This window comes from Pseudomonas sp. LB3P93 (assembly GCF_054898025.1).
In genome coordinates, this window is the sequence record NZ_CM142713.1 from 6080687 (window position 1) to 6135456 (window position 54770).

A 54770-nucleotide genomic window follows, 5' to 3' on the forward strand; every position below is an offset into this window, starting at 1 on the left:
GCCGTCGTCGGCTTGCGGGACCACGCCCTGGCGCGACAACCATGGCGACATGACGCGCTGAAACGGGTCGAGCAATTCACGGAAGGTGCCAGCGTCGAGCAAGGCTTTCGCCCGTTGCCGGGCGCCGAGTTCGACGAAGCTGCGTCTTTGTAGGGATGGCTGGAGGAGATCAGTCATGGCCGATCTCCTCAAAACCCTGCTCCAAGCGCAAGCGCACCACGCCGGGGGTCGCGCCGAAATCGTGGATATCGATGGCCATCGCCGGCGGTGTCTGGCCGTCGAACATCCGTGCAAACAGATGCTGCCAGCGTTGTTCCGCGCCATTGACCGAGGTCTGCACCTTGATCGTCAATTTGCCGGCCTGACCCGGTTCGATCAGCACTTCCAGATCGCCCGAGCCGACACAGCCCACCAGCGTGCGGCCATGTGGCGGCTGCCCGGCTGGGAATTCAAAGGATAAGGTTTCCATCAGCAAGCTCCGGACTCGATGCGGTCGATGAACAGGCAGGCGGCGAGCAAATCCGCAGCACCACCGGGCGACGCATTCAATGCGATTAATTGTTCGTCCAACTCGTGCAAACGGCGGCGACCGGCGAGGCTGGCACTGCCGCCTGCATCGAGTACGGCCTGGGCACCGAGTTGCATGGTGTGCAGGCCGTGTTCGCCCGCTCGGTAAAGCACGCAGGTGTCGGCCAGATTGGTCATGATCGCCAGCAAGGCATCAAGCCGGGCGTTCTGCTCGCCATGGCCAAAGGCGCGGCTGCGTTTGAGTTGCGGCAGCGCACGTTGCAGCACCGAAGGAAAGCCAAGCTGGGCTTCTTCACGGGCACCGCGAGCGCCGTAACGTTGAGCGACCTGGGCGCCATGACTGAGTGGACGTGGCGCGAAACGGTCGTCGAGTAAAGCAAGGCGTGCGGCGCGCAAAGTGACCGAGCTTGCGGAGCTGGATTCAGGTTCCAGTGCGGCGGCAGTGACCAAAAGCCCCAAGGCCCAGATCGCCCCGCGATGAGTGTTCACGCCGCCGGTGGTGGCGAGCATCGCTTGCTCCCCTTCCCGACCAATACGCCCGACGGCTTCGCGCAGCGGCAAACCAACGTCGCCAAACTCAATGGCCGCTTCCGCCATTTCCTTGAATGCAGGCCACAGGGACAGCGCCGAGGCGTGCATCAGCCCAAGGTGCAGATCGGTGTGAGCGCCATTGCCACGACGGTCGACCAGCGCCGGTTTCGGCGACAGGTCCGCTTCGTCGATCAGCGCGTCCACGGCCATGTCCGCCAGCTGTTCAGCCAGGGACAGCGTTTTCGGTTGCAGGTTGAATGCGTGCATTACCAGCTCCTGAACTTGGCGGGCGGGTTGTAGAGGCCACCGGACCACTCGACCAGATCGGCCACGCTTTTAGCCGCGAGCAACTCGCGTGTGGCGTCGGTGCGGCGGATGCCGAGGTCTTCGGGCAAGGCGATCAGGCCTTCGCGGCGCATACGCGCGGTGTCTTTAGGGTTGTGGCGCAGGCCGATGGCGGTCACCCCGGCGACGGCGGCGATCATGGCCTGACGTTCTTCCAGCGAACGGGCCTTGTACAAATAGGCGATGCCCTCTTCGGTCAGCAGGTGGGTGACGTCGTCGCCGTAGACCATGATCGGCGCGAGTGGCATGCCGCTTTTTTTCGCCACTTCGATCGCATCGAGGGTTTCGACGAAGGTCGGTTTACCCCCTTCCTGGAAGGTCTCGACCATTTGCACCACGAGTTTTTTACCGCGTTCGAGCAAGGCTTCGGGCGCATCGTCGTGACGCATGTCGAGCCAGGCCGGGGTGCTATGGCGGCGACCGCGCGGGTCGTGACCCATGTTGGGCGCACCGCCGAAACCAGCCAAACGTCCCCGAGTGACGGTGGAGGAGTGGCCGTCACCATCGACTTGCAAAGTCGCGCCGATAAACAGGTCCACCGCGTATTGCCCGGCGAGCTGACAGAACATCCGGTTGGAACGTAGCGAGCCGTCGCGCCCGGTGAAGAACACATCCGGCCGCGCGGCGATGTAGTTTTCCATCCCCAGTTCGGTGCCGAAGCAATGCACGCTTTCGACCCAGCCGCTTTCAATCGCCGGGATCAAGGTCGGGTGCGGATTGAGCGTCCAGTTGCGACAGATCTTGCCTTTGAGGCCAAGGGATTCGCCGTAGGTCGGCAGGATCAATTCGATGGCGGCGGTGTTGAATCCGATGCCGTGGTTCAGGGACTGCACGTTGTGTTTTTCGTAGATCCCGCGGATCGCCATCATCGCCATCAACACGTGCACAGGCTTGATGTGCCGTGGGTCGCGGGTGAACAGCGGTTCGATGTAGAACGGCTTGTCGGCCACCACCACGAAATCGACCCAGGACGCTGGGATGTCGACACGCGGCAGGTCGCTGACATCGTCCACCAGTTGATTGACCTGGACGATGACGATGCCGTCGCTGAACGCGGCCGGTTCGATCAATGCGGGCGTGTCTTCGGTGCTCGGGCCGGTGTAGATGTTGCCGGCGCGGTCGGCCATGAAACCGGCCGAGAGCACAACGTTGGGAATCAGGTCGACCACCAGTCGCGCATAGAGCTCGATGTAGGTGTGGATCGCACCGATTTCCAGCAGGCCGTCTTCCAGCAACTGGCTGATGCGCAGGCTCTGGGTGCCGGCGAAGGAGAAGTCGAGCTTGCGGGCGATGCCGCGTTCAAACAGGTCCAGGTGCTCGGAACGGCCGACGCTGGGCATGATCATGTGCAGGTCATGCAGCTTGGCAGGATCGGCCTTGGCCAGGGAGCGGGACAGGAAATCCGCCTGCTTCTGGTTATTGCCCTCCAGCACCACGCGGTCGCCGGGCAGGATCAACGCCTCCAGCGCTGCGACGATGTTGTCGGTGGGAAGCACCACACCGTCGGCCAGGCGTCGCACCAGTTCGAGACGCCGCTGCTTCTCGCTGCGCCGCCGCGTCCATCGCGAGTCGGGGGATATTGTTGTTGTCATGACCACTCCACGGGTTCGCTGTCGTGGGAGTCACCTTAGGAGTGTTGGGTGGGCGGCATCAATCAAGCAGAGTGGTGGATTGTTACGGTCAGGGTAATGATCGACAGAAGTTCTCTGTTGCCAGTACTGGCCTCATCGCGGGCAAGCCCGCTCCCACAGTGTCCGTTCCGTGCTCACTTCCTGAGCTACTCACAAATACCTGTGGGAGCGGGCTTGCCCGCGAAGGGGCCAGCACAGTCCCCGCAGTTTCCAATGACGGAGCATTACAGCCCAACCATCTGCTGCTGCACACGAACCAGCAACTGCTCAGCGCTTTCCAACAACTGCGCCAACAACGCCGGATCTTCATCCATATAGCCTTCGTACTCCGCCAGGTTTCGTCGCTCATGGCACAGCGCGAATAACCGAACCTGCACTTTGCCAATATCAGCGGAATGAACCAGACACTGAAACACCAGGTATCTCTTGTCTGAACGATAACCACACAAGCGAAGAGCCGTCAGAGCCAAGGCATGGGCAGCGTTGTAAGCCAGGTCAAAACGGCTCGCGAAGGAAAGCGAAGACGTTTGCGCATCTTTCAATCGATCCACAGCGGAACGCATCAGCCCTTCGCATTCCTTGCGGTCCGGTGGCTCGGCTTTCAATCCACCGCTACGTAACAGGTTCTCCAGATTCTCGTTGCTGCCCATCCTTGGACTCCAAAGGGTTTCCCCCCATCAGGTTGATCTTGTCCTGCTGCGCCACCCGCACCACAAAGCTGTTTTCAGCCGCCAGTTTTGCGGCCCAGTCGTCGGGGGTGTAGAGCGTCGGGTTGAGGACGCGGCCCAGTTGTTCCTCCAGAGGCATGAGCCGCTCCATCACTTCACTGTAGTGGAGGCTTTCGCCGATCAGCATGAGATCAATGTCACTGGATGCGTTTGCCGAATCCTTGGCGATCGAGCCGTACACAAATGCCCAGGTGATCTGTCCGGCAAAGGGTTGCAGCGCTTGGCGCAAAGGCTCGGCAATACCAAAAGTCTTGCGGACGATGCCTGACAGTTCGGCATAGATCGGGCATTGCGGATTGGCTTGATAGTGGGTCTGGTTGCCCTGACGGCTCAGGGTCAGCACACCGGCCTGGTGCAATCTATCCAGCTCGCGCATGAGGCTGCCTTTACCCACTTGAGCCCAGCGGGCGATCTCGTTAGCGTAAAAACTGCGGTCGGGTTTGCCGAACAACAAGCCCAGCACTTTTTGCTGAGTGGTCGTGAACAGGGCTTCGCTGAGGGAAAGGTTTTTCACAGTGGCAACCGATGAGTCCCAAAAAGGGAACGATAGGTCCCTTTTTGGGAATCTTCAACCTGTCGCGAGCGGAATGGGGATTTGTGTTTAAACATTTATCCGCAGCAACGGTGAGAGGCTACGCGGTCTGGCGTCGCGGCCTACAGCAATGCCGGAAGCCGCTGACTGGTGGGTTTTTGCGCGGGCCTTTATCGTTTATGGGTCGCTGACAATTCAGCGAACGGGATTGGAACCCCGTGGTGTTAACGAGGCAAAAGCGCCTTTCATAACGTATGCTTGCGCACCTTTAATGGGTGCACTCCGTTATGGCGGCTGTGCGCGGGAGACCTTTGAGTCTGTCGGGTTTTGTCCGTTTGCCCGGGTTCCAACCCGCGTACAGCTGCCACCCCTTCGATTGGAACCCGATGGAGCAGCTGAAACTCATTAAATGGAGCTTCACTATGTTCAAAGCCACTCCCAATCCCCCAGAAACCGACACCGATCCCGAAGCAATCCTTGAAGCCGAGAAACTCAAGGAAGCCGCTGACCGCGTCTTCTCTTATTACTTCCCCCCTGCCCAGGAAAAACCGGGCAAGCGCCGCAAACACCCTCTCTTCACCGTCTCCCCCGATATCGACACCGAAGCCCTTTTGGCCAACGCCTCTGAAGACTTGCTGTCCATCAGCGCCATTGCGGCCGATCTGGCGGACGATGTTGAAGGATCACGCCGGTCGGTAGCCCTGGCGCTCAGTCGAATGGCCGATGGGGTGCAGTTGTTGGTGGAGCGGGCGCTGGATCATAACGAGGCGTTGCAGATGCAGATGCGCGCCAAGGTCTAGTGCATAACCCCTGTGGCGAGGGAGCTTGCTCCCGTTCGGCTGCGCAGCAGTCGCAAAATAATCGGTTCGCCGGAGATTTTGGGGCTGCTTCGCAACCCAGCGGGAGCAAGCTCCCTCGCCACAGGATACGGGTCAGACCAACCCGGCACTTACCAGTAACTCCTCCAGCGCCAACAAGTCAGGCACCTTGGCCACTTGCTCCCCCACCTGCACCGCCGCCTGTTCCAGCCGACACAACGGCACATCCACATAACTCAATTGACTATCCAGCTTGTACGACCGCGGAATCCCCTGCACCAGCAGCGCAATGAACTTCAGCTCAGGGCGCCCGCCCAAGGCATTCAGAATCACGATCCGCGCCCGCTCGCCGATGACGATTTTCTGGCCACACGCCGACTCAAAACTCAGCAACGGAATCTGCCGATCCCGCCACGTCACCAACCCCAGGTACCACGGCGGCGTATCCAGATCGAACGCCCCCGGTTGATAGTCGATCAACTCCGCCACCGCCACGTTGGGCAGAATCAGATTGCGGTCGGCCAAGGGCAACAGCAGCCCGGTGAGATTGCTGGTGCGATGCTCAAGCATGGGTTTTGCTCCACAGGGCGATGCTTTCGAGCAGCACCGATTCCTGGTACGGCTTGCCGAGGTAGTCGTTGACGCCGATGGCCATGGCGCGGTCGCGGTGTTTCTGGCCGGTGCGGGAGGTGATCATGATGATCGGCAAGTGCTGCAAACGTTCGTCGCTGCGCACTTGGGTCGCCACTTCGAAACCGTCCATGCGCGGCATTTCGATGTCCAGCAGCATCAGGTCGGGCATGTGTTCTTCGAGCAGCAGCATGGCGTCGACCCCGTCCTTGGCGGTCAGCACGTTCATGCCGTGGCGTTCCAGCAGACGGCTGGTGACCTTGCGCACGGTGACCGAATCGTCGACCACCAACACCAGCAGCGGTTTATGCGGCTCGACCTCGGCGTCCTGGGTCAGCGTGCGTTGTGGCACCTGCGCCTGCATGGCGCGGATCGGCGCCAGCAAGTCGAGAATCAGCACCACCCGGCCATCGCCCAGAATCGTCGCCCCGGACAACCCTTGCACCGCCGCAAACTGCGGACCGAGGCTTTTGACCACGATCTCCCGAGTGCCGGCCATGGAGTCCACTTGCACGGCGATGTGCCGCTCGTTGCATTGCACCAGCAATACCGGCAGCGGCAGGCTCTGGCCCAGCAGTTTCGGGCGGGTGCTGGTTTTCAGCAGCTCACCGAGGTAGCACAGTTCGTAACGCTGCCCGGCGTATTCGTAGGTCGGCGGATCAAGTCGGTAATGCCCTTCAAGTTCGTTGGGCAACACGCGAACGATGCCGTCGATGGTGTTCAGCGGGATCGCGTATTGATCCTCCAGGCATTGCACCATCAGCGCGCGGTTGACCGACACGGTGAACGGCAGGCGAATGCGGAAGTGCACGCCCTGCCCCGGTGTCGAGTCGATGACCATGGTGCCACCGAGCTGCCGGACTTCTTCGTGAACCACGTCCATGCCCACGCCACGCCCGGAGATCTGGGTGATTTTCTCGGCGGTGGAGAACCCCGGTTGCAGGATGAATTGCAGCACGTCACGGTCGCTGATCTCGGCATCCGGAGCCAGCAAGCCGCGCTTGATCGCCTTGCGCCGCACCGCATCCAGCGGCACACCCGCGCCGTCGTCGCGGATGTCGAAAATGATGTCGCCGCCCTCGCGGGACAGGTCGAGCGTAATCCGACCCTGAGCCGGTTTGCCGGCCGCGATACGCACCTCGGCCGATTCCAGACCGTGGTCCACGGCGTTACGCAGCATGTGCTCCAGCGGTGCCGCCATGCGCTCGAGGACGTTGCGGTCCATCTCGCCTTCGGCGTTACCGACCACAAACTCGACGTCTTTGCCCAGCTCACTGGAGACTTGGCGGACGATGCGTTTCAAGCGCGGCAGCATGCGCTCGAACGGCACCATGCGCGTGCGCATCAGGCCTTCCTGCAATTCGGTGTTGATGCGGCCCTGCTGCTGCAGCAGGTTTTCCGCGTCCTGATTGCGGCGGTCGAGGGTTTCCTTGAGGTCGAGCAGGTCGGAGGCGGATTCGAACAGCGCACGCGACAACTGCTGCAACTGCGAGTGACGGTCCATTTCCAGCGGATCAAATTCTTCGTAGCCCAGGCGTTCGGCTTCGACTTGCTGACGGCTGAGAATCCGTCCCTGGGTTTCGGTATCGAGCCGCCGCAACTGATCGCGCATCCGCTCGATGGTGGTTTCCATCTCGCTCAGGGCCACCCGCGCATCGTTGACTTGCTGCTCGATACGGCCACGGAAGATTGAGGTTTCACCGGCCAGGTTGACCAGATCGTCGAGCAGTTCTGCCGAGACCTTGACCATGTCGGCGCCCGCTTCGGCTTGCAGCACGGGCGTGTCGGGTTTCGGCGCGGCGGGCAGCACCACCGGCGTATCGAGAACGGCGGGATGACTGAAGTTCTTGATCGCATCGATCAACTGGTCGGCCGGCGGCAAGGGTTGACCGGCGCGGGTGGCATCGAGCATTTGCGCCAGTCGGTCGTGACTGCTTTGCAGCAGCGCGAACAGCGCCGGGGTCGGTTGCAGCACGCCAGCGGAGAGGCCTTCGTAGAGGAATTCCAGCTCATGGGCGAGGTCGCCGATGGGGGCAATTTCCACCATCCGCGCGCCGCCCTTGAGCGTGTGCAGGTCGCGCAACAGGGTTTCCACTTCCTGGCGGTTCGACGGCTCGGCTTGCCAGCGCACGAGGGCCGCGCCGGAGTTTTCGATGATGTCGAAACCTTCCTCAAGGAAGATCTCCAGCAGCTCGGGGTCATGCCCCGGCGAGTCATTGGCCGGCGCGGGTTCCGCCACTTCGGCGCTGTTGGCGTTGCCCTGACGGAACTCGCGAATCGCTTCGATCAGTTCGTTCGGGGCACCCAGCGCGTGCTGGTTCTGCAGCTGTTCAAGCAGCACCGCGAGGCGGTCATGGCTCTGTTGCAGCAGTTGCGCCAGGGTTTCACTGTGGCTGTAACGGCGGTCCACCAGACCTTCGTAAAGACTTTCCAGTTCATGGGCGAGGTCGCCGACCGGCTCGACCTCGGCCATCCGCGCACCACCCTTGAGGGTGTGCAAATCGCGCTGCAAGGACGACAGCGGCGCGGCGTTGTCCGGGTCGCTCAGCCAACGCTGCAAGGCCTGGCCGGCGCTCTCAAGAATATCCACCGCTTCTTCGAGGAAGATCGAAACGATCTCATCGTCCAGCTCGACCTGGGTTGCAGTCTGTTCCAGTTCCGCGGTGGCGCTGCCCAGTTCCCGGATGCTCAGGGTGCGGCTGCCATCGCTGCGGATCAGGCCCATGGAAGACGGATCAAGGCTTTCATCCAGCAAGCCGCGCAGAGCCCGGATGCGTTCCGGTTGCGGGCTGACTTCCTGGCCGGCGGCCAGTTCGTCAAGCATGTTGATCAGCGCTTCGTGGGCACTTTGCGCCTCGTGGAAAAACCGGTCGCTGACCGCCAGGCTGCTCTCTTCCACCGCGCCGTACAGGTCGAGCAACGCTTCGCAGAGCTCATCCACCGGGTGCAGATCGGCGAGGTGCGCGCCTTCGCCCAAGGTGGTCAATTCATCCAGCAACGCGGTGAGTTCCTGACGCTCGCCGGGGTGCTGCTGCCAACGCTGCAACAGGCTTTCGGCGTCCAGGAGGATGTCCATGCCCTGGGCCAGGAAGTTGTTGATCAGTTGCGGATCGCGCTTGGTCCGCAGCGCGGTGCTCGGCGCTTTCAACAGCGCGTCCAGACGCTCGGCGAGCAGCGCCTTGGTGCGCTCGATCAATGAATGAGCGCCCGGAATCTCGGCCAGCGGATCACCCTTGAGTTGCCGCAGCCCAAGGCGGAACAAGCCTTCGGCTTCCAGCAGCAGTTCGACTTCGTCGAGGTCGAGGGCGATCAGGTGTGCCTTGTACTCGCGGGCGAGTTGATCCAGCGGCGTCGCCAGCTCGGCAATCGGCAACACACCGGCCATCGAGGCGCTGCCCTTCAAGGTGTGCAACGCCCGCTGCAACTCGTCGCTGGCTTGCAGCGGCACATGCTCGGCGGCTTGATCGAGGAAGCGGTTGAGGCTGGTGAGATGGGTCTCGGCTTCCTTGCGGAAGATCTCCAGCAACAGCGGATCAAGGGCCGCGACGTCCTGGGTGTCTTCATCGCTGGCAGGCGTATCGCCCTTGGCGAGGGCATGGGCGCGAGCGGCCAACTGGTCGACGTCGTTGCGCTGGCGTTGGGCATTGGTGGCGTATTCGGCCACCAGCTCCGGCAGCAGGTTCAGTGCATCGTCGAGCAATTGTTGCACCGCCGCCCCCGGCGCAACGCTGCGCTCCAGCACGCGGTTGAGCAGGTTTTCCACCGCCCACGCCAGCTCGCCCAGCACCAGCGCACGGACCATCCGGCCACTGCCTTTCAAGGTGTGGAACGCCCGGCGCAATTCACTCAAGGCGGTTTCATCGCCGGGATTGGTTGCCCAGCGCGGCAAGTATTCCCGGAGGATATCCAGGACTTCATCGGTTTCTTCGAGGAAGACTTCCCGCAGCTCATCGTCCACCGGTTCTTCGCCGGCGGGCGGTGGCAGCAGGCTGCCCGGGGTGGTCAGGGCAGGTGGATTGACCGAAGACACCGGACTGGCCAAGACATCGGCCAGCGACTGGACGGTGTCCGGATCATCGAGTTCCTGCAGGTCCTGCATCACCTGGGCTTCACTCGGGCTGAGCACATCCTCAAGCATCGGCACATGCTGTTCGCTGGGGAAAAACCCGAGTGACGCCAGGCTTTTTTCCGCCACGTCGAGCAATTGTTCGCCCGGCGCCTCGGGGTCGTCGCTGAGACGCTCCAGGTAATATTCGATGCTGGTGATGACGTCGGCCAGGCTGTCCAGTTCCTGCCAGCCAGGCTGCTCCGGGTCCAGCAGCAGATGCTCGCGGATGAAGTGGTTGCAGGTTTCGATCAGGCTCGCCGCACGGCTCAACGGAATCATCGCCAGCGCGCCGCGCACCTGGGTCAGCAACGCCGGCAAGGCCTGCAAATGCTGGCGGTCCCAGTCGGCGTCGATGTAATCGACGATCATGTCCTTGGCCTGTTGCAGACAGATGCGCGCTTCCTTGATCACGATCTGGTGGATCTGCGTCAGGTCGGTGGTCGGCAGGTGACTTTCTTCCTGGCTCTCCGGCTCTACGGTGCCGACCATCCCGGCCAGCGTCGCTTCGACGTAGAGCAAGGCCCCGGCGACGTCCATGAGAATGGCGTCGTTGGGTTCGCGCTGACCCTGCGCAAGGCTCAGTACCACCGCCAGTTGATCGATGATGACTTTGCGCGGCTGGCCGAAACCCAGCACTGCCAGGGTGTCGGCGATTTGCCGCAGCGGCGCCAACAGGGTTTCGAGGTCCGAGGCGTGCTGGCGGTCGCTGCGTACAAACAGGTCGAGGCGTTCCTTGACCCGCACCAGCTCCTCACAGAGCGCGGCCAGCACTGAGCGCATGGCGTCACGGTCGGGACCGGCCAGGCGGGCGCGTTCTTCGTCGACCATTGCGCTGTCAGGCAGCGCGTCGTCCAGTGAGTAACGATCTTTCATGGTCAGCATCTGCCCGGTGGGATGTTCGGCCTTGGCAATGTAGAACAGCAAACTCTTGAGCAACTCCGGCGGTGCCGGCTGATTGATGCCGCGTATGCCCTGTTCGAGCAGGCGTTTGAGTTCTTTGTCGGCGTCCTTGAACAGGCTGCGCAGCGCCGGGCTATTGGCAATCGAGCCACCGCGCATGCCTTCGACCAGCGCCGAGGCAACTTGCCACAACGGGCTCAAGGGCGCGTTGCCGCACAGCCCTTCAAGGCGTGAAAAAACCCTGGCCAGGTAACCGAGGTGGGTTTCGTCGTCCTGCTCGCGCAGCAACCCGACCAGCGCCATTTGCAGCATCTGCCGCAACTTGCGCAACACATTGGGAAAATCTGCCGGCTCAAGCAGGGCCAGCGACTCTTCGTCCAGCGCCGGCAGGTCGAGCAATTGCGGGCTGAACAGACTGGTTTCCGACAACAGGCTTTCGCCCCGGGCACTGCGCAAGTCGTTGAGCAACGGCAGCACCACCAAAGGCAGATCACGGCGCGCGCCTTGCACCCGGTCGAGGTAGATCGGCAGTTGCCCGAGGGCTTGCAGCAACAGATGAAGCGCCTCGTCGCGATGGCTGACCCGGTTCTGTTGCAGGGCGGTGGCCAGTTGTTCCATTTCTTCGGCGAGCAGGGCCGCGCCGTAGAATTCGACCATCTGCAAACTGCCGTGAACCTGATGGATGCACGCCAGGCAATCGCTCAGGGCGTGCGTCGCCTGAGGGTCATCAAGCAGGGTTTCGATCGCTTGATGAGCCACTTTCAGCGTTTCGGCAATCTCGCCTTTGACCCACTCGAGGGCCACATAGTCGTGCCGATCACCCATAACCACTCCAAATCACTGCTCTACTCAAAAAAACGCAAACGCCTGCGGGCGATTCACACTTTATCCGCAGCTTGCGCCTTGGCCGCCGGCAAGGTGAAACCGGACACCGAACGCCGCAGCTGGCTGGCCATCTTCGCCAGGTTACCGATGCTTTCAGCGGTGGCGGTGGAGCCCGACGAAGTCTGCGTGGTGATCTGCTGAATCACGTTCATCGTCAGGGAAATCTGACCGGCCGAAGACGTCTGCTGCTGCGCTGCGTTGGAAATGCTCTGGATCAGCGCTGCAAGGGTCTTCGATACCCCTTCGATTTCTTCCAGGGCCACTCCGGCATCCTGCGCCAGACGCGCGCCGCGCACCACTTCGGTGGTGGTTTGCTCCATGGAAATCACGGCTTCGTTGGTGTCGGTCTGAATCGCCCGCACCAGGGTTTCGATCTGCCGGGTGGCGGCGGACGAACGCTCGGCCAGCCGCTGTACCTCGTCGGCCACCACCGCAAAACCGCGCCCGGCGTCGCCGGCCATCGAGGCCTGAATCGCCGCGTTGAGGGCGAGGATGTTGGTCTGGTCGGCAATATCGTCGATCAGGCTGACAATGTCGCCGATTTCCTGAGAAGACTCGCCCAGACGCTTGATGCGCTTGGCGGTGTCCTGAATCTGCTCGCGAATGTTGTCCATGCCGTGAATGGTGTTGTGCACCACCTCGTTGCCCTTGTTGGCGATTTCCACCGAACGTTCGGCCACCGCCGAGGACTCGGCAGCGTTGGCCGAGACCTGGTCGATGGACTGCGCCATGTCGTTGATCGCGGTCGAGGCTTCGCTGATCTGTTGCGCCTGATGTTCCGAAGCCTGGGCCAGGTGCATGGCGGTGGCCTGGGTTTCCTGCACGGCGGCGGCGACCTGGCCGGCGGTGAGGTTGATTGTTGCCACCAGGTCGCGCAGTTGATCGACGGAATAGTTGATCGAGTCGGCGATGGTCCCGGTGAAGTCTTCGGTCACCGAGGCGGTCACGGTGAGGTCGCCATCAGCGAGGTCTTCGATCTCGTCGAGCAGGCGCATGATCGCGTTCTGGTTGCGCTCGTTCTTCTCGGCGGTTTCACGCAGCTGGCGATTGGTTTCGCGCACCATCACCAGGCCGATGAGGATGATCGACATCAGGGCCAGCAGGCCCAATACATAGCCGCCGATGGTGTCGGTGTCGCGCCCGCCGGCCAGGTTTTCGAAACCGGTGGCCAAGTGCGAGGCTTCGTCGAGCAGGGTTTGCGACAAGGTGAAAATGTTGGTCGCCGATTCGCGAACCTTGAACAGCTCCGGCGAGGTTTCGAGGATTTCATCCACAGAGCCGGAGACGAATTCGAACAGTTCGGAAATCTCGGTCAACCGGATGCGAGCATCGCGGTCTTCGACCTGGCTGACCCGCAGCGACGCATTGCCCTGGAGCATGCCATTGAGCACCTGACCGAATCGCGCAGCGTCACGACCAAAAGCGTCGGCGGCTTGCTGCGAGTTTTCGTCACCGGACAGCACAGTATTCACCGCGCCCAGGATGCGTTCGGCCAACAGCGACTGACGCTGGGCCATGGCGACCTGACCGGCCGGAGCACCGCGTTGCAGGAGAATTTCGACGACTTTTTCGTATTCGACCTGCAACTGCGGCACGGTTTCGGCCAGCGTCGCGGCGACCTGATGCAGCGACAGTACGGTCTGCTCGCTGGAGAGGATTGCGTCGGTGTTTTTCAGCAGGCGCTCCCAGTCGAGCTGCACGGCGCGCATTTCCGGGCGCACGGTGGACGGCGCCGGTGGCAGGCCGGTGACCGGGTCGCCTTTCTTCAGGTAACCCCAGCGTTGGGCGAAGTCGTTGCGTGCATCGCTCAGCAGCTTGAACGCGGCAGCCTTGCCGGCAGCGGCTTCGGTGGCGTTTTTGGCGATGCGTTGGGACAGCACGCGCAACTCGCCGGCGTGGCCGATGTACTGTTTGTCGTACGTGGCTTGAGTGTTGAGGTAAGCGAAGTTGGCGAACAGCAGCATGATGAAGATGATCAGCGCGATGAACAGCACGATGATCTGCGAGCGGCTGCGCGATCCTTCTGGCTTGCCTGTCTTTGTTTTTATCATCGGTCCTCGCCTGTACTGCCCAATTCAACGACGCCCTTGTAGGAGCGAGGCTTGCCCGCGAAGCAGGCGCTGCGGTCTTACAGGAACACCGCGTTTTCGTTCTTCGCGGGCAAGCCTCGCTCCTACAGGATTGCGGCGTCGCCTTGATTACAACGCTACATGCATGAAGCTCTGCGACTGCGCCAGCGTAAACGGACTGAATATTTGCCAGGTCTGTTCACGCTGAAACCGGCCTTTGACGAACGCTGAAATCGGCCCGTGCAGATCAGCCATCACCACCGGCTCCAGAGTGTCCTGGGCAAAGTGCTGCAAGCCGAAGACTTCGTCGACCATCAACCCGGCAAACACTTCGCCGTGTTCCACCACCAACACCCGCCGCTGTTTGCGCAGGGTCGACTGTTCATGACCGAAGAAGCCGCACAAATCCATGATCGGCAGCAATCGCCCGCGCAGGTTGGCCACACCCTTGACCCAGGGTTTGACGCCCGGCAATTGGGTGAAACGCGGTTCGTGCAAGACCTCGCTGACTTCGCCCATGGGCGCGACGTACCAGTGTTCACCCAGGCGAAAACCGATGCCGCTCCAGCGGTCCTGCCGGGTCGGCTGGGACGGCAAATCCGCCGCCAGCAGACGACAGCGCTGGTCGATCTGCAGCAGCAGTTCGAAAGCCGTCAGCGACTCGGTCATGGCCGGACGATCAACCGGCCAGCACGTTGTTCAGGGTTCTGATCAGGGTCTCTTCGTCGACCGGTTTGGTCAGGTAATCCTTGGCGCCCTGGCGCGTGCCCCAGACCTTGTCGGTTTCCTGATCCTTGGTGGTGATGATGATCACCGGAATGTGCCCGGTGTCCGGGTCTTTGGTCAGCTGGCGGGTCGCCTGGAAACCGTTGAGGCCGGGCATGACGATGTCCATCAGCACGGCGTCTGGTTTTTCCTGGCGGGCCAGGGCCACGCCGTCGGCGCCGTTTTCGGCTTTCAACACTTCATGACCGTGCTTTTCCAGCATGCCGGTCAGTTTGTACATTTCGGTCGGCGAATCATCGACGATCAGAATACGTGCCATGGTCTTCCCCATTCTTGTCGACGCCGGGCCCGCTGGCCGAGCGTCACTGTGCGTGTCCTACTGCGGCAAAACGGCGGCGAAGCCCGGTACATGGGCCTGGATCGCGTTCAGCAGTTCTTCCTTGCTGAAAGGCTTGGTCAAAAACTGGTCGGAGCCGACGATGCGCCCCTTGGCCTTGTCGAACAGCCCGTCCTTGGACGACAGCATAATCACTGGCGTGGACTTGAACGCACTGTTGTTCTTGATCAGCGCGCAGGTCTGATAGCCATCCAGGCGCGGCATCATGATGTCGACAAAGATGATGCCGGGGTGATTGTCGGCAATCTTGGCCAGGGCATCGAAACCATCGATGGCCGTGATGACTTCACAACCCACGTTCTTCAACAGCGTTTCGGCGGTGCGACGAATCGTCTTCGAATCGTCGATCACCATGACCTTCAAGGCGCTGGAATGCTGGTCCATAAATGCTCTGCCGTCGCCTTTGCGAATCAAATTGTCCATTTCCGATAACCGGAGGCTCGAAACCCTTGATGTTTAAGGGCCAGAACGATATGGCAGCCTTTTTAGCACAGTCTCTAAAACCAATCTATCGGGCGACGGGTGCGGTGGTTTTTCCTTGACCGGGAACACACTGAGCGCCACTCTGACGCCACTTTTTGATAGCTGTTAAGCCACCCCAAATTCGAGGAAAAACCCATGAGCGTTCGCGTCGGGATTGTCATGGATCCTATTGCCAGCATTTCCTATAAAAAGGATAGCTCGCTGGCCATGCTGCTGGCCGCACAGAAGCGCGGCTGGGAACTGTTCTATATGGAACAGCGCGATTTGTATCAGGGCGAAGGCGAGGCCCGGGCGCGGATGCGTCCGTTGAAAGTCTTCGCCAACCCGGAAAAATGGTTTGAACTGGAAGCCGAGACCGACGCGCTGCTGAGCGATCTGGACGTTATCCTGATGCGCAAGGATCCGCCGTTCGACATGGAGTTCGTCTACTCCACTTACCTGCTGGAACAAGCCGAGCGCGCTGGCGTGCTGGTGGTCAACAAGCCGCAAAGCCTGCGTGACTGCAACGAAAAGTTGTTCGCCACGCTGTTCCCGCAGTGCACGCCGCCGACCGTGGTCAGCCGCCGCGCCGACGTGTTGCGCGAATTCGCCGCCAAGCATGGCGACGTGATCCTCAAACCACTGGACGGTATGGGCGGCACCTCGATCTTCCGTCATCGCGCCGGCGATCCGAACCTGTCGGTGATTCTGGAAACCCTGACCGCGCTGGGCACCCAGCAGATCATGGGCCAGGCTTACCTGCCGGCGATCAAGGACGGCGACAAACGCATCCTGATGATCGATGGCGAACCGGTGGATTATTGCCTGGCGCGGATTCCTGCCGCTGGCGAAACCCGTGGCAACCTCGCCGCCGGTGGCCGTGGCGAAGCCCGTCCGCTGAGCGACAAGGATCGCTGGATCGCCGCCCAGGTCGGCCCGACCCTGCGTGAGAAAGGCCTGTTGTTCGTTGGCCTGGACGTGATTGGCGAGCACCTGACCGAAATCAACGTCACCAGCCCGACCTGCATTCGCGAGATTGATAACGCATTTGGCACCGACATTGGTGGCCTGCTGATGGATGCCATCGATCAGAAGCTCAAGGCTCGTTGATATAGAACAGCCAAGGTGCGACCAACATTGCGTTATCATGCGCGGCCTGTGAAAAACGCGATGTTGGTTTCCTTGTCATGACACTTCCGTCCGATCTGCCCGCTGAACTCGCCCACCGTGGCGTGCGCCCGGCCGATCGCCTCGGATTTACCCTGTTTCTCGCGGCGTTGATTCACCTGGCCTTGCTGCTGGGCGTCGGTTTTACGATGGTCGAGCCCCAGCAGATCAGCAAAACCCTGGAAATCACCCTCGCCACCTTCAAAAGCGAAAAGAAGCCTGCGAAAGCTGATTTCCTCGCCCAGGAAAATCAGGAAGGCAGCGGCACCCTGGATAAAAAGGCAATTCCCAAGACCACCGAGGTCGCGCCCTTCCAGGACAACATGGTACAAAAAGTCACGCCACCGCCGGCTGCCAAGCCGCAAGTGCCTGAAGCAGCACCCAAGGCTGCCGTGACCACCGTTGCGCCGAAGCCGAAAAAGGCCCCGGCCAAGAACGAAGAGGTCAAGCCACTCACCAAACCTGCCGTGGCGGCGCCGACGTTCGACACTGAACAGCTGTCCAGCGACATCGCCAGCCTGGAAGCGGAACTGGCCAACGAACAACAGCTGTACGCCAAGCGCCCGCGCATCCACCGCCTGAGCGCTGCTTCGACCATGAAAGACAAGGGCGCCTGGTATAAGGACGAGTGGCGCAAGAAGGTCGAGCGCATCGGTAACCTGAATTACCCCGACGAAGCGCGGCGCAAGCAGATCTACGGCAATTTGCGCCTGATGGTCTCGATCAACCGCGACGGCTCGCTTTATGAAGTGCTGGTGCTGGAGTCCTCCGGGCAACCGCTGCTGGACCAAGCGGCGCAGCGGATTGTGCGGCTGGCGGCACCGTTTTCGCCGTTTACCGGGGATTTGTCGGACATTGACCGGCTGGAAATCATCCGCACTTGGAAATTCGCTCGTGGGGATCGTCTCTCCAGCAACTGACCACCTCCAATTCCCCTGTGGGAGCGAGCCTGCTCGCGATAGCGGCATCACATTCAACATCAAAGCGCCTGAAAGACCGCAATCGCTAGCAGGCTAGCTCCCACAGTTAATCTGTGTTGTTGCTGGGATTTGGGGCATTTCCTGCTCATCCCCAGCTTGTCAGTTCGCCCCTCCAACGCCACACTAGCGCTCATGAAGAACGTCAGCCCCAGCTACCTCAAGCATCACTTCCTGATCGCCATGCCTCACATGGCCGACCCGAACTTTGCGCACACCTTGACCTACATCGTCGAGCACACGGCCAATGGTGCCATGGGGCTGGTGGTCAACCGGCCGCAGGACCTGAATCTGGCCGACATCCTCGAGCAATTGCGCCCCGACATCGAACCGCCCGTGCTCTGCCAGCATGTGCCGATCTTTATCGGCGGCCCGGTCCAGACTGATCGCGGATTTGTCCTGCACCCCTCGGGCAAGACGTTTCAGGCGACCGTTGATCTGGAAGGCAACCTTTCCTTGTCCACCTCCCAGGATGTGCTGTTCGCCATCGCTGACGGCGTTGGCCCGGCGAAAAGCGTGATTGCCCTCGGTTATGCCGGGTGGGAAGCCGGGCAGCTTGAAGCCGAACTGGCGCAGAACGCCTGGCTGACCTGCCCGTTCGAAGCCGACATCCTGTTCAACACCAGCAGCGAGCTGCGCCTGGACGCGGCAGCCAAGCACCTCGGGGTCAATCTCAGCCTGCTCACCAGCCAGGCGGGCCACGCCTGATGGCCCTGCGACTGATTCTGGGTTTCGACTACGGCACCAAACAGATCGGCGTTGCGGTCGGCCAGGTGATTACCGGCCAGGCCCGCGAGCTGTGTACCTTGAAAGCGCAAAACGGTGTTCCCGACTGGAACCAGGTCGAAGCCCTCATTAAAGAGTGGAAGCCTGACGCTGTGGTCGTCGGCCTGCCACTCAACATGGACGGCACACCGAGCGACATGTGCCTGCGCGCGGAGAAATTCGCCCGCCGCCTCAATGGCCGCTACAACCTGCCCTTCTATACCCACGATGAACGCCTGACCACCTTCGAAGCCAAGGGTGAACGGCGTGATCGTGGCGGACAAAAGGGCAGCTACCGCGACAACCCGGTCGATGCCATCGCCGCCGCCCTGTTGCTGCAAGGCTGGCTCGACGAAAACACCGCACTGTTCGAATCCTGAAGAGCCGTCACGGCGTCTCTCTTAGCTACAACCCGAGCCAAACCCGCACACACCGGCTCGGGCCCAAGAAGGAGCAACCATGAGCCTGCCCAATCCCGCCGAACTGATCAGCCAGATGGCGATCCGTCTCAAGGCACATCTGGAACACCGTGGCATCAGCGAACCGCGCTACATCGGCATTCGTACCGGCGGTGTCTGGGTCGCCCAGGCGTTGCTCGAAGAACTGGGCAGCGATTCGCCGCTTGGCACCCTGGACGTGTCCTTCTACCGCGACGACTTCAGCCAGAACGGCCTGCACCCGCAAGTGCGCCCGTCCGCCCTGCCGTTCGAAATCGAAGGCCAACACCTGGTGCTGATCGACGACGTGCTGATGAGCGGTCGGACCATCCGCGCCGCGATGAATGAACTGTTCGACTACGGCCGCCCGGCCAGCGTAACGCTGGTGTGCCTGCTGGACCTGGACGCTGGCGAGCTGCCGATCCGCCCGAACGTGGTCGGCGCGACGCTGGCGCTGGCGGCCCACGAGCGGGTGAAGCTGTCCGGCCCGGAACTCAAGCTCGAACTGCAAGACCTCGCCCTTTAATTCGCCCTATTGAGAGTCCCCCTCGCGATGACGCCTCTAGAAACCAAGCGCCCGCTGCAGCTCAATGATCAGGGCCAGCTGCGACACTTCCTCTCGCTCGACGGTTTGCGCCGCGAGTTGTTGACGGAAATCCTCGACACCGCCGACTCGTTCCTCGAAGTCGGCGCCCGGGCGGTGAAGAAAGTCCCGCTGCTGCGCGGCAAGACCGTGTGCAACGTGTTCTTCGAGAACTCCACCCGCACCCGCACCACTTTCGAACTGGCGGCCCAGCGTCTGTCGGCGGACGTGATCACACTTAACGTGTCCACGTCGTCGGCGAGCAAAGGCGAAACCCTGCTCGACACCCTGCGCAACCTGGAAGCCATGGCTGCCGACATGTTCGTCGTGCGCCACGGTGATTCCGGCGCGGCGCACTTCATTGCCGAGCATGTCTGCCCGCAAGTGGCGATCATCAACGGCGGCGACGGCCGTCACGCGCACCCGACCCAGGGCATGCTCGACATGCTGACGATTCGTCGGCACAAGGGCGGCTTCGAAAATCTCTCGGTGGCCATCGTCGGTGACATTCTGCATTCGCGGGTGGCGCGCTCGAACATGCTGGCGCTGAAAACCCTCGGTTGCCCGGACATCCGCGTGATCGCACCGAAAACCCTGCTGCCAATCGGCATCGAGCAGTACGGCGTGAAGGTTTACACCGACATGACCGAAGGCCTGAAAGACGTCGACGTGGTGATCATGCTGCGCCTGCAACGCGAGCGCATGACCGGTGGCCTGCTGCCGAGCGAAGGCGAGTTCTACCGCCTGTTCGGCCTGACCACCGCGCGCCTGGCCGGGGCCAAACCGGATTGCATCGTCATGCACCCGGGGCCGATCAACCGTGGGGTGGAGATTGAGTCGGCGGTGGCCGACGGTCCGCACTCGGTGATCCTCAATCAGGTCACCTACGGCATCGCGATTCGTATGGCCGTGTTGTCCATGGCCATGAGCGGGCAGACAGCCCAGCGCCAATTCGAGCAGGAGAACGCCCAGTGAAGCTCAGCATTCTCGGCGCCCGTGTCATCGATCCAGCCACTGGCCTGGATAAAGTCACCGACATTCATATTGAAGCCTGCAAGGTCGTCGCCCTTGGCGTCGCGCCCGCCGGTTTTGTACCCGTCGACACCCTAGACGCCAAAGGCCTGGTGGCCGCCCCTGGCCTGGTTGACCTGAACGTCGCCCTGCGTGAGCCGGGTTACAGCCGCAAAGGCTCGATCGTCAGTGAAACCCGCGCCGCCGCGGCCGGTGGCGTGACCAGCCTGTGCTGCCCGCCGAAAACCAAACCGGTGCTGGACACTTCGGCCGTGGCCGAACTGATCCTCGACCGTGCCCGCGAAGCCGGCAACACCAAAGTCTTCCCGATCGGCGCCCTGAGCAAAGGTCTGGAAGGCGAACAACTCGCCGAACTGGTCGCCTTGCGCGATGCCGGTTGCGTGGCCTTCGGCAACGGCCTGGACAGTTTCCGCAACACCCGCACGCTGTGCCGGGCGCTGGAATACGCAGCGACCTTCGACCTGACGGTGATTTTCAACTCTCAGGACCACGACCTCGCCGAAGGTGGCTTGGCCCACGAAGGTCCGACCGCGAGCTTCCTCGGCTTGCCGGGCATTCCGGAAACCGCTGAAACCGTGGCCCTGGCCCGGGACCTGCTGCTGGTCGAGCAAAGCGGCGTGCGTGCGCACTTCAGCCAGCTCACCAGCGCTCGTGGCGTGGCCCTGATCGCTCAGGCCCAGGCCCGTGGCTTGCGGGTGACCGCCGATGTGGCGCTGTATCAACTGATCCTGACTGACGAAGCGCTGATCGACTTCAGCAGCCTCTATCACGTCCAGCCGCCGCTGCGCACCCGCGCCGACCGCGATGGCCTGCGTGCAGCGGTGAAGTCAGGCGTGGTTTCGGCGATTTCCAGCCATCACCAGCCCCACGAACGGGACGCCAAACTGGCGCCGTTTGGCGCGACCGAGCCGGGTATCAGCAGTGTTGAACTGTTGCTGCCATTGGCGATGACGCTGGTGGAGGATGGGTTGCTGGATCTGCCGACGTTGTTGGCACGACTCAGCACCGGACCTGCCGAGGCGTTGCGTTTGCCAGCGGGTAAGTTGGCAGTCGGTGGGCCGGCGGACATCGTGCTGTTTGATCCGGCGGCTTCGACCGTGGCCGGTGAAACCTGGTTGTCCAAGGGTGAGAACTGCCCGTTTATTGGGCATAGTTTGCCAAGCGTGGTGCGCTACACCCTGGTGGATGGGCGCATCACCCACCAGGCATAACACTGTGGCGAGGGAGCTTGCTCCCTCGCCACAACTTACTGGAAGGTGCCTCTGTTCTGCGCGTTACGCACTGACACTTGGTCATTCAGCGTCCAGAAGTCATACAAAACCCCCAGAAAGAACAACCCGCCCGTCACCAGGTACAGCAATCCGCTGATCCACTTCCCCTGATACATCCGGTGTACACCGAATACCCCGAGAAACGTCAGCAGAATCCACGCAACGTTGTACTCAATGGGCCCGGCGGTGAAACGCAGGTCCGCTTCACGGTCCATGGCCGGGATCAGAAACACGTCAATCAGCCAGCCGATACCCAACAATCCGAGCGTGAAAAACCAGATCGTCCCGGTCACCGGCTTGCCGTAATAGAAGCGGTGAGCCCCGGTAAAACCAAAAATCCACAGCAGATAGCCGATCATTTTGCTGTGCGTGTCTTGCTGCGGGCCGGCCTGATGATAGGTGTTCATGAAGGACCTCGATTCACACGATAGATAAATATTCTTGAATTCTTTGTGACTTTTTTACAGGTTGCCGACGTATGGCACATGTTAACGTCGGTTCCGTCAAAGCCTTATACCACCTGACTTCTGTCAGACAATTGCGTCCATTTGCCGCTTATTTGGTTCCGTTGCCTCCAAGTTGAATCGACCAACGGCCTCGGAACGTCAAAAAAAGCTGTTATAAAGTTGCGCGCTAACCCATATGAGCCTTGCCTAATGCGTCCATTTTTCAAGACATGGCTAACCATTTGCCTTTTGATGCCACTGGCCGCCCACGCCACCAATCGTGAGCAACGTCTTCCAAACGTTAATGGTTACACCCAAAAATCCCATGTTTCTGCTCCTTCGAGCAAAAACAAGAAATCCGAAAAACGTGCTCCACAGCTGGTCAGCAAAAGCAGCCTTGTTCCGCCAATGGCGACCAAGGAAAGCAGCAACGTGCTGAGTCGCGCGGTCAATGTCCTCGGTACACCTTACCGTTGGGGCGGCAGCAGCCCAAGTAAAGGGTTCGATTGCAGCGGCCTGGTGAAATATGCGTTCAACGACGCCACGTTTGACCTGCCACGCACGTCCAATGCCATGGCCAGCGGTCATGGCGAGAAAGTCGATCGCAACGATTTGAAGCCGGGCGACCTGATTTTCTTCAACATCAAGAGCCGTCGGGTCAATCACGTTGCCATCTACCTGGGCAACGACCGCTTCATCCACGCACCGCGTCGTGGCAAGTCGGTGACCATCGACACCTTGAAGAAACCGTACTGGGAAAGCCACTACGTGGTTGCCAAGCGGGTTCTGCCTAAAGAGAAGAACACCCTCCAGGTTGTTCAGCGCTGATCTGCTGACGCCCTCCTGAAGGCGCGCTTTTGTGGCGAGGGAGCTTGCTCCCGCTGGAGCGCGTAGCGCTCCCCGTTTTTCAGGTCTGCTTCGCAGCCCAGCGGGAGCAAGCTCCCTCGCCACAGGTCCGCATTCCAACTCAGAAGTTATCCGGTGACCGCGCCTTCTCCCGCGCATGCTCCCGGCTGATCAAGCCCTTGGTCACCAATTCCTTCAAGCACATATCCAGCGTCTGCATCCCCAGGTTGCCCCCGGTCTGAATCGACGAGTACATCTGCGCCACCTTGTCTTCGCGGATCAGGTTTCGGATCGCCGAGGTGCCGAGCATGATTTCGTGTGCCGCAATGCGCCCGCCACCGATCTTCTTGATCAGGGTCTGCGACACCACTGCCAGCAACGACTCGGACAGCATCGAACGCACCATCGACTTCTCGTCCCCCGGAAACACGTCCACTACCCGGTCGATGGTCTTCGCCGCTGACGTGGTGTGCAGCGTGCCGAACACCAGGTGGCCGGTTTCGGCGGCGGTCAGCGCCAGGCGAATGGTCTCCAGATCACGCATCTCCCCTACCAGAATCACGTCCGGGTCTTCCCGCAGGGCCGAGCGCAGGGCCGTGGCGAAACTGCGGGTATCGCGATGGACTTCACGTTGATTGATCAGGCATTTGCGCGATTCGTGGACGAACTCGATCGGGTCTTCGATGGTGAGGATGTGATGATGGCGATGGTTATTGAGGTAATCGATCATCGCCGCCAGGGTGGTGGACTTGCCGGAACCGGTCGGGCCCGTCACCAGCACCAGCCCTCGCGGGGCCTCGGTAATCTTGCGAAACACCTCGCCCATGCCGAGGTCGTCCATGCTCAGGACCTTCGACGGAATGGTCCGGAACACTGCGCCCGCACCGCGATTCTGGTTGAAGGCGTTGACCCGGAAACGTGCCACACCGGGTACTTCGAAGGAAAAATCAGTTTCCAGGTGTTTCTCGAAGTCCACCCGCTGGGTGTCGTTCATGATGTCGTAGATCAGTTCATGCACCTGTTTGTGGTCCAGGGCCGGCAGGTTGATGCGCCGCACATCGCCATCAACGCGAATCATCGGTGGCAGGCCGGCAGACAGGTGCAGGTCGGACGCGCCCTGTTTAGCGCTGAAGGCCAGCAGCTCAGTGATATCCATAGCGCTCCTCAATTCCAGTAGAATGCCGCCAACCTTCAAACCGCCGGCGCCTCTTGATGTCCACGATAGCAGACAACATTCTCCAGGTTAGTTCGCGTATCCAGGCAGCGACCCAGGCTGCTCACCGCGACGAGCACAGTGTTCAACTGCTCGCCGTGAGCAAGACCAAGCCCGCCGAGGCCCTGCGCGAAGCCTATGCCGCCGGCCTGCGTGACTTTGGCGAGAATTACCTGCAGGAGGCCCTGAGCAAACAGCTCGAATTGGCCGACCTGCCCTTGATCTGGCACTTCATCGGCCCCATTCAATCGAACAAGACTCGCGCTATCGCCGAGCACTTCGACTGGGTGCATTCCGTGGACCGCTTGAAAATCGCACAACGCCTGTCCGAACAACGTCCTGCCGATCTGCCTCCCCTGAACATCTGCATCCAGGTCAACGTCAGCGGTGAAGCCAGCAAATCCGGCTGCACCCCGGCCGACTTGCCAGCCCTGGCGAAAGCCATCGGCGAACTGCCGCGCATCAAGCTGCGCGGGCTGATGGCGATCCCTGAGCCGACTGAAGATCGCGCCGCCCAGGACGCTGCTTTCGCTGCCGTGCAAAGCCTGCAAGCCAGCCTGAACCTGCCGCTCGACACACTTTCCATGGGCATGAGCCACGACCTCGAGTCGGCCATCGCCATGGGCGCCACCTGGGTCCGCATCGGTACGGCCCTGTTTGGCGCCCGCGACTACAGTCAGCCCTGAACCATGGCTGACGCACCTCTCTATAAGGACCTGACATGAGCAAGACTCGTATTGCCTTTATCGGTGCCGGAAACATGGCCGCCAGCCTGATCGGCGGCCTGCGCGCCAAAGGTCTGGACGCCGCGCAAATCCGCGCCAGCGACCCGGGCGCCGAAACCCGCGCCAAAGTGCAGGCCGAACACGGCATTGAAGTTTTCGCCGACAACGCCGATGCCATTCAAGACGCAGACGTGGTCGTGCTGGCGGTCAAACCCCAGGCGATGAAAGCCGTGTGCGAAGCGATTCGCCCAAGCCTGAAGCCGAATCAACTGGTGGTCTCGATTGCGGCCGGCATCACCTGCGCCAGCATGAACAACTGGCTCGGCGCCCAGCCGATCGTGCGCTGCATGCCCAACACCCCGGCGCTGCTGCGCCAGGGCGTCAGCGGCTTGTTCGCAACGACCGAAGTCAACGCTGAACAACGCCAGCAAGCAGAAGAACTGTTGTCGGCCGTCGGCATTGCCCTGTGGCTGAACGAAGAGCAGCAACTGGACGCGGTCACCGCCGTTTCCGGTTCGGGCCCTGCGTACTTCTTCCTGCTGATCGAAGCCATGACCGCCGCTGGCGTGAAGCTCGGTCTGCCAGCGGACATCGCCGCACAATTGACGGTGCAAACCGCGTTGGGCGCCGCACACATGGCGGCTGCCAGCGATGTCGACGCCGCAGAATTGCGTCGTCGCGTGACTTCGCCTGCGGGCACCACGGAAGCTGCAATCAAATCGTTCCAGGCCGGCGGCTTCGAAGCGCTGGTCGAAAAAGCACTCGGCGCCGCTGCGCACCGCTCGGCCGAGATGGCTGAGCAACTTGGCCGCTAATCAGCTCTTACAAAGGAATCAATGATGCTTGGACTCAATGACGCTGCCATTTTCATAATCAAAACCCTGGGCAGCCTGTACCTGCTGATCGTGCTCATGCGCTTTATCCTGCAACTGGTTCGGGCGAACTTCTACAACCCGCTCTGCCAGTTCATCGTTAAAGCCACTCAACCGCTGCTCAAACCGCTGCGCCGGGTGATCCCGAGCATGTTCGGGCTGGACATGTCGTCACTGGTATTGGCGCTGATCATTCAGATGCTGCTGATTGCGGTGATCCTGCTGCTCAAAGGCTTCATGGTTGACTGGCTGTTCCTGGTGCCGTGGGCGCTGATCGCGCTCTTCTCGCTGTTTTTGAATATTATTTTCTGGGCGATGATCATCAGCGTGATTCTGTCCTGGGTCGCCCCGGGCAGCCACAATCCGGGTGCAGAGCTGGTCGCGCAGATTACTGAACCGGTACTCGCCCCGTTCCGTCGGATCATTCCGAACCTGGGCGGCCTCGACATCTCGCCGATCTTCGCGTTTATCGTGATCCAGTTGCTGCAAAGCTGGCTGATCCCGCGCCTCGCGCACTTTGCCCTCATGCCGCAGGGGCTGCTCGGCCTGATCTGATGAGCTATTTTCGCTGGGACGGTGATGACCTGATTCTGGAGTGTCACCTGCAACCGGCGGCCCGCAGCGATGATTTCTGCGGGCTGCACGGTGATCGACTGAAGATCCGCCTGACGGCGCCGCCGGTTGAAGGCAAGGCCAATGCGTATCTGATGGCGTTCCTGGCGAAGGCGTTTGGGGTTTCCAAGAGTCAGGTGAGTTTGATCAGTGGCGAGCTGAATCGGCAGAAACGGGTGCGGATATGTTCGCCGAAGAAGTTGCCGGAGTTGCCTGGGTTGACCCTTCCTTGATCGTTCCCACGCTCTACGTGGGAATGCAGCCCGGGACGCTCCGCGTCCCTGCTGAAGCGGACGCGGAGCGTCCATTGAGGCATTCCCACGCAGACGGTTCGACGCCTCGACGTGGGAACGATCATGGGTAGTCGCTTGCTGCTAGGGGCAGCGGTCTTTAGACTTACGCCTCATTTCAACGAGAGCAGGGTCGATGCCAACTGCCTTTCCCGCCGATTCTGTTGGTCTGGTGACGCCGCAAGTGGCGCACTTCAGTGAACCCCTGGCCCTGGCCTGCGGCCGTTCGCTCCCAGCTTATGACCTGATTTACGAAACCTACGGCACGCTGAACGCCACGGCGAGCAACGCCGTGCTGATCTGCCACGCCCTGTCGGGTCACCATCACGCTGCCGGCTTTCACAGCCCCGACGACCGCAAACCCGGCTGGTGGGACAGCTGCATCGGCCCCGGCAAGCCGATCGACACCAACAAATTCTTCGTGGTCAGCCTGAACAACCTCGGCGGCTGCAACGGATCCACCGGCCCAAGCAGCGTCAACCCGGAGACCGGCAAGCCCTTCGGCGCCGACTTCCCGGTATTGACCGTGGAAGACTGGGTGCACAGCCAGGCGCGCCTGGCAGACCTGCTCGGCATCAGCCAATGGGCCGCCGTGATCGGTGGCAGTCTCGGCGGCATGCAGGCGATGCAATGGAGCATCACCTACCCCGAGCGCATTCGTCACTGCCTGGCCATCGCCTCGGCCCCCAAGCTGTCGGCGCAGAACATCGCCTTCAACGAAGTGGCGCGCCAGGCGATCCTCACCGACCCCGAGTTCCACGGCGGTTCGTTCCAGGAGGCGGGCGTGATCCCCAAGCGCGGCTTGATGCTGGCGCGGATGGTCGGGCACATCACTTACCTGTCCGATGACTCGATGGGCGAAAAATTCGGCCGTGGCCTCAAGAGCGAAAAGCTCAACTACGACTTCCACAGCGTTGAGTTCCAGGTCGAAAGCTACCTGCGTTATCAGGGCGAAGAGTTCTCCGGGCGTTTCGACGCCAACACGTACCTGCTGATGACCAAGGCCCTGGACTACTTCGACCCGGCGGCCAACTTCGACGATGACCTGGCGAAAACCTTTGCCAATGCCCAGGCCAAGTTCTGCGTGATGTCTTTCACCACCGACTGGCGCTTCTCCCCTGCCCGTTCGCGGGAACTGGTGGACGCACTGATGGCGGCCAGGAAGGACGTCTGCTACCTGGAGATCGATGCTCCGCAAGGCCACGACGCCTTCCTGATTCCGATCCCGCGCTACTTGCAGGCGTTCAGCAATTACATGAACCGAATTACGTTGTGAGAAAGCCATGAGAGCTGATCTGGAAATCATCCAGGAATGGATCCCCGCCGGCAGCCGCGTGCTCGACCTCGGGTGCGGCGACGGTGAGTTGCTGACCTGGCTGCGCGATCACAAGCAAGTGACCGGCTACGGCCTGGAAAACGACCCGGACAACATCGCCGAATGCGTGGCCAAAGGCATCAACGTCATCGAGCAGGACCTGGACAAGGGCCTGGGCAACTTTGCCAGCAACAGCTTCGACGTCGTGGTCATGACCCAGGCGCTGCAAGCCGTGCATTACCCGGACAAGATCCTCGACGAAATGCTGCGGGTAGGCCGCCAGTGCATCATCACCTTCCCAAACTTCGGTCATTGGCGCTGCCGCTGGTACCTGGCGAGCAAGGGCCGGATGCCGGTGTCCGACTTTCTCCCGTACACCTGGTACAACACACCGAACATCCACTTCTGCACCTTCGAAGACTTCGAAGCGTTGTGCCGCGAACGCGAAGCGAAGGTCATTGATCGCCTTGCCGTGGATCAACAGCATCGGCACGGGTGGGCCAGTAAGCTATGGCCTAATCTATTAGGTGAAATCGGTATTTACCGCGTCAGCAGCCCAGGGTTGCAGGATCACAAAATCGCGGTCTGAACCACGACATTCCAAGGAGAACGATCATGGGTCGTCTAGCGCTGTTTGTACTCACTGCCTGCCTGAGCGTCACTGCGATGGCCGCCGACGTCATCAAAGGTGATCGTCAGGAAAAGTTTGGCGATGTGACGGTGCACTACAACACCTTCAACTCCACGTTCCTGACACCCGACATCGCCAAAGCCGCGGAGCTCACCCGTAGCAAGAACCAAGGCGTGATCAACGTTTCGGTGATCAAGGAAGGCAAACCGCTGATGGCTCAAGTCAGTGGTACGGTCAAAGACCTGACCAGCCAAAGCGTGCCGCTGAAGTTCAAACAGATCACCGAACAAGGCGCGATCTACTACATCGCCCAGTTCCCGGTCGATCAGCAGGAAATCCGCACCTTCGAGATCAAGGTGCAGAACGGCGATAAAACCAACACCATCAATTTCAACCAAGAGCTTTTCCCCGGCGAATGATGAACTTCACGCAACTCGTACTGGCCAGCCACAACGCCGGCAAACTCAAGGAACTCCAGGCCATGCTCGGCGAATCGGTGCAATTGCGCTCGATCGGCGAGTTCAGCAGCGTCGAGCCTGAAGAAACCGGCCTGTCGTTCGTCGAGAACGCCATCCTCAAGGCCCGCAACGCCGCGCGCATCTCCGGTCTGCCGGCGCTGGCCGACGATTCCGGGCTGGCGGTGGATTTCCTTGGTGGTGCACCGGGGATCTACTCGGCCCGTTACGCGGATGGCAAGGGTGATGCGGCGAACAACGCCAAGCTGCTCGACGCGTTGAAAGACGTGCCGGAAGCCGAGCGCGGCGCGCAGTTCGTTTGTGTGCTGGCGTTGGTGCGTCATGCCGACGATCCATTGCCGATCCTCTGCGAAGGCCTGTGGCACGGACGAATCCTGCACGCCGCCAGCGGTGAACACGGGTTTGGCTACGACCCGCTGTTCTGGGTGCCGTCGCGCGATTGCTCCAGCGCCGAGCTGAGCCCGAGCGAGAAGAACCTCATCAGTCATCGCGCCCGTGCAATGGATCTGCTGCGCCAGCGTCTAGGCTTGATATGACCCTTGAATCATCCGCGTCACCGCTGATCTTCGGCGGTGCCGCACCAGCGCCCCGGGCCGCGCTCCCCGTGCTACCGCCCCTGGCGTTGTACATCCACATCCCGTGGTGTGTGCGCAAATGCCCTTATTGCGACTTCAACTCACACACCGCCAGCCCGGTGCTGCCGGAAGAAGAGTATGTCGACGCGTTGCTGGCTGATCTCGATCAGGACCTGCACGCGGTCTACGGTCGCGAACTGAGTTCGATCTTCTTCGGAGGCGGCACGCCGAGCCTGTTCAGCGCCGAGGCCTTGGGCCGTTTGCTTAAAGGCGTCGAGCAGCGCATTCCATTTGCCAGCGACATCGAAATCACCCTGGAAGCCAATCCCGGGACGTTCGAGCAGGAGAAATTCCTCGCCTATCGTGCTCTGGGCATCAATCGCCTGTCGATCGGCATTCAGAGTTTTCAGGAAGAGAAACTCAAGGCGCTGGGACGAATTCACAACGGTGACGAAGCCGTACGTGCCGCGGGCATGGCCCGTCAGGCCGGGTTCGATAACTTCAACCTGGACTTGATGCACGGTTTGCCGGATCAGTCGCTGGACGATGCGTTGAGCGACCTGCGCCAGGCCATCGCCCTGAAGCCGACGCATCTGTCCTGGTATCAGCTGACGCTGGAGCCGAACACGGTGTTCTGGAACCAGCCGCCTGTGCTTCCGGAAGACGACACGCTGTGGGACATTCAGGAAGCCGGGCAGGCGCTGCTCGCCGAACACGGTTACGCGCAATACGAAGTCTCGGCCTATGCACAACCTGGTCGTCCAGCTCGGCACAACCTCAACTACTGGAGTTTCGGCGACTTCATCGGCATCGGTGCCGGCGCCCACGGCAAGCTCAGCCATCCGGACGGGCGCATCGTGCGCACCTGGAAGACTCGTTTGCCGAAGGATTACCTGAACCCGGCGAAAAGCTTCAAGGCGGGCGAGAAAGCGCTGACCAACGAAGAGCTGCCGTTCGATTTCCTGATGAATGCCTTGCGCCTGACCGAGGGCGTTGAATCGCGGCTGTATCCTGAACGCACCGGACTGAGCCTGGAAAGCCTCGCCGAAGGCCGCCGGGAAGCCGAACAAAGCGGCCTGTTGCAGGTCGAACCGTCACGTCTGGCGGCGACCGATCGCGGACAGCTGTTTCTCAATGACTTGCTGCAAACATTTCTGAGCTGATTTCAGCCTTAGGGGAAAACGAATGGATTTGATACTCGACCTGCTCGCCACCGTCTCCCGCTGGAGCCGCAGCAACCTGTCGGAAATCTCTCTGGCGCTGGTGGGCTGTCTGCTGGTGCTGTTCGGCGCCGACATCAAAGGCTGGGTCGACCAACGCCTGGGCAGCATCGCCGGCGCCTTGCGCGTGCCATTGCTCGCTCTGGTGTGCATGATCGGCAGCGGTGTGGCACTGATCTACGCCACACCGTGGATCATCAAAGGCCTGAGCCAGTTCAACAACTACAGCCTGGCGCCGGTGTTGTTGGTGGTGCTGGTATTGATTGGCGTTGTAGCAGACCGCCGCTAAATCTCGAAAACACCCCAAAACAAATGTGGGAGTGAGACCGGCTTGCCGGCGATAGCGGTGTGACAGTCAACAAAGATGTTGAATGTAATGACGGTATCGCCGGCAAGCCGGTCTCACTCCCACATTGGGTATTGCGGATGCCTTTAATGCTTGTCGGCGACCTTGACTGCATTGCGCATCATGGCGCTTAGCCCGTGAAAATCATTGCAGCCCAGCGCTTCAGCCTCATCCAGGTAGGCAATATTCTGACCGTCAGGCCGGTCATTCTTGTCTACACGCGTCAGCGCCAGAATGTAGTTGGCCTCGGCCCGATATTGATCTTCGGTCAGGACCAGCGCGACAGCGCGAGCCTGCATGGCCGCCAGCACACCCTGCTGCGGTGAGGGTGCCGCTTCGTCCACGAAACACAGGGAATGCTTGGCCGGTAACGGATAGGCGTCACCATGGGCGTCGGGCTTTTGCAGCAACTGCTCCAGCGACTGCAAGTACTTCAGGTGATCCGCGTTGTGCAGATCAAACCTTTCGTATGCCTTGTCGCACAAGTGGTAATAGCCAACCGCAGCTGCCAGCAAGCCTTGGCCCATGGCTTTTTGGTAAAGGCCACACGTCGCTATGCGCGTGCGCTCAGAGAACATCGGATTGTCCTGCAGGTTAGCCAGAAAGTACGTTGCGAGCGTGTGTCCGCCATCCGACGCTCGCTTCAGATTGTCTGCGAGCGCTCCAAAATCACCTTCTGCATTGCGCAGCTGCTCTGGACTGTACTTGAAATCAGGCTCTCCGGCGGCCTCCTGCCTTAACCGCTCACCGGCGTCACGCTTGATTTTGTCGGCCACTCGCTGGGCGCGTGCAAAGTATTCATCGGGCGTTACAACGCGTTCGCAAGCTGCAGAAAACAGCAGACTAAAAAATAGCGTGCAGACGAAAATGACTTTCAAAACCTGTCTTCCTTTACAAGTGGGGACGTAGAGCTTTCGGCGGCCATGCCCCGTTCTTGACCCCGACACAAAACAAATGTGGGAGCGAGCTTGCTCGCGATGAGGGCCTGACATTCAACATCTTCGTTGACGGTCAGACCGCTATCGCGAGCAGGCTCACTCCCACATTGGGTATTGCGTAGGGCTCAGGACTGCTTTTCGAACTTCAGGTCCCACACGCCATGCCCAAGACGTTCGCCGCGGCGTTCGAACTTGGTGATCGGGCGCTCGGTCGGGCGCGGGACGCATTTGCCGTCTTCGGCGAGGTTGCGGTAGCCCGGCGCGACGTTCATCACTTCCAGCATGTACTCGGCGTACGGTTCCCAGTCGGTGGCCATGTGCAGAATGCCGCCGACTTTCAACTTGCTGCGCACCAGTTCAGCGAAGGACGCCTGAACGATACGGCGTTTGTGGTGACGGCTCTTGTGCCACGGGTCCGGGAAAAACAGCATCAGGCGATCGAGGCTGTTGTCGGCCACGCAACGGTTGAGCACTTCGATCGCGTCGCAATCGTAGACCCGCAGGTTGGTCAGGCCCTGAGTCAGCACGCCGTTGAGCAGCGCGCCGACACCCGGACGGTGAACTTCCACGCCAATGAAATCCTGTTCCGGCGAGGCTGCGGCCATTTCCAGCAGCGAATGGCCCATGCCGAAACCGATTTCCAGCGAGCGCGGTGCGGAGCGACCGAACACTTGGTCGAAGTCGACCGGCGCGTCGGCCAGCGGCAGGACGAACAGCGGCGTGCCCTGCTCCAGGCCTTTTTGCTGGCCTTCAGTCATGCGCCCGGCGCGCATCACGAAGCTCTTGATGCGGCGGTGTTGGCGCTCTTCGCCTTCTTCCGGCTGGATTGGCGTGTCGTTTGATTCAGTCATCAATGGCTCTTACTTGATCAGACCATCCAGCGGCGAGGAGGCGCTGGCATAGAGTTTTTTCGGCATGCGGCCGGCGAGGTAGGCCAGGCGGCCCGCGACGATGGCGTGTTTCATGGCTTCAGCCATCATGATCGGCTGCTGGGCATGGGCGATGGCCGAGTTCATCAGCACCGCTTCGCAACCCAGTTCCATGGCGATGGTGGCGTCGGAAGCGGTACCGACACCGGCATCCACCAGCACAGGAATCTTGGCTTCTTCGAGGATGATCTGCAGGTTGTACGGGTTGCAGATCCCCAGGCCCGTGCCGATCAGACCGGCCAGCGGCATGACCGCGATAACACCGATTTCCGCCAGTTGACGGGCGATGATCGGGTCATCGCTGGTGTAGACCATCACGTCGAAACCTTCCTTGACCAGCACTTCGGCGGCCTTGAGGGTTTCGATCACGTTGGGGAACAGGGTTTTCTGGTCCGCCAGCACTTCCAGCTTCACCAGGTTGTGGCCGCCGAGCAGCTCACGGGCCAGACGACAGGTGCGCACAGCCTCGGTAGCGTCGAAGCAACCGGCAGTGTTCGGCAGGAAGGTGTAGCGATCCGGCGACAGGACTTCGAGCAGGTTCGGTTCGCCCGGGTTCTGGCCGAGGTTGGTGCGGCGCACGGCAAAGGTGACGATCTCGGCACCCGAAGCTCCGATGGCCAGGCGGGTTTCTTCCATGTCGCGGTACTTGCCGGTGCCTACCAGCAAACGCGACTGGTAAGTACGACCGGCCAGGACGAAGGGCTTGTCGCTACGAACGATGCTCATGGGAAATCCTCTGTAGGGGTGAGGTTCTTGCAGAATTCTGGGCCCTTGCGGGCCGGGCGACTAGCCGCCGCCGATGGCGTGTACCACTTCGACGGAATCGCCGTCGTTCAGCGTGGTATCTGCGTGCTGGCTGCGCGGGACGATATCCAGATTGAGTTCGACCGCCACCCGGCGTCCGGTCAGTTCCAGACGGGTCAGCAGGGCCGCAACGGTTTCACCGTCGGGCAGTTCAAGGGATTCGCCGTTCAACTGAATGCGCATACCGAATGCCGCCATCATTTTTAGGGGCTGGCATTCTAGCCCGATCAGTCTTGGCGACCCAAGCCATTCGTCATGAAATGGACCGTCCGGTCAGCTCAACCGCCAGGCGGCGAGCCCCAGGCAGAACCAGCCAACCAGGAATGCCAGGCCGCCGAAGGGTGTGACGATCCCGAGCTTGCTGACGCCGGTCAGGGTCAGCAGGTACAGACTGCCGGAAAACAGCAGGATGCCAATGGCAAACGAGGCACCCGCCCACGTAATCAAACGTCCTGGAATCTGCGTGGCCAGCAGAGCAATACCCAACAGGGCCAGGGTATGCACCAGTTGGTAAGTGACGCCGGTGTGGAAAATCGCCAGATATTCAGGCGTCAGACGGTTTTTCAGGCCGTGGGCGGCAAACGCGCCAAGGGTAACGCCAGTGAAGCCGAAGAAAGCGGCCAGCATCAGAAAGCCACGCAGCATGAAGAACTCCAGTCAGACTCGATCAACAGGGTCTGTATAATGGCCCGCTCAACGGGTTCGGCCAAGCCATCTCTATGCTGCGTATATTTTTGCGACGATTCACAAAGGCCCTGCTCTGGTTCGCGGGCGGCAGCGTATTGCTGGTACTGATTTTTCGCGTGGTACCGCCACCGGGAACGGCCTTGATGGTCGAGCGCAAGGTCGAATCATGGTTCGACGGCGAGCCGATTGACCTGCAACGCACCTGGAAACCCTGGGATGAAATCTCCGATGACCTGAAAGTCGCCGTAATAGCGGGCGAAGATCAGAAATTCCCGGAGCATTGGGGATTTGACTTTGGCGCGATCCAGAAAGCATTGGCCCATAACGAACTCGGCGGTTCGATTCGCGGTGCCAGCACCCTGAGCCAGCAAGTCTCAAAGAATCTGTTTTTGTGGTCTGGGCGCAGCTGGCTGCGTAAAGGCCTGGAAGCGTGGTTTACCGGGCTGATTGAGGTGCTTTGGCCCAAGCAGCGGATTCTTGAGGTGTACCTGAACAGTGTCGAGTGGGATGACGGGGTGTTCGGCGCTGAAGCGGCGGCCCGGCATCACTTTGGTGTTGGCGCCAAGTCTCTTTCTCGGCAGCAGTCGAGTTTGCTGGCGGCGGTGCTGCCTAATCCACGGGTGTGGAGTGCGAGTCATCCGACCAACTATGTTGCGCGTCGGGCTGGCTGGATTCGGCAGCAGATGAGTCAGTTGGGCGGTGATAGCTATCTGGTTGGCATCAACGACTCACGCCGGGCGCCTTGGGCGCAGTAGCCCAACGCCAATCTACCAATCACCGAATATCCCTGTGGGAGCGAGCTTGCTCGCGATAGCGGTTGATCATTCAACATGAATAGTGACTGACCCGACGCTATCGCGAGCAAGCTCGCTCCCACAGGGGATCTGGGTGAAGCTGGCGAAATGAGCACAAACAAAAACGCCCCGATCAATGATCGGGGCGTTTTTTATTGCCGGGCGCGCAGGTTAAGCGGCGATCGACAACTTGAGCTTGTTCATCGCGCTCTTCTCGAGCTGACGAATACGCTCGGCCGACACGTTGTACTTCTGCGCCAGGTCGTGCAGCGTGGCTTTTTCTTCTGCCAGCCAGCGCTGGTAGAGGATGTCACGGCTGCGGTCGTCCAGCACTTCCAGCGCTTCGTGCAGGTTGTGGTTGGAGTTGTCGCTCCAGTCAGCATCTTCCAGTTGACGGGCCGGGTCGTACCGGTGGTCTTCCAGATAGTTGGCCGGCGACTGGAAAGCGCTGTCGTCGTCCGCTTCCGCAGCCGGGTCGAAGGCCATGTCATGGCCGGTCAGGCGACTTTCCATCTCGCGCACTTCCCGCGGCTCTACGCCGAGGCTTTCCGCCACACGGTGGACTTCCTCGTTGTTCAGCCACGCCAGGCGTTTTTTCTGGCTGCGCAGGTTGAAGAACAGCTTGCGCTGGGCCTTGGTGGTCGCGACTTTCACAATGCGCCAGTTGCGCAGGATGAATTCGTGAATTTCCGCCTTGATCCAGTGCACCGCGAACGAAACCAGACGCACACCCATTTCCGGGTTGAAGCGCTTCACCGCCTTCATCAGGCCGACGTTGCCCTCCTGGATCAGGTCAGCCTGAGCCAGGCCGTAGCCGGAATAGCTACGGGCGATATGTACAACAAAACGCAGGTGGGCGAGCACCATCTGCCGAGCCGCCCCCAAATCCTGCTCATAATAGAGACTCTCGGCCAGTTCACGCTCCTGCTCCGGAGTCAGCAATGGAATGCTGTTCACGGTGTGCACATAGGCCTCCAGGTTCGCACCCGGGACCAGAGCATATGCAGGTTGCAAAGAATTGGTCATACGAAAAAACCTCCCACTTACAAACTCGTGCAGTTCAGCACTGCGAAAATTGACCGGAAACCGAAAGACAAGTTCCCAAAAACGCTGAAAGGTCAATACGAGCAAAATGATACTACTTAGGCGCAAGCTCCCTCAGGTGGCGTGCGACTGCAATCCATGCACCGATATACCCCAACAGCACCGCGCCAAGCAAGAGAGACAGACCGTCGGCAACTGGCACTCCGGCCAGCGCGAAATCACTGCCGTACAAACCGGCCAGCCCTACCACCGCGTCGTTCAGCCAGTTCAGGCCGAACGCCAATACACCCCAGGAAAGCATCCCCGCACCGAAGCCATACAACGCGCCCATATACAGAAAGGGCCTGCGCACATAGCTGTCAGTGCCGCCGACGAGTTTAATCACTTCTATCTCTGTGCGGCGGTTTTCAATATGAAGACGAATGGTATTGCCTATCACCAAAAGTAATGCAGAAACCAGAAGCACGGTCAGACCGAAGACAAAACGGTCACCCAGCTTGAGGATCGCTGCCAGACGCTCGACCCAGACTAGATCAAGTTGCGCTTGTTGTACCTTCGGCAGCTCGGAAAGTTTTTGTCGTAATGCTTCAAGCGCGGGCTTGTCGACTTCGTTCGGGGTCACCAGAACCACGCCCGGCAGCGGGTTTTCCGGCAGCTCCTTGAGTGCCTCGCCCAGACCGGACTGCTGCTGGAACTCTTCCAGCGCCTGATCACGGCCGACATACTCAGCATCAGCTACGCCGGGCATGCCTTTGATCTGTTCGCGCAACGACTCGCCTTCAGCAGGGCTGGCCTCGAGTTGCAGATACAAGGAAATCTGCGCCGCTCGCTGCCAGGAACCGCCCAGACGCTCGACGTTACTTAGCAAAAGTGACAGGCCCATCGGCAAACTCAGGGCAACCGCCATCACCATGCAGGTGAAAAAGCTGCCGATCGGCTGTTTGCCCAACCGGCGCAAGCTGTCCAGCAGGCTGGCGCGGTGGCTTTCTACCCAGGCGCGAAACAGCGTGGCGAAATCCGGGCCGTCGTCATCGTCGCGTTTTTTCTTCTGCGGTTGCGGATCGGCGGCTTTCGGCGCCACACGCTCGGAAACCTTGGGGCTGCGTGTCGCACTCATTCGCCCGCCTCCCCGTCGCCGATCAGTCGGCCGCGTTGCAGGGTCAGCATGCGATGACGCATACGGGCGATCAACGCCAGGTCGTGACTGGCAATCAGCACGCTGGTGCCCAGACGGTTGATGTCTTCGAACACGCCCATGATCTCGGCCGCCAGGCGCGGATCGAGGTTACCGGTCGGTTCGTCCGCCAGCAGCAAGGCCGGACGGTGGACGATGGCGCGGGCGATGCCGACGCGCTGTTGCTGGCCGGTGGACAGGTCGCCGGGGTACAGATCGGTTTTATCCGACAGCGCCACGCGCTCAAGCGCCGAATCCACCCGTTTGACGATCTCGGCCTTCGACAGGCCAAGGATCTGCAACGGCAGCGCGATGTTGTTGAACACCGTGCGATCGAACAGCAACTGGTGATTCTGGAACACCACACCGATCTGTCGGCGCAGATACGGAATCTGTGCGTTGCTGATGGTGGCGAGGTCCTGGCCCGCCAGCAGCAATTTGCCAGTGGTTGGACGCTCCATCGCCAGCAGCAGCCGCAGCAAGGTGCTTTTGCCGGCGCCGGAATGCCCGGTCACAAACAAAAACTCGCCCCGACGGACTCGAAAGCTCAGCTCATGCAAGCCGACGTGACCGTTCGGGTAGCGCTTACCGACCTGTTCGAAACGAATCATGAACGCTCCCGCTCGGCAAACAATGCCTGGACAAAGGGTTCTGCTTCAAAAGTACGCAAATCATCGATGCCTTCACCGACGCCGATGTAGCGAATCGGCAAACCAAATTGCTTGGCCAGGGCGAAAATCACCCCACCCTTGGCGGTGCCGTCGAGCTTGGTCAGCGCCAGGCCGGTCAGTTCGACGGTCTGGTTGAATTGCTTGGCCTGGTTGATCGCGTTCTGGCCGGTGCCGGCATCGAGCACTAGCAGCACTTCGTGCGGCGCATCGGCGTCGAGCTTGCTGATGACCCGGCGAACCTTTTTCAACTCTTCCATCAAATTGTCTTTGGTGTGCAGGCGACCGGCAGTGTCGGCAATCAACACATCAATGCCACGGGCCTTGGCGGCTTGCACGGCATCGAAGATAACCGAAGCCGAGTCAGCGCCGGTGTGCTGGGCGATGACCGGGATCTTGTTGCGCTCGCCCCACACCTGCAACTGCTCGACGGCGGCGGCACGGAAGGTATCGCCGGCCGCGAGCATGACTTTCTTGCCTTCGAGTTGCAGCTTCTTCGCCAGTTTGCCGATGGTGGTGGTCTTGCCGGCGCCGTTGACGCCGACCACCAGAATCACGAAGGGCTTGTTCTGCGAGGTGATTTTCAGCGGCTGCTCGACAGGCTTGAGCATCGCCGCGAGTTCAGCTTGTAGGGATTTGTACAGCGCGTCGGCATCGGCCAGCTCTTTGCGCGCGACCTTCTGGGTCAGGCGCTGAATGATCACCGAGGTCGCTTCAACGCCAACGTCGGCGGTCAGCAGACGGGTTTCAATGTCTTCGAGCAGCTCGTCATCGATGATTTTCTTGCCCAGAAACAGGCTGGCCATGCCTTCGCCGATGCTGGCGCTGGTCTTGGACAGGCCTTGCTTGAGGCGGGCGAAGAAACCGGCTTTGGTTTCTTCGGTACGCGGCGGCTCGGCCGGGACTTCGACGGGAACGTCGGGTGCAGCGGCTACCGGGGCAACTACGGGAGCAGGCGCAGGCGCTTCAACCACAGGCGCGATGAACGCAGGAATCACCGGCTCCGGAGCAACCGGCTCAGGCTCAGGCTCGGCCACGACGACCGGCGCGACAACCGGCTCAACCACTGGCGCGTGAACAGGCTCGGGAGCAAGGGCAGTCGGGGCAGGAATCGGCGGCGTCACATGCGGCGCCATCTCGTTTTCAACCAAGGCCACCGGTTCTTCCGCCACCGGCAACGTCAGCCACGGCTCTGGAGCGGGTGTCAGTGGCTGCTCGGCAACCACTTCGGGCTCAGCCTCAGCCACCGGTTGCAGCACCGGCTCGGCAATCGGCAAGACAACTGGCGCCAGCTGTTCTTCTATTACCGGCGCAGGGGTTGGCTCAGGAAGTGGTTGTGGCTGTTCGACGACGGTTTCCTGCGGCTTTTTGCGCAGCCATCCGAACAGGCTTTTCTTCTCGCCAGCCGCAGCTGGGGTCTTCTTGTCGTCGTTGGAACCAAACATGGAGGACGGCTATCTCACGGTAGCGACGCGCCAAAGGGCGCCCCGGCAAATAAATATTCGATGCAGAACAGACTGCGATTGACCCAGCTTGTTCACGCGCAACATTTTGTCGAGGTGCAAACAGCACCTCAAAGGTTGACTAATACGAAGGACTGGAACGGCATCGTCGGCGAAAACGCAGAGTTTAGCTGACAAACTCAAAGCTTCCGCAGGTAACCCATGCAACCTTCCGGCCGATCAAAGGCCTGATAGGCGTGGCCGCCAGTAAAACGGATCAGTATCCTAGCACCCTCTCGCCCGCTGACGCTAAGAACAAGCGGGCAGCCCCAAAGGTTTAAAAACGAATGAATGCTTTAGCCCGCCGCGCTGCAGGCCTGCTGCTCAGCACAGTTTGTCTGCCCCTCTCGGCCCTGGCTGCCGATCCACAACCCACCCACGAATTCACTCTGGATAACGGCCTGAAGGTCGTTGTGCGCGAAGACCATCGTGCGCCAGTGGTGGTTTCCCAGGTCTGGTACAAGGTCGGCTCCAGCTATGAGACGCCAGGTCAGACCGGTTTGTCCCACGCGCTGGAACACATGATGTTCAAGGGCAGCGAGAAAGTCGGCCCCGGCGAAGCGTCGCTGATCCTGCGCGACCTCGGTGCCGAAGAGAACGCGTTCACCAGCGATGACTTCACGGCCTATTACCAGGTGCTGGCCCGCGACCGCCTCGGCGTGGCCTTCGAGCTGGAAGCCGACCGCATGGCCAGCCTGCGCCTGCCGGCCGACGAGTTCGCCCGGGAAATCGAAGTCATTAAAGAAGAACGTCGCCTGCGCACCGACGACAAGCCGATGTCCAAGGCCTACGAACGCTTCAAGGCCATGGCCTTCCCCGCCAGCGGTTACCACACGCCGACCATCGGCTGGATGGCGGACCTGGACCGCATGAAAGTCGAAGAGCTGCGCCACTGGTACCAATCCTGGTACGTGCCGAACAACGCCACGCTGGTGGTGGTCGGCGACGTGACCCCGGACGAGGTCAAAACCCTGGCCCAGCGCTACTTCGGCCCGATCGCCAAACGTGACGTGCCACCGGCGAAAATCCCGCTGGAACTGGCCGAACCCGGCGAGCGGCAGATCACCCTGCACGTGCAGACCCAATTGCCGAGCCTGATGCTGGGCTTCAACGTGCCGAGCATCGCCACCGCCGAAGACAAACGCTCGGTGAACGCCTTGCGCCTGATCTCGGCCCTGCTCGACGGCGGCTACAGCGGACGTATCCCGACGCAACTGGAACGCGGCGAAGAGCTGGTGTCCGGAGGTTCGTCGAGTTACGACGCCTACACCCGCGGCGACAGCCTGTTCACCTTGTCGGCGACGCCGAACACCCAGAAAAAGAAAACCATGGCCCAGGCCGAAGCTGGTTTGTGGAAGCTGCTTGAACAGCTGAAAACCACCGCTCCGTCCGCTGAAGAGCTGGAACGCGTCCGCGCCCAGGTCATCGCCGGTCTGGTCTACGAGCGTGATTCGATCACCAGCCAGGCCACCTCCATCGGCCAGCTGGAAACCGTCGGCCTGTCCTGGAAACTCATGGACACCGAACTCGCTGACCTGGAAAGCGTGACCCCGGAAGATATCCAGAAAGCCGCCAAGCTGTATTTCACCCGCGAACGTCTCAGCGTCGCCCATGTACTGCCACTGGAGACGACTCATGAGTGAGCGTAAGAAACCCCGTCTGGCCCTGATCGGCCTGATCGCAGCCGTGCTGATCGGCTCCGCTGCGTTTTATTTGTCGAAAAGCGAAGACTCCAAGGCCAGCGAAGCCCTCGACAAGGCCAAGGCCAGCCAGAAGCTGCAATCGCTGACCGAACTCGACGGCAAGGCGCCGAGCCACCGTTCGCTCGACGTACAGACCTGGAACACCGCCGAAGGCGCCAAGGTGATGTTCGTCGAAGCCCGCGAGCTGCCGATGTTCGACCTGCGCCTGATCTTCGCCGCCGGCAGCAGCCAGGACGGCAACGCGCCCGGTCTCGCACTGCTGACCAACGCGATGCTCAACGAAGGTGTGGCCGGTAAAGATGTCGGCGCTATTGCTCAGGGCTTCGAAGGCCTGGGCGCAGACTTTGGCAACGGCGCCTTCAAGGATATGGCACTGGCTTCCCTGCGCAGCCTCAGCGCCGCAGACAAGCGCGAGCCTGCGCTGAAGCTGTTCTCTGAAGTCGTCGGCAAGCCGACCTTCCCTGCCGACTCCTTTGCGCGCATCAAGAACCAGATGCTCGCCGGGTTCGAATACCAGAAGCAGAACCCGGGCAAATTGGCGAGCCTGGAGCTGATGAACCGCTTGTACGGCGATCACCCTTACGCCCATTCCAGTGACGGCACGGCAAAAACCGTCCCGGAGATTACCGTAGCGCAACTCAAGGCGTTCCACGAGAAGGCCTATGCGGCCGGCAACGTGGTGATTGCGCTGGTGGGCGATTTGTCCCGCGCCGAAGCCGAGGCGATTGCCGCGCAAGTCTCCAGCGCGCTGCCGAAAGGCCCGGCGCTGGCGAAAATCCCGCAGCCTGAAGAACCAAAGGCCAGCATCGGCCACATCGAGTTCCCGTCCAAGCAAACCAACCTGATGCTTGCGCAACTGGGCATCGACCGTGACGATCCGGACTACGCCGCATTGTCCATGGGCAACCAGATCCTCGGCGGCGGTGGTTTCGGCACCCGCTTGATGAGCGAAGTGCGCGAGAAGCGCGGCCTGGCGTACGGCGTCTATTCGGGCTTCACCCCGATGCAGGCGCGCGGTCCGTTCATGATCAACCTGCAAACCCGCGCCGAGATGAGCGAAGGCACGCTGAAACTGGTGCAGGACGTCCTCGCCGACTACCTTAAAACCGGCCCGACCCAGAAAGAACTCGACGACGCCAAGCGTGAACTGGCCGGCAGCTTCCCGCTGTCCACCGCCAGCAACGCCGATATCGTCGGCCAGCTCGGCGCCATGGGTTTCTACAACCTGCCGCTGAGTTATCTGAATGACTTCATGCGTGAGTCGCAGAGCCTGACCGTCGAGCAGGTCAAAGCCGCACTGAACAAACACCTGAGCACGGACAAAATGGTCATCGTCAGCGCTGGCCCGACCGTGCCGCAAAAGCCGTTACCGGCCCCAACTGATAAACCTGCCGAGCAGCCGCTCGGGGTTCCGGAGCATTAATGGCCACTCGTCCTAAGAAACCCGTTCACAACGTACACAACGGCGTGAACCAACTGCGCATCATCGGCGGCGAATGGGGCAGCCGGAAGCTGAGCTTCCCGGACGCACCGGGCCTACGCCCGACCCCGGACCGGGTGCGTGAGACCCTGTTCAACTGGCTCGCGCCGTACGTTGCGGGGGCCAAAGTGTTTGATCCGTTCGCCGGCAGCGGCGCGTTGTTCCTCGAGGCCTTGTCCCGTGGCGCGGCGATGGGTCAGGCGCTGGACGCCAGTAACATCGCGGTCGCCAGCATCAAGGAGCATCTGGGTACACTGCGCTGCACCACCGGCCAGATTCAGACCGCCGATGCCCTGCGCTATCTGGAAACCCAGACCGCGACCGCCTACGACTTGGTGTTCCTCGATCCGCCGTTCAATCAGGACCTGTTGCCGACCGTCTGCACCCTCCTTGAAGAGCGTCAGTGGCTGGCCAATGAGGCGTGGATCTACACTGAAAGCGAAAACGCGCCGTCGAGCCTTGGCTTGCCAGGCAACTGGCGCCTGCACCGGGAGCAGAAATCCGGGCGGGTGTATTACGCGTTGTGGCAACGTATGGCAGAGATCGCCGGTTAATCGACCGGCCTGAAAAGGTGCGCACCGGTTGCGCACCGCTGCATCGAGAGTAATCGTGTCCTTTCCGTCAGAACGCTTCACCCCCGCCTTCGGCATCGGCAACCCGCACCTGCAAACCTTGTGGGGACCGCTGTGGCGCAAAACCACGCACATCGAACGCGAGCGCGAACGCTTGTGGCTTGAGGATGGCGACTTTCTCGATATGGACTGGCACGGCCCGCACGCCGCCGATGCGCCTCTGGTGCTGGTGTTGCACGGCCTGACCGGTTCTTCGAATTCGCCTTACGTGGCCGGGGTGCAGAAAGCGCTCGGTGCACAAGGGTGGGCCAGCGTCGCGCTGAACTGGCGCGGCTGTTCGGGCGAGCCGAATCTGTTGGCGCGCAGCTACCATTCTGGCGCCAGCGAAGACCTCGCAGAAGCCATCAAACACCTGCGGGCCAAGCGCCCTCTCGCACCGTTGTATGCGGTCGGCTATTCCCTGGGCGGCAACGTCTTGCTCAAGCATCTGGGCGAAACTGGCAGTGACAGCGGCGTGTCAGGCGCGGTGGCGGTATCGGTGCCGTTTCGTCTCGATCAGTGCGCCGATCGTATCGGCCAGGGTTTTTCGAAGGTCTATCAGGCGCATTTCATGCGCGAGATGGTGGCCTACATCAAGAACAAGCAGCGCCAGTTCCAGCATGACGGACGCGAGGATGGACTGGCGGCATTGGCGGCGCTGGGCTCGCTGGAGAACATGCGCACCTTCTGGGATTTCGATGGCCGGGTCACGGCGCCGCTCAATGGTTTCGTCGATGCCGAGGATTACTATCGCCGCGCCTCCAGTCGCTATTACCTTGGGCAGATTCGCACGCCAACCCTGATCATTCAGGCGGCCGACGATCCCTTCGTGTTCCCCCATAGCCTGCCGCACGCGTCGGAATTGTCCGCCTCCACTCAATTCGAGCTGCAAGCCAAGGGCGGGCATGTCGGCTTTGTCGATGGCTCGTTCCGGCAACCGGGTTATTACCTGGAACGACGCATTCCGCAGTGGCTGAGCGCCGTGGGTCGCGGGTAAGCCATGGACGCCGATCAGGGCGAGTCGATTCGCTTCTGGCAAACGGCGCCGTTGGCCGGTGTCGAGTTATTGTCCGCGCGCTACATCGAACACCGCTTCGCGCCCCACGTGCATGACGGTTATGTGATCGGCATGATCATGGCCGGAGCCCAGCGTTATCGCTATCGCGGTGCCGACCACCTGGCTGGCAGCGGCACGCTGGTGTTGATCAACCCGGATGAACTGCACACTGGCCACAAAGGCACCGAGGACGGTTGGTTGTACCGGGCGTTTTATCCGGACAGCGGGCAGATTCTCTCGCTGCTGGACGAACTGGAGTTGCCGACCAACAACCTTCCGGGGTTTGGCGCAACGCTGTATCGCGATCCGGATCTGGTAAAGGGTTTCTGCCAACTGCATCGCTTGCTGGAAAGTCCGTCCACGGCCCTGCAACAGCAAACCGTCTGGCGGGAGATGATGCTCTTGCTGCTGCAACGTCATGCGGCCGTGCCGATCGCCGGCAAACCCGGCAAGGAGCACCGGGCGGTGACGCTGGCCAAGGACGTGCTGCAAGCACAATTGGCAGCGCCGCCCTCGCTGGAAGAACTGGCGGCAGCGGTCAACCTGTCACCGTTTCACTTCGCCCGGGTCTTTCGCCGCGCCACGGGCATGCCGCCTCACACCTGGCTGATGCAGCAACGCATCGCACAGGCAAGGGCGCTGTTACAGAACGGTTATTTGCCGCTGGAAGTCGCGATGCAACTGGGATTTGCTGACCAGAGCCATTTGAGTCGGCAGTTCAAGCAGGTTTACGGGGTTGGACCGGGGGCGTATCGCAGTGCCCGGCTGATCTGAGATTCAAAACAGCCGGAATACCCATGTGGGAGTGAGCCTGCTCGCGATAGCGGTGGGTCCATCAGCATCAATGTTGACCGACCCACCGCTATCGCGAGCAAGCTCGCTCCCACAGGGATCAGTGTTTATTCGCCGGTGGCGATGCCGTGTTGAGGATCGTTGATCCACTCGCTCCACGAGCCGGCATACAACGAGCTCAACGGATAACCCGCGAGGCACAGCGCAAACAGGTTATGGCAAGCCGTCACGCCAGATCCGCAATAGGCCACCAGATCGCTCGGTGCACGATCGCCGAGTTTCGCGGCAAAGCGCTGCTTGAGCTGCTCAGCCGGCAGGAAACGCCCGTCACTGCCCAGGTTCTCGGTGAAGGCCGCGCATTGCGCACCGGGAATGTGCCCGGCAATCGGATCGATTGGTTCGACTTCGCCCTTGAAACGCGGCAAGGCGCGGGCGTCGAGCAAGGTCAGTGCGGGTTGGCCGAGGCGCTGCTGAAGCTGTTCGGCGCTCAACAGCAGCGCATTGTCCGGCGTCCCGGTGAAGGCGCCGCGCTTGATGTCGCACCTGTCCAGACTCAGCGGCAATCCGGCCGCGTGCCAGGCCTTGAGCCCGCCATCGAGAATGAACACGCCATCACGTTTGCCCAGCCAGGCCAGCAACCACCAGGCCCGCGCCGCGTAGGCACCGGGACCGTCATCGTACAAAACCACTTCGCTGTCGGCGTTGATGCCCCAGGCTTGCAGGCGCTCGATCAAGTCTTCAGGTTCGGGCAGCGGATGGCGCCCGGTCACGCCCTTGACCACTGCCCCGCTCAAATCACGCTCAAGATCGGCAAAGCTCGACCCGGCGATATGCCCTTCGGCATAACTGCGCTGGCCGTAGTCCGGGTCTTCGAGGGCAAAACGACAATCCAGAATCACCAGCCCAGGCGCATCCTTTTTCAGGTCCAACGCTTGCGGGCTGATCAGTTGCGCAATGGGCATAACGGGCTCCTGTGATTAAGTCGGTCTTGAATCCTACTGCACTTCTTCAAGGGCCTGGGCCAGCGGTACGTAAAACTCTTCGTACAGCGCGTTGACCGCGTCGCGAGCCTGATCCGTGACGAAACCGGCCTCAAGCACCAGCACCTGATACACCCCACGTTTAATCGCCTGCTCACTCAGGTGATTGGAGTTTTCCCGCGTGGTGCACAGAAAACGCACCCAGGACGTCAGGATAATCCAGGCATTGAGCGTCAGGGATTCGATCTGCACCTTGTCCATTTGCAGGATGCCGGCGTCGACGAAGGCGGCGTAGATGTGGGTGCCATGGATCAGGCAGCGCTGGGAGAAACGCCGATAACGGGCGGCCAGTTCGGGATCGCTGTCGAGCAGATGCTCAAGATCACGATGCAAAAACCGGTAGCGCCACATCGCCGCCAGCAGTTCCTGAAGGTAGAAGCGCTTGTCTTCCACCGTGGACGCGCGGCCCTGAGGCGGGCGCAAGAAGCTGTCCACCAGGCTTTCGTACTCACTGAACAGCACGGCGATGATCGCCTGCTTGTTGGGGAAGTGGTAGTACAGGTTGCCCGGAGAAATCTCCATGTGGGCAGCAATGTGGTTGGTGCTGATGCTGCGCTCGCCCTGTTGATTAAACAGCTCCAGGCTGTTCTGCACGATGCGCTCGCTGGTTTTGATCCGAGGGGCCATGGCTTGAGCTTTAATTCAGAGTGCGTTGGCGGGCATCTTACGACCTATCGGCGAGTGGATAAAACACTGCTGCACCTGGATGTCATTTGACTTTATAGAGCATAGACTCTAAAAAGTGCCTCATTACAACAAAAACCGGAGCCGATCATGACCGCCGACATCGCGTACTTGCAGAACCTGCAACAGCCTCTGGACGAGCTCCAGGCCCTGTTTGATGCGCAGCGTGCGGCGTATGCAGCCAACCCGATGCCGCCGGCCGCCCAGCGTCAACAATGGCTCAAGGCCCTGCGGGATCTGCTGAGCAATGAGCGCCAGGCCTTGATCGATGCGATCAGCCAGGATTTCAGCCACCGCAGCGCCGATGAAACCCTGCTCGCCGAGCTGATGCCCAGCCTTCACGGCATTCATTACGCCAGCCAGCACCTCAAAGGCTGGATGAAAGCTTCGCGGCGCAAGGTCGGTATCGCGTTTCAGCCGGCATCAGCCAAGGTTGTTTACCAGCCGCTGGGCGTGGTCGGCGTGATCGTACCCTGGAACTACCCGCTGTATTTGGCCATCGGGCCGTTGGTGGGCGCATTGTCGGCGGGCAATCGGGTGATGCTCAAACTCAGTGAGTCGACCCCTGCCACCGGTTTGCTGCTCAAGGAGCTGCTTGGCCGGATCTTCCCGCAAGACCTGGTCTGCGTGGTGCTGGGCGAAGCCGATATCGGTGTCGCATTCTCCCGCCTGCGGTTCGATCATCTGCTGTTCACCGGTGCCACCAGCATCGGCAAGCACGTAATGCGCGCGGCGGCCGAGAACCTGACGCCGGTGACCCTTGAGCTGGGTGGCAAATCCCCGGCCATCGTTTCCCTCGACGTGCCACTCAAGGACGCTGCCGAACGCATCGCCTTCGGCAAGACCCTCAATGCCGGACAAACCTGCGTAGCCCCGGACTACGTGCTGGTGCCGGAAGATCGTATCGGCGCTTTCGTCGAAGCCTATCGCCAGGCGGTTCGCGGGTTTTATCCGACACTAGCGGACAACCCGGACTACACCGCCATCATCAATGACCGGCAATTGGCGCGGCTCAACGGCTACGTCAGCGACGCCACCAGCAAGGGCGCGCTGCTGATTCCGTTGTTTGATCAAGGCCAGGGCCGACGCATGAGTCATAGCCTGCTGCTAAACGTCAGTGACGACATGACCGTGATGCAGGACGAAATCTTCGGCCCGCTGTTGCCGATCGTTCCATACAAGGATCTTGACGAGGCGTTTGCCTACATCAATCAACGACCTCGTCCGCTGGCGCTGTATTACTTCGGCTATGACAAGCGCGAACAAAATCGCGTACTCCACGAAACCCATTCCGGCGGCGTTTGCCTCAACGACACCTTGCTGCACGTGGCTCAGGACGATATGCCGTTCGGTGGCATCGGCGCTTCGGGCATGGGCCATTACCACGGCCACGAAGGTTTCCTGACCTTCAGCAAGGCCAAAGGCGTGTTGATCAAACAGCGCTTCAACGCGGCGAAGCTGATTTACCCGCCGTATGGAAAAACCATTCAGAAGCTGATCCAGAAGCTGTTTATCCGCTAACGATCACACCGTCGGGTAATAACAATAATGAGCCCAAGCCTGTCCGATACACCCGCGCTGTCACGGCGCGGCCTGCTTAAATTCAGCCTCGGCGCGAGTGCGTTCCTGGCCACGGCCGGACTGGGCGCGAGCCTCAGCGGCTGCTCATCGAGCATCCCGGCCAGCGGTTTCGCGATTTTGCGCAGCGGCGATCTGCTGTTTCTGCGCGCATTGGTGCCGGTGATGCTCGAAGGTGCCGTGGCCGTCGAGAAAATGCCGGCGGCCGTCGAAGGCACCCTTAAAACCCTGGATAACGACCTGAATCACCTGTCGCCGGAAATGCTCAAGCTCACTCAGCAATTGTTCGACGTGCTGGGAATGGCGGTGACTCGCGGGCCGCTGACCGGGATCTGGGGCAGCTGGGAAAACGCCAGCGCCGATGAGATCCGGCATTTTCTCGAGCGCTGGGAAAACAGCTCGTTGAGCCTGTTGCGCATGGGGCATAGCTCGTTGCTGCAACTGGTGATGATGGCCTGGTACAGCCGAGCGGAATCGTGGGTGCATTGCGGGTATCCCGGGCCGCCTGCCGTTTGAGACCGAGGCGCGCCCATCGCGGGCAAGCCCGCTCCCACAAGGTTCGAGGTAGACCGCCCTTTTGTGAACGACTCAGAACCTGTGGGAGCGAGGCTTGCCCGCGAAGACGTCAGCCGCCTCACCACTGCATCCAAAACCATAACAACAAGAGAACCCGAAAATGCCCGTACCCGACCCGTTCCGCGAAGGCATGGCCCGTGGCTGGAAAACCTACAACGGCTCGCAACTGACCCAGGACCTGACCCTCGAAGCGGACGTGGCGATCATCGGCAGCGGCGCGGGCGGCGGGACCACCGCCGAAATCCTCAGCGCCGCCGGCTACAAGGTGTTGCTGATCGAAGAAGGGCCCCTCAAGACCAGCAGCGACTTCAAGATGCTTGAAGACCAGGCCTACACCAGCCTCTATCAGGAAGGTATTGGCCGCATGAGCAAGGACGGCGCGATCACCATCCTCCAGGGCCGCGCGGTAGGCGGCACCACGCTGATCAACTGGACGTCGAGCTTCCGCACCCCCGACCCGACGCTTGAGCATTGGGCCAAGGAACACGATGTCAAAGGCCACAGCCCGGCCGAGATGGCGCCGTGGTTCGAGAAAATGGAACAACGCCTGGGCGTCGCCCCGTGGATGGTGCCGCCCAATGCCAACAACGACGTCATCCGCAAAGGCTGCGAAAAACTTGGCTACACCTGGCATGTGATTCCGCGCAACGTGCGCGGCTGCTGGAACCTTGGCTATTGCGGCATGGGCTGCCCGACCAACGCCAAGCAATCGATGATGGTCACGACCATTCCCGCGACCCTGGAAAAAGGTGGCGAGCTGCTTTATCTGGCTCGTGCCGAGAAGCTCTCGATCAAGGACGGCAAAGTCACCGGCCTGCAATGTGTGGCGATGGACGACCGCTGCGTCGCGCCTACCGGACGCACGATTACGGTCAAGGCGCGGCACTACGTGCTCGCTGGCGGTGGGATCAACAGCCCGGCGCTGCTCCTGCGTTCGGAGGCGCCCGATCCGCACACACGCCTGGGCAAGCGCACGTTCCTGCACTTGGTGAACATGTCCGCCGGGCTGTTCGACGAGGTGATCAACCCGTTCTACGGCGCACCGCAGTCGATCTATTCCGATCATTTCCAATGGCAGGACGGCACAACCGGCAAGATGTCCTACAAACTGGAGGTGCCACCGCTGCACCCGGCGCTCGCCTCCACGCTGCTCGGCGGTTTCGGCAAGAAAAACGCCGCGCACATGGAAAACCTGCCGCACACCCACGCGATGCTGGCGCTGTTGCGGGACGGCTTCCACCCGGACAGCCCGGGCGGCAGCGTCGAATTACGCGGCGACAACACGCCGGTGCTCGACTATCAGGTTTCACCCTATGCCTGGGACGGCTTGCGCCGGGCCTTCCACAGCATGGCCGAAATCCAGTTTGCCGGTGGCGCCAACGCGGTCATGCCGATGCACGCCGACGCGCGCTATGTGAAAACCATGGCCGAGGCGCGCACCTTGATCGACGGTTTGAGCCTTGAGCTGTACCGCACCCGCCTGGGCAGTGCTCATGTGATGGGCGGTTGTGCGATGGGTGAAGACCCGAAAAACGCCGTGACCGACAGCCTTGGCCGGCATCACCAGATCAGCAATCTGTCGATCCACGATGGCTCGCTGTTTCCCACCAGCATTGGCGCAAACCCGCAATTGTCGGTCTACGGGTTGACGGCGCAACTGGCGACTTCCCTCGCCGAACGGTTGAAAAACCCATGAAAACGGAGAATATCCCAATCGTCTATAGTGCTTTCTTACCCAACAGGCGACTTGGCCGACCGGGAAGGCTGCGATACCATCCGACTCCCCAACGGACTCCCGCCAGGACGACGCGATGAACCGAGTGTTGTACCCAGGTACCTTCGACCCTATTACCAAGGGCCATGGCGACTTGGTCGAACGCGCCGCGCGCCTGTTCGATCATGTGATCATCGCCGTCGCTGCCAGCCCGAAGAAAAACCCGTTGTTTCCCCTGGAACAACGTGTGGCGCTGGCCCGCGAGGTCACTAAACATCTGCCGAACGTGGAAGTCGTCGGCTTCTCGACGCTGTTGGCGCACTTTGCCAAAGAGAAGAACGCCAATGTGTTCCTGCGTGGTTTGCGCGCGGTGTCGGACTTCGAATACGAATTCCAGCTGGCCAACATGAACCGCCAACTGGCACCGGATGTGGAAAGCCTGTTTCTTACACCGTCCGAGCGTTACTCCTTCATTTCCTCGACGCTGGTTCGTGAAATCGCAGCGTTGGGCGGCGATATCACCAAGTTCGTCCACCCTGCGGTGGCGGATGCCCTCACCGAGCGCTTCAAGAAGTAACGACCGCTCAAGCGGCGCCCGCGTGCACTGCGGGCGCCAATGCGGCACAATTGCGCGCATTGGTTTATTGCGCCCGGGCCGTCCGCCCTGGCTGGAGTTAGCATGTCCCTGATCATCACCGACGATTGCATCAATTGCGACGTCTGCGAACCCGAGTGCCCGAACGCCGCCATTTCCCAGGGCGAAGAGATCTACGTGATCGACCCGAACCTGTGCACACAGTGTGTCGGCCACTACGACGAACCTCAGTGCCAGCAGGTTTGCCCGGTGGATTGCATTCCGCTGGATGAAGCGCATCCGGAGACTGAAGAGCAGTTGATGGCGAAGTATCGGATTATTACCGGGAAGGCTTGAACATTGCGGTGCCGGTACTGACGCCATCGCGGGCAAGCCCGCTCCCACAAGGACCACGAAAACCCTGTGGGAGCGGGCTTGCCCGCGATGAGGCCATCAGGTAAACCGAATATGTAACTGGTTTCACTCCCGCTGCTCAAACCCCTCCCCGACACACCCCAGACACCGCACAAACGCCGCTTTCGCCGGATCAACCACCAGCGCCTGCCCCGCATCGCCAATGCCGCCGCCCAACGCGGTAAACGGCAACGACACCACAAACGCCCCGGCACCGATCACCGTCGCCACGACCAGCAAGGGTCGGGCGATCAGCAAGTCGCCAAGCATGGCGTAGGCCGGGGGATTCTGGATGGTGTAGCGCGGGTCACCGCTGCCGCTGTTTGCCGCCAGCGCTGGTGCACCGACGCTCAGCAGCAGCGCAACAACAAGGGTTCGAAACGAATTCATGGCACGGTCCTTCGGCTAGGCAGTCAGAACACTGACTATAGACCGTAGGACGTATCAGCTCTGACAGCGTGGGCAAAAGACGCTGGCGCGCTGCCCGAGTTTTACGTCACGCAGCTCGGTGCCACAGACTTTGCACGGTTGACTGCCACGGCCATACACAAACAATTCCTGCTGGAAATAACCTGGCTGACCATCGCCGCCGATAAAGTCCCGCAGCGTAGTGCCGCCACGCTCGATAGCGGCGGCCAAAATGCGTTTGATCTCGATCGCCAGCTTCAAGTAGCGCGCTCGGGAAATGCTCTTGGCCTCGCGACGCGGGTCGATGCCGGCGGCGAACAAGGCTTCGGTCGCATAGATATTGCCGACGCCGACCACTACCGCGTTATCCATGATGAACGGCTTGACCGCCATGGATCGTCCCCGCGACTGCTGGAACAAGCGATCGCCATCAAACAGGTCGGTCAACGGCTCCGGCCCCAGACGAATCAGCAGTTCGTGGTTGAGCGGATCGAGACTCCAGAGCATCGCACCAAACCGGCGGGGGTCGGTATAGCGCAGGGCCAGGCCGGACTCCAGTTCGATGTCCACATGCTCGTGCTTGGCGGCCGGCATGCCGACCTCCACCAGCCGCAGATTGCCCGACATGCCCAGATGACTGATCAGCGTGCCCACTTCTGCATTGATCAGCAGGTACTTTGCGCGCCGCTCCACCAGCACAATGCGCTGGCCGGACAGTCGCACATCGAGGTCTTCAGGAATCGGCCAGCGCAAGCGGCGCTCACGCACGATCACCCGGCTGACGCGCTGGCCTTCCAGGTGCGGCGCAATCCCGCGGCGAGTGGTTTCGACTTCTGGCAGTTCAGGCATGCTGTACTCGAATCAGGCTGTCCGGTGCTCAGCGGTGAGCGCCGAGGTCGCGAATCGTTTGCTTGAGGGTCTCGAAGTCGTAGTCCGAGAGACCGACATAATCGAGCACCAGATGCCCGATGCTGTTCCATTCGTGGTCTTCGGTCTGATTACCCAACACCCGGTAAGACGCACAAATATGCTCGGCCATTTTCAGGATCGCCAGCAGGTTCTTGAGCTGGGCGTTGCGCGAAGACTCGTCGCTGAAAATCGCCAGGGCATTGTGGTGATTGGCAATCGCCGCGGTCACATGCTCCGGCAGGCGCCAGGACTTGGCCGTGTAATAACCGACCACCGCGTGGTTGGTGTTGAACACCCGGTTCTCGGTGTCGACCACCCGGCATTCGGCACCGGCGTTGGCGTAGGCCTCTTCCAGAACTGTCATGTAATTGGGGAAACGCTGCAACATCAGCGGCACGCCGCAGTCGTGAAACAGCCCCAGCGCGTACGCTTCATCGCCGGCCTGGGCGCCGATGCGCTTGGCTAGCGTCAGGCAGGTCATCGCCACGTCCTGAGCCGTATCCCAGAAACGGTTCAGGGTGACGATGGTGTCGTCGTTCATCTCGCCCTTGATCGATTGCGCATTGATCAGGTTGACGATCGAACGGCTGCCCAGCAGGTTCACCGCACGCTGGATCGAGGCGATCTTGTTGCTCAAGCCGTAATACGGCGAGTTGACGATCTTCAGCAAGGCGCCAGAGAGCCCAGGGTCCTGGGAGATCAGCTTCGCGATCACTTCCAGATCCGGGTCGGGCATGTACTGCTCCATCTGCAAATCCACCATGATTTGCGGCTGAGCAGGCACGCTGATGCCTTGCAGGGACTGTTGAATCTGTTCGGAAGTCAGCTCTTGGGACATAAGTACACACTCTGGGGCAGGTGGCGATTCTAACCTTTATAAAGTTGGATCCGACACCTTGGCCGCTACATCGGCTGAAGTTTCATCAAATGCCCAATCCGCCTTCAAAGTACAGCGCACCCTCCTGTGGCGAGGGAGCTTGCTCCCGCTCGGCTGCGAAGCAGACGTAAATCCAGCGAATGCGGTTCGTCTGATGTACTGCAACAGCCGTTGTTGGGACGGCTCCGCCGTCCAGCGGGAGCAAGCTCCCTCGCCACATGTCCACATCCAAACCTGTCAGCGCTGCAACACGCTATACTCCCGCTCTTTTTTCCGGAGCGACGTCATGTCCCTGCCTAGCCTGCGCCTCAAAGCCAACGCCGACCGTCGCCTGCGAAACGGCCACTTGTGGGTCTATAGCAACGAAATCGATGTAGCGGCGACCCCTTTGCACGGCTTCAAGGCCGGTGACCAGGCGATTCTCGAAGCCGCTGGCGGCAAACCGCTGGGCATCGTGGCCATGAGCCCGAACAACCTGATCTGCGCGCGTCTGCTGTCGCGCGACATCAAGTTGCCGCTGGACAAGTCGCTGCTCGTCCATCGCCTGAACGTTGCGCTGTCCCTGCGCGATCGCCTGTTCGACAAGCCGTTTTATCGCCTGGTCTACGGCGACTCCGACTTGTTGCCAGGTCTGGTGGTCGACCGTTTCGGCGACATCCTGGTGGTGCAGATCGCTTCGGCGACCATGGAAGCCCATAAAGAAGACGTGATCGCGGCGTTGACC

59 protein-coding genes (2 of these 59 running past the window's edge) are annotated in these 54770 nt (G+C 60.9%); 31 read left to right on the plus strand and 28 right to left on the minus strand.

Annotation, left to right across the window (positions count from 1 at the left end; all coding sequences use genetic code 11):
* The 6 genes from ACYZT8_RS27845 to ACYZT8_RS27870 all read right to left on the minus strand — a co-directional run.
* Positions 1-177 carry the beginning of a biotin-independent malonate decarboxylase subunit beta gene (locus ACYZT8_RS27845; protein ID WP_461977491.1) on the minus strand. It extends 678 nt beyond the left edge of the window, so 177 of the gene's 855 nt are visible here — the first part of the coding sequence; its start codon is at positions 175-177; its stop codon lies beyond the left edge, outside the window.
* On the minus strand, positions 170-469 hold the full coding sequence (locus tag ACYZT8_RS27850; RefSeq protein WP_149416385.1) for a malonate decarboxylase subunit delta: 300 nt from the start codon (positions 467-469) through the stop codon (positions 170-172). Before ACYZT8_RS27850 ends, ACYZT8_RS27845 begins: the two co-directional genes overlap by 8 nt.
* Positions 469-1326 (minus strand): triphosphoribosyl-dephospho-CoA synthase, encoded by an 858-nt coding sequence (locus ACYZT8_RS27855; RefSeq protein WP_461977494.1) that lies wholly within the window; start codon positions 1324-1326, stop codon positions 469-471. The genes ACYZT8_RS27850 and ACYZT8_RS27855 overlap by 1 nt, the downstream gene beginning before the upstream one ends.
* Positions 1326-2996: a malonate decarboxylase subunit alpha gene (gene mdcA / locus ACYZT8_RS27860; RefSeq protein WP_461977496.1), complete on the minus strand. Its 1671-nt coding sequence runs from the start codon at positions 2994-2996 to the stop codon at positions 1326-1328. Before mdcA ends, ACYZT8_RS27855 begins: the two co-directional genes overlap by 1 nt.
* Before the next feature lie 263 nt (positions 2997-3259).
* Complete coding sequence (locus tag ACYZT8_RS27865; RefSeq protein ID WP_461977498.1) at positions 3260-3685, minus strand: hypothetical protein; 426 nt, start codon at positions 3683-3685, stop codon at positions 3260-3262.
* Positions 3648-4277, minus strand: a complete 630-nt coding sequence (locus tag ACYZT8_RS27870; RefSeq protein ID WP_461977500.1) for a nucleotidyltransferase domain-containing protein — start codon at positions 4275-4277, stop codon at positions 3648-3650. The genes ACYZT8_RS27865 and ACYZT8_RS27870 overlap by 38 nt, the downstream gene beginning before the upstream one ends.
* Positions 4278-4717: 440 nt before the next feature.
* Here ACYZT8_RS27870 and ACYZT8_RS27875 point away from each other — a divergent pair, with 440 nt between their 5' ends.
* Positions 4718-5095: a DUF6124 family protein gene (locus tag ACYZT8_RS27875; protein ID WP_461977502.1), complete on the plus strand. Its 378-nt coding sequence runs from the start codon at positions 4718-4720 to the stop codon at positions 5093-5095.
* Between the two features lie 132 nt (positions 5096-5227).
* Here ACYZT8_RS27875 and ACYZT8_RS27880 read toward each other — a convergent pair whose 3' ends face one another.
* The 6 genes from ACYZT8_RS27880 to pilG all read right to left on the minus strand — a co-directional run bounded on the left by ACYZT8_RS27880 (position 5228) and on the right by pilG (position 15212).
* A complete protein-coding gene (locus tag ACYZT8_RS27880) occupies positions 5228-5683 on the minus strand; it encodes a chemotaxis protein CheW (protein ID WP_461977504.1) in 456 nt (151 codons plus the stop codon).
* Entirely contained in the window at positions 5676-11576 is a 5901-nt protein-coding gene (locus tag ACYZT8_RS27885) for an Hpt domain-containing protein (RefSeq protein WP_461977506.1), read from the minus strand. Before ACYZT8_RS27885 ends, ACYZT8_RS27880 begins: the two co-directional genes overlap by 8 nt.
* A gap of 53 nt (positions 11577-11629) precedes the next feature.
* Entirely contained in the window at positions 11630-13687 is a 2058-nt protein-coding gene (locus ACYZT8_RS27890) for a methyl-accepting chemotaxis protein (RefSeq protein WP_461977508.1), read from the minus strand.
* A 147-nt stretch (positions 13688-13834) separates the two neighbouring features.
* The gene (locus tag ACYZT8_RS27895) at positions 13835-14374 is read right to left on the minus strand and encodes a chemotaxis protein CheW (protein ID WP_461956124.1); all 540 of its coding nucleotides are present in this window, start codon (positions 14372-14374) and stop codon (positions 13835-13837) included.
* A gap of 10 nt (positions 14375-14384) precedes the next feature.
* Positions 14385-14750, minus strand: coding sequence for a twitching motility response regulator PilH (pilH, locus tag ACYZT8_RS27900; RefSeq protein ID WP_461956125.1), 366 nt, complete (start codon positions 14748-14750; stop codon positions 14385-14387).
* Positions 14751-14807: 57 nt separating this feature from the next.
* Positions 14808-15212: a twitching motility response regulator PilG gene (gene pilG / locus ACYZT8_RS27905; protein WP_027926573.1), complete on the minus strand. Its 405-nt coding sequence runs from the start codon at positions 15210-15212 to the stop codon at positions 14808-14810.
* A 234-nt stretch (positions 15213-15446) separates the two neighbouring features.
* Between pilG and gshB the strand changes: the two genes are divergently transcribed.
* From gshB to ACYZT8_RS27940, 7 genes are all read left to right on the plus strand, one after another.
* Complete coding sequence (gene gshB / locus ACYZT8_RS27910) at positions 15447-16400, plus strand: glutathione synthase (RefSeq protein ID WP_131060578.1); 954 nt, start codon at positions 15447-15449, stop codon at positions 16398-16400.
* Positions 16401-16477: 77 nt separating this feature from the next.
* Positions 16478-17377 (plus strand): energy transducer TonB, encoded by a 900-nt coding sequence (locus ACYZT8_RS27915; RefSeq protein WP_461977511.1) that lies wholly within the window; start codon positions 16478-16480, stop codon positions 17375-17377.
* 192 nt (positions 17378-17569) lie between these two features.
* On the plus strand, positions 17570-18142 hold the full coding sequence (locus tag ACYZT8_RS27920; protein WP_461977513.1) for a YqgE/AlgH family protein: 573 nt from the start codon (positions 17570-17572) through the stop codon (positions 18140-18142).
* The gene (gene ruvX / locus ACYZT8_RS27925; protein WP_003195067.1) at positions 18142-18579 is read left to right on the plus strand and encodes a Holliday junction resolvase RuvX; all 438 of its coding nucleotides are present in this window, start codon (positions 18142-18144) and stop codon (positions 18577-18579) included. The genes ACYZT8_RS27920 and ruvX overlap by 1 nt, the downstream gene beginning before the upstream one ends.
* A 79-nt stretch (positions 18580-18658) precedes the next feature.
* The gene (gene pyrR, locus ACYZT8_RS27930) at positions 18659-19162 is read left to right on the plus strand and encodes a bifunctional pyr operon transcriptional regulator/uracil phosphoribosyltransferase PyrR (RefSeq protein WP_461977515.1); all 504 of its coding nucleotides are present in this window, start codon (positions 18659-18661) and stop codon (positions 19160-19162) included.
* Between the two features lie 27 nt (positions 19163-19189).
* Positions 19190-20194, plus strand: coding sequence for an aspartate carbamoyltransferase catalytic subunit (locus tag ACYZT8_RS27935; protein WP_007897943.1), 1005 nt, complete (start codon positions 19190-19192; stop codon positions 20192-20194).
* Positions 20191-21462 (plus strand): dihydroorotase, encoded by a 1272-nt coding sequence (locus tag ACYZT8_RS27940; RefSeq protein ID WP_461977517.1) that lies wholly within the window; start codon positions 20191-20193, stop codon positions 21460-21462. Before ACYZT8_RS27935 ends, ACYZT8_RS27940 begins: the two co-directional genes overlap by 4 nt.
* A gap of 35 nt (positions 21463-21497) precedes the next feature.
* Here the strand turns inward: ACYZT8_RS27940 and ACYZT8_RS27945 are convergent, their stop codons facing one another.
* The gene (locus tag ACYZT8_RS27945; protein WP_461977519.1) at positions 21498-21929 is read right to left on the minus strand and encodes an NINE protein; all 432 of its coding nucleotides are present in this window, start codon (positions 21927-21929) and stop codon (positions 21498-21500) included.
* A 249-nt stretch (positions 21930-22178) separates the two neighbouring features.
* Between ACYZT8_RS27945 and ACYZT8_RS27950 the strand changes: the two genes are divergently transcribed.
* On the plus strand, positions 22179-22796 hold the full coding sequence (locus tag ACYZT8_RS27950) for a C40 family peptidase (RefSeq protein ID WP_461977521.1): 618 nt from the start codon (positions 22179-22181) through the stop codon (positions 22794-22796).
* Between the two features lie 139 nt (positions 22797-22935).
* Here ACYZT8_RS27950 and ACYZT8_RS27955 read toward each other — a convergent pair whose 3' ends face one another.
* Complete coding sequence (locus tag ACYZT8_RS27955; RefSeq protein WP_461977523.1) at positions 22936-23970, minus strand: type IV pilus twitching motility protein PilT; 1035 nt, start codon at positions 23968-23970, stop codon at positions 22936-22938.
* 56 nt (positions 23971-24026) lie between these two features.
* Between ACYZT8_RS27955 and ACYZT8_RS27960 the strand changes: the two genes are divergently transcribed.
* The 10 genes from ACYZT8_RS27960 to ACYZT8_RS28005 all read left to right on the plus strand — a co-directional run bounded on the left by ACYZT8_RS27960 (position 24027) and on the right by ACYZT8_RS28005 (position 31032).
* Positions 24027-24713: a YggS family pyridoxal phosphate-dependent enzyme gene (locus tag ACYZT8_RS27960; protein WP_461977525.1), complete on the plus strand. Its 687-nt coding sequence runs from the start codon at positions 24027-24029 to the stop codon at positions 24711-24713.
* 35 nt (positions 24714-24748) lie between these two features.
* The gene (gene proC / locus ACYZT8_RS27965; protein ID WP_461977527.1) at positions 24749-25567 is read left to right on the plus strand and encodes a pyrroline-5-carboxylate reductase; all 819 of its coding nucleotides are present in this window, start codon (positions 24749-24751) and stop codon (positions 25565-25567) included.
* 24 nt (positions 25568-25591) lie between these two features.
* Positions 25592-26179, plus strand: a complete 588-nt coding sequence (locus tag ACYZT8_RS27970) for a YggT family protein (protein WP_461956134.1) — start codon at positions 25592-25594, stop codon at positions 26177-26179.
* Positions 26179-26469, plus strand: a complete 291-nt coding sequence (locus tag ACYZT8_RS27975; protein WP_007945502.1) for a DUF167 domain-containing protein — start codon at positions 26179-26181, stop codon at positions 26467-26469. Before ACYZT8_RS27970 ends, ACYZT8_RS27975 begins: the two co-directional genes overlap by 1 nt.
* 193 nt (positions 26470-26662) lie before the next feature.
* Positions 26663-27802, plus strand: a complete 1140-nt coding sequence (metX, locus tag ACYZT8_RS27980) for a homoserine O-succinyltransferase MetX (RefSeq protein WP_461977529.1) — start codon at positions 26663-26665, stop codon at positions 27800-27802.
* Between the two features lie 7 nt (positions 27803-27809).
* Positions 27810-28430: a methionine biosynthesis protein MetW gene (metW, locus tag ACYZT8_RS27985; protein ID WP_461956136.1), complete on the plus strand. Its 621-nt coding sequence runs from the start codon at positions 27810-27812 to the stop codon at positions 28428-28430.
* Positions 28431-28456: 26 nt separating this feature from the next.
* A complete protein-coding gene (locus ACYZT8_RS27990; RefSeq protein WP_461956137.1) occupies positions 28457-28891 on the plus strand; it encodes a DUF4426 domain-containing protein in 435 nt (144 codons plus the stop codon).
* Positions 28888-29484: an RdgB/HAM1 family non-canonical purine NTP pyrophosphatase gene (rdgB, locus tag ACYZT8_RS27995; protein WP_461977531.1), complete on the plus strand. Its 597-nt coding sequence runs from the start codon at positions 28888-28890 to the stop codon at positions 29482-29484. The genes ACYZT8_RS27990 and rdgB overlap by 4 nt, the downstream gene beginning before the upstream one ends.
* Positions 29481-30686 (plus strand): radical SAM family heme chaperone HemW, encoded by a 1206-nt coding sequence (gene hemW, locus ACYZT8_RS28000; protein WP_461977533.1) that lies wholly within the window; start codon positions 29481-29483, stop codon positions 30684-30686. The genes rdgB and hemW overlap by 4 nt, the downstream gene beginning before the upstream one ends.
* A gap of 22 nt (positions 30687-30708) precedes the next feature.
* A complete protein-coding gene (locus tag ACYZT8_RS28005; RefSeq protein WP_131061120.1) occupies positions 30709-31032 on the plus strand; it encodes a DUF3392 domain-containing protein in 324 nt (107 codons plus the stop codon).
* Between the two features lie 143 nt (positions 31033-31175).
* Here ACYZT8_RS28005 and ACYZT8_RS28010 read toward each other — a convergent pair whose 3' ends face one another.
* The 5 genes from ACYZT8_RS28010 to ACYZT8_RS28030 form a co-directional block, all read right to left on the minus strand.
* Positions 31176-31967, minus strand: coding sequence for a hypothetical protein (locus tag ACYZT8_RS28010; RefSeq protein WP_461977535.1), 792 nt, complete (start codon positions 31965-31967; stop codon positions 31176-31178).
* A gap of 185 nt (positions 31968-32152) precedes the next feature.
* Positions 32153-32878 (minus strand): tRNA (guanosine(46)-N7)-methyltransferase TrmB, encoded by a 726-nt coding sequence (trmB, locus tag ACYZT8_RS28015; RefSeq protein WP_461977537.1) that lies wholly within the window; start codon positions 32876-32878, stop codon positions 32153-32155.
* A 9-nt stretch (positions 32879-32887) separates the two neighbouring features.
* Positions 32888-33682, minus strand: a complete 795-nt coding sequence (locus tag ACYZT8_RS28020) for a thiazole synthase (RefSeq protein ID WP_461977539.1) — start codon at positions 33680-33682, stop codon at positions 32888-32890.
* A 60-nt stretch (positions 33683-33742) separates the two neighbouring features.
* Positions 33743-33943 carry a sulfur carrier protein ThiS gene (gene thiS, locus ACYZT8_RS28025; protein WP_008026157.1) on the minus strand — a complete coding sequence of 67 codons (201 nt, stop codon included), beginning with the start codon at positions 33941-33943 and terminating at the stop codon, positions 33743-33745.
* 90 nt (positions 33944-34033) lie between these two features.
* Positions 34034-34405, minus strand: coding sequence for a DUF423 domain-containing protein (locus ACYZT8_RS28030; RefSeq protein ID WP_461977541.1), 372 nt, complete (start codon positions 34403-34405; stop codon positions 34034-34036).
* A 74-nt stretch (positions 34406-34479) separates the two neighbouring features.
* Here ACYZT8_RS28030 and mtgA point away from each other — a divergent pair, with 74 nt between their 5' ends.
* Positions 34480-35202: a monofunctional biosynthetic peptidoglycan transglycosylase gene (gene mtgA, locus ACYZT8_RS28035; protein ID WP_461977543.1), complete on the plus strand. Its 723-nt coding sequence runs from the start codon at positions 34480-34482 to the stop codon at positions 35200-35202.
* A gap of 210 nt (positions 35203-35412) precedes the next feature.
* On the opposite strand, the gene rpoH is transcribed toward mtgA, so the two are convergent.
* The 4 genes from rpoH to ftsY form a co-directional block, all read right to left on the minus strand.
* On the minus strand, positions 35413-36267 hold the full coding sequence (rpoH, locus tag ACYZT8_RS28040; protein WP_007897890.1) for an RNA polymerase sigma factor RpoH: 855 nt from the start codon (positions 36265-36267) through the stop codon (positions 35413-35415).
* 112 nt (positions 36268-36379) lie between these two features.
* A complete protein-coding gene (gene ftsX / locus ACYZT8_RS28045) occupies positions 36380-37402 on the minus strand; it encodes a permease-like cell division protein FtsX (RefSeq protein WP_461977545.1) in 1023 nt (340 codons plus the stop codon).
* Positions 37399-38070: a cell division ATP-binding protein FtsE gene (gene ftsE, locus ACYZT8_RS28050; RefSeq protein WP_461977547.1), complete on the minus strand. Its 672-nt coding sequence runs from the start codon at positions 38068-38070 to the stop codon at positions 37399-37401. Before ftsE ends, ftsX begins: the two co-directional genes overlap by 4 nt.
* Positions 38067-39572, minus strand: coding sequence for a signal recognition particle-docking protein FtsY (gene ftsY / locus ACYZT8_RS28055; RefSeq protein WP_461977549.1), 1506 nt, complete (start codon positions 39570-39572; stop codon positions 38067-38069). Before ftsY ends, ftsE begins: the two co-directional genes overlap by 4 nt.
* A gap of 344 nt (positions 39573-39916) precedes the next feature.
* On the opposite strand from ftsY, the gene ACYZT8_RS28060 reads away from it, so the two are divergent.
* The 5 genes from ACYZT8_RS28060 to ACYZT8_RS28080 are packed head-to-tail and all read left to right on the plus strand — an operon-like array spanning position 39917 to position 45254.
* Positions 39917-41272 carry a M16 family metallopeptidase gene (locus ACYZT8_RS28060; protein ID WP_461956145.1) on the plus strand — a complete coding sequence of 452 codons (1356 nt, stop codon included), beginning with the start codon at positions 39917-39919 and terminating at the stop codon, positions 41270-41272.
* The gene (locus ACYZT8_RS28065; RefSeq protein ID WP_461977551.1) at positions 41265-42755 is read left to right on the plus strand and encodes a M16 family metallopeptidase; all 1491 of its coding nucleotides are present in this window, start codon (positions 41265-41267) and stop codon (positions 42753-42755) included. The genes ACYZT8_RS28060 and ACYZT8_RS28065 overlap by 8 nt, the downstream gene beginning before the upstream one ends.
* Entirely contained in the window at positions 42755-43366 is a 612-nt protein-coding gene (gene rsmD / locus ACYZT8_RS28070) for a 16S rRNA (guanine(966)-N(2))-methyltransferase RsmD (protein WP_109635619.1), read from the plus strand. The genes ACYZT8_RS28065 and rsmD overlap by 1 nt, the downstream gene beginning before the upstream one ends.
* Before the next feature lie 55 nt (positions 43367-43421).
* Positions 43422-44420 carry a hydrolase gene (locus ACYZT8_RS28075; protein WP_461977553.1) on the plus strand — a complete coding sequence of 333 codons (999 nt, stop codon included), beginning with the start codon at positions 43422-43424 and terminating at the stop codon, positions 44418-44420.
* Between the two features lie 3 nt (positions 44421-44423).
* Positions 44424-45254, plus strand: coding sequence for an AraC family transcriptional regulator (locus ACYZT8_RS28080; RefSeq protein WP_461977555.1), 831 nt, complete (start codon positions 44424-44426; stop codon positions 45252-45254).
* A 125-nt stretch (positions 45255-45379) separates the two neighbouring features.
* Here ACYZT8_RS28080 and ACYZT8_RS28085 read toward each other — a convergent pair whose 3' ends face one another.
* Entirely contained in the window at positions 45380-46234 is an 855-nt protein-coding gene (locus ACYZT8_RS28085) for a sulfurtransferase (RefSeq protein ID WP_461977557.1), read from the minus strand.
* 33 nt (positions 46235-46267) lie between these two features.
* The gene (locus ACYZT8_RS28090) at positions 46268-46939 is read right to left on the minus strand and encodes a TetR/AcrR family transcriptional regulator (protein ID WP_461956150.1); all 672 of its coding nucleotides are present in this window, start codon (positions 46937-46939) and stop codon (positions 46268-46270) included.
* A 147-nt stretch (positions 46940-47086) separates the two neighbouring features.
* Here ACYZT8_RS28090 and ACYZT8_RS28095 point away from each other — a divergent pair, with 147 nt between their 5' ends.
* The 5 genes from ACYZT8_RS28095 (at position 47087) to ACYZT8_RS28115 (ending at position 51795) form a co-directional block, all read left to right on the plus strand.
* On the plus strand, positions 47087-48517 hold the full coding sequence (locus ACYZT8_RS28095) for a coniferyl aldehyde dehydrogenase (protein ID WP_461977559.1): 1431 nt from the start codon (positions 47087-47089) through the stop codon (positions 48515-48517).
* Positions 48518-48544: 27 nt separating this feature from the next.
* Positions 48545-49090: a twin-arginine translocation pathway signal protein gene (locus ACYZT8_RS28100; RefSeq protein ID WP_461977561.1), complete on the plus strand. Its 546-nt coding sequence runs from the start codon at positions 48545-48547 to the stop codon at positions 49088-49090.
* A 160-nt stretch (positions 49091-49250) separates the two neighbouring features.
* Positions 49251-50846 (plus strand): GMC family oxidoreductase, encoded by a 1596-nt coding sequence (locus ACYZT8_RS28105; RefSeq protein WP_461977563.1) that lies wholly within the window; start codon positions 49251-49253, stop codon positions 50844-50846.
* Positions 50847-50961: 115 nt separating this feature from the next.
* Positions 50962-51441: a pantetheine-phosphate adenylyltransferase gene (gene coaD / locus ACYZT8_RS28110; RefSeq protein ID WP_109635631.1), complete on the plus strand. Its 480-nt coding sequence runs from the start codon at positions 50962-50964 to the stop codon at positions 51439-51441.
* Positions 51442-51543: 102 nt separating this feature from the next.
* The gene (locus ACYZT8_RS28115; protein ID WP_010466792.1) at positions 51544-51795 is read left to right on the plus strand and encodes a YfhL family 4Fe-4S dicluster ferredoxin; all 252 of its coding nucleotides are present in this window, start codon (positions 51544-51546) and stop codon (positions 51793-51795) included.
* 123 nt (positions 51796-51918) lie between these two features.
* Here the strand turns inward: ACYZT8_RS28115 and ACYZT8_RS28120 are convergent, their stop codons facing one another.
* From ACYZT8_RS28120 to ACYZT8_RS28130, 3 genes are read right to left on the minus strand one after another with little or no spacing between them, the layout of a single operon-like run.
* Positions 51919-52242, minus strand: coding sequence for a multidrug transporter (locus ACYZT8_RS28120; protein ID WP_461977566.1), 324 nt, complete (start codon positions 52240-52242; stop codon positions 51919-51921).
* A 54-nt stretch (positions 52243-52296) separates the two neighbouring features.
* A complete protein-coding gene (gene mutM / locus ACYZT8_RS28125) occupies positions 52297-53109 on the minus strand; it encodes a bifunctional DNA-formamidopyrimidine glycosylase/DNA-(apurinic or apyrimidinic site) lyase (RefSeq protein WP_461956156.1) in 813 nt (270 codons plus the stop codon).
* Between the two features lie 28 nt (positions 53110-53137).
* On the minus strand, positions 53138-53953 hold the full coding sequence (locus ACYZT8_RS28130; RefSeq protein WP_461982636.1) for an HDOD domain-containing protein: 816 nt from the start codon (positions 53951-53953) through the stop codon (positions 53138-53140).
* A gap of 379 nt (positions 53954-54332) precedes the next feature.
* Here ACYZT8_RS28130 and ACYZT8_RS28135 point away from each other — a divergent pair, with 379 nt between their 5' ends.
* Positions 54333-54770: the beginning of a class I SAM-dependent rRNA methyltransferase gene (locus tag ACYZT8_RS28135; RefSeq protein WP_157712544.1), read on the plus strand. The gene runs 759 nt beyond the window's last position; the window shows 438 of its 1197 coding nt (coding positions 1-438); it begins with the start codon at positions 54333-54335; the stop codon falls past the right edge of the window.

Bases quoted from the DNA above. Each gene is read 5' to 3' on its own strand.
- ACYZT8_RS27850 (WP_149416385.1), bottom strand. From the start codon at position 469: ATGGAAACCTTATCCTTTGAATTCCCAGCCGGGCAGCCGCCACATGGC.
- ACYZT8_RS27855 (WP_461977494.1), bottom strand. From the start codon at position 1,326: ATGCACGCATTCAACCTGCAACCGAAAACGCTGTCCCTGGCTGAACAG.
- mdcA (WP_461977496.1), bottom strand. From the start codon at position 2,996: ATGACAACAACAATATCCCCCGACTCGCGATGGACGCGGCGGCGCAGC.
- ACYZT8_RS27865 (WP_461977498.1), bottom strand. From the start codon at position 3,685: ATGGGCAGCAACGAGAATCTGGAGAACCTGTTACGTAGCGGTGGATTG.
- ACYZT8_RS27875 (WP_461977502.1), top strand. From the start codon at position 4,718: ATGTTCAAAGCCACTCCCAATCCCCCAGAAACCGACACCGATCCCGAA.
- ACYZT8_RS27880 (WP_461977504.1), bottom strand. From the start codon at position 5,683: ATGCTTGAGCATCGCACCAGCAATCTCACCGGGCTGCTGTTGCCCTTG.
- ACYZT8_RS27885 (WP_461977506.1), bottom strand. From the start codon at position 11,576: ATGGGTGATCGGCACGACTATGTGGCCCTCGAGTGGGTCAAAGGCGAG.
- ACYZT8_RS27890 (WP_461977508.1), bottom strand. From the start codon at position 13,687: ATGATAAAAACAAAGACAGGCAAGCCAGAAGGATCGCGCAGCCGCTCG.
- ACYZT8_RS27895 (WP_461956124.1), bottom strand. From the start codon at position 14,374: ATGACCGAGTCGCTGACGGCTTTCGAACTGCTGCTGCAGATCGACCAG.
- pilH (WP_461956125.1), bottom strand. From the start codon at position 14,750: ATGGCACGTATTCTGATCGTCGATGATTCGCCGACCGAAATGTACAAA.
- pilG (WP_027926573.1), bottom strand. From the start codon at position 15,212: ATGGACCAGCATTCCAGCGCCTTGAAGGTCATGGTGATCGACGATTCG.
- gshB (WP_131060578.1), top strand. From the start codon at position 15,447: ATGAGCGTTCGCGTCGGGATTGTCATGGATCCTATTGCCAGCATTTCC.
- ACYZT8_RS27915 (WP_461977511.1), top strand. From the start codon at position 16,478: ATGACACTTCCGTCCGATCTGCCCGCTGAACTCGCCCACCGTGGCGTG.
- ACYZT8_RS27920 (WP_461977513.1), top strand. From the start codon at position 17,570: ATGAAGAACGTCAGCCCCAGCTACCTCAAGCATCACTTCCTGATCGCC.
- ruvX (WP_003195067.1), top strand. From the start codon at position 18,142: ATGGCCCTGCGACTGATTCTGGGTTTCGACTACGGCACCAAACAGATC.
- pyrR (WP_461977515.1), top strand. From the start codon at position 18,659: ATGAGCCTGCCCAATCCCGCCGAACTGATCAGCCAGATGGCGATCCGT.
- ACYZT8_RS27935 (WP_007897943.1), top strand. From the start codon at position 19,190: ATGACGCCTCTAGAAACCAAGCGCCCGCTGCAGCTCAATGATCAGGGC.
- ACYZT8_RS27945 (WP_461977519.1), bottom strand. From the start codon at position 21,929: ATGAACACCTATCATCAGGCCGGCCCGCAGCAAGACACGCACAGCAAA.
- ACYZT8_RS27950 (WP_461977521.1), top strand. From the start codon at position 22,179: ATGCGTCCATTTTTCAAGACATGGCTAACCATTTGCCTTTTGATGCCA.
- ACYZT8_RS27955 (WP_461977523.1), bottom strand. From the start codon at position 23,970: ATGGATATCACTGAGCTGCTGGCCTTCAGCGCTAAACAGGGCGCGTCC.
- ACYZT8_RS27960 (WP_461977525.1), top strand. From the start codon at position 24,027: ATGTCCACGATAGCAGACAACATTCTCCAGGTTAGTTCGCGTATCCAG.
- proC (WP_461977527.1), top strand. From the start codon at position 24,749: ATGAGCAAGACTCGTATTGCCTTTATCGGTGCCGGAAACATGGCCGCC.
- ACYZT8_RS27970 (WP_461956134.1), top strand. From the start codon at position 25,592: ATGCTTGGACTCAATGACGCTGCCATTTTCATAATCAAAACCCTGGGC.
- ACYZT8_RS27975 (WP_007945502.1), top strand. From the start codon at position 26,179: ATGAGCTATTTTCGCTGGGACGGTGATGACCTGATTCTGGAGTGTCAC.
- metX (WP_461977529.1), top strand. From the start codon at position 26,663: ATGCCAACTGCCTTTCCCGCCGATTCTGTTGGTCTGGTGACGCCGCAA.
- metW (WP_461956136.1), top strand. From the start codon at position 27,810: ATGAGAGCTGATCTGGAAATCATCCAGGAATGGATCCCCGCCGGCAGC.
- ACYZT8_RS27990 (WP_461956137.1), top strand. From the start codon at position 28,457: ATGGGTCGTCTAGCGCTGTTTGTACTCACTGCCTGCCTGAGCGTCACT.
- rdgB (WP_461977531.1), top strand. From the start codon at position 28,888: ATGATGAACTTCACGCAACTCGTACTGGCCAGCCACAACGCCGGCAAA.
- hemW (WP_461977533.1), top strand. From the start codon at position 29,481: ATGACCCTTGAATCATCCGCGTCACCGCTGATCTTCGGCGGTGCCGCA.
- ACYZT8_RS28005 (WP_131061120.1), top strand. From the start codon at position 30,709: ATGGATTTGATACTCGACCTGCTCGCCACCGTCTCCCGCTGGAGCCGC.
- trmB (WP_461977537.1), bottom strand. From the start codon at position 32,878: ATGACTGAATCAAACGACACGCCAATCCAGCCGGAAGAAGGCGAAGAG.
- ACYZT8_RS28020 (WP_461977539.1), bottom strand. From the start codon at position 33,682: ATGAGCATCGTTCGTAGCGACAAGCCCTTCGTCCTGGCCGGTCGTACT.
- thiS (WP_008026157.1), bottom strand. From the start codon at position 33,943: ATGCGCATTCAGTTGAACGGCGAATCCCTTGAACTGCCCGACGGTGAA.
- ACYZT8_RS28030 (WP_461977541.1), bottom strand. From the start codon at position 34,405: ATGCTGCGTGGCTTTCTGATGCTGGCCGCTTTCTTCGGCTTCACTGGC.
- mtgA (WP_461977543.1), top strand. From the start codon at position 34,480: ATGCTGCGTATATTTTTGCGACGATTCACAAAGGCCCTGCTCTGGTTC.
- rpoH (WP_007897890.1), bottom strand. From the start codon at position 36,267: ATGACCAATTCTTTGCAACCTGCATATGCTCTGGTCCCGGGTGCGAAC.
- ftsX (WP_461977545.1), bottom strand. From the start codon at position 37,402: ATGAGTGCGACACGCAGCCCCAAGGTTTCCGAGCGTGTGGCGCCGAAA.
- ftsE (WP_461977547.1), bottom strand. From the start codon at position 38,070: ATGATTCGTTTCGAACAGGTCGGTAAGCGCTACCCGAACGGTCACGTC.
- ftsY (WP_461977549.1), bottom strand. From the start codon at position 39,572: ATGTTTGGTTCCAACGACGACAAGAAGACCCCAGCTGCGGCTGGCGAG.
- ACYZT8_RS28060 (WP_461956145.1), top strand. From the start codon at position 39,917: ATGAATGCTTTAGCCCGCCGCGCTGCAGGCCTGCTGCTCAGCACAGTT.
- ACYZT8_RS28065 (WP_461977551.1), top strand. From the start codon at position 41,265: ATGAGTGAGCGTAAGAAACCCCGTCTGGCCCTGATCGGCCTGATCGCA.
- rsmD (WP_109635619.1), top strand. From the start codon at position 42,755: ATGGCCACTCGTCCTAAGAAACCCGTTCACAACGTACACAACGGCGTG.
- ACYZT8_RS28080 (WP_461977555.1), top strand. From the start codon at position 44,424: ATGGACGCCGATCAGGGCGAGTCGATTCGCTTCTGGCAAACGGCGCCG.
- ACYZT8_RS28085 (WP_461977557.1), bottom strand. From the start codon at position 46,234: ATGCCCATTGCGCAACTGATCAGCCCGCAAGCGTTGGACCTGAAAAAG.
- ACYZT8_RS28090 (WP_461956150.1), bottom strand. From the start codon at position 46,939: ATGGCCCCTCGGATCAAAACCAGCGAGCGCATCGTGCAGAACAGCCTG.
- ACYZT8_RS28095 (WP_461977559.1), top strand. From the start codon at position 47,087: ATGACCGCCGACATCGCGTACTTGCAGAACCTGCAACAGCCTCTGGAC.
- ACYZT8_RS28100 (WP_461977561.1), top strand. From the start codon at position 48,545: ATGAGCCCAAGCCTGTCCGATACACCCGCGCTGTCACGGCGCGGCCTG.
- ACYZT8_RS28105 (WP_461977563.1), top strand. From the start codon at position 49,251: ATGCCCGTACCCGACCCGTTCCGCGAAGGCATGGCCCGTGGCTGGAAA.
- coaD (WP_109635631.1), top strand. From the start codon at position 50,962: ATGAACCGAGTGTTGTACCCAGGTACCTTCGACCCTATTACCAAGGGC.
- ACYZT8_RS28115 (WP_010466792.1), top strand. From the start codon at position 51,544: ATGTCCCTGATCATCACCGACGATTGCATCAATTGCGACGTCTGCGAA.
- ACYZT8_RS28120 (WP_461977566.1), bottom strand. From the start codon at position 52,242: ATGAATTCGTTTCGAACCCTTGTTGTTGCGCTGCTGCTGAGCGTCGGT.
- mutM (WP_461956156.1), bottom strand. From the start codon at position 53,109: ATGCCTGAACTGCCAGAAGTCGAAACCACTCGCCGCGGGATTGCGCCG.